Here is a 57,671-nt window from a genome sequence, read left to right on the forward strand (position 1 = left end):
AAGTCGGTCAGCACCACCCGCCCGTCCTCGGCGACCAGCACGTTGGGCGGCTTGACGTCGCGGTGCAGCACCCCGGCGGCGTGCGCGGCGCGCAGCGCGGCCAGCACCGCCAGCCCGATCCGCGCGACCGGCCCCGGCTCCAGCGGCCCGTCCGTGGTGAGGATCTGCTGCACCGACCGGGAGGGGACGTACTCCATCACGATCCACGGGCTGTCCCGGTCGTGCACCACGTCGTAGATGCGGACCACGTTGGGGTGGTTGAGCCGGGCCGCCGTCCGGGCCTCGCGCAGCGTCCGCAGCCGCAGCTCGTCGCGTTCGGACTCGGCCAGCCAGCTGGGCGGGACGATCTCCTTGACCGCGACGTCGCGGTGCAGCATCTCGTCGCGGGCCAGCCAGACCCGGCCCATCCCGCCGGTGCCCACCAGATCGAGCAGCCGGTACCGTCCGGCGACCAGCAGCTGCTGCACGACGTTCCCCCTCGGCTGCCCCGGGTACACGATATCGAGCCGGGAGTCGTTTCTCAGCCGTGGCGGGACGTGGCGGGCGGGCGGCGGTTCAGGTCGGGGCGACCTGCTCCGACCCGGTGCCGCGGAAGCTCTTCCGGGCCACCTCGAACTGACCGGCGGCGGCTGACCAGTCGTGGTCGGCGGTGCTCCAGCCGAGCAGCGCGCCACCGGCGCCGCGCCCCGGCAGCAGGCGCAGCGCGTGGGCGCGCTCCTGGAACGGGGTGGTCCACCGGCACTCCCACCAGGCGTCCCCGCCGTCCACCGTGGCGAGCCGCACCTGGTCGTAGCCGGGTAGGGTGCCGGCGGCGAGCTGCCGGCGCTCCTCGGCCCGCAGGTACGCGGACGGATCGCCGACGTCGGCGAGGAGCGGCTCGACGCTCAGCGTCCGGCGGCTGCCCGGGTCGCGGAAGCAGTCGACCGTACCCTCCCCGGCCCGCAGCCAGCCGACCGGCACGGCGACCCGGTAGCGCTCGGAGACGTACCAGGTCCACCCCGACGGTGGCCGGAAGCCGTCGTCCTCGGTGGCGGGGCGGATGGTGACCGGCTCGCCGACCGGGTCCGGCCGCAGGCACGGGAACGGTGGCGGGATCACGCCGGGACCGCCGATGGGTGGGCCGGGCCGGTTCGGGCCGTAGCCCGGGGGCGGTTCCGGGCGGGCCACCCGGGGGTCGCCGGTCGCCGTCACCCGCGGCTCGGAGCCGTCGGGCCGGGTCACCGCGAGCGCGGTGCCGACGCCGGCCGCCACCGCCACCACCAGCGCCGCGCCCGCCAGCGCCCACCGCCGGGCGCCGCCGCCGAGGTCGTGGAGCGTACGCGCCGCGCGCGTGCCGAAACCGGCCCGACCGCCGGGACCCGGGCCGGCCACCCCGGCGCCGCCGGACGCGGTGCCGGGGTCGACCAGGCCACCGTCGTCGACGGCCCGCCCGGCGTCGGGTCGACCGGGCGGACCCCAGTCGAGGCCGGCCCCGCCGGCCCCGCCGGTCGTCCCGTACCGCGGCTCGGTCGCGGACCGGTGCCCGGTGCCGCCGGTCGATGTCGACCCGGTCGCCCGGCCGGGACCGGAGGGCGACCGGCCCCCGGCGCCGGCCGCCGGGGCGTCGGTCCGGTCGTTTCCGACGGCGGTCGGGGAGAGGCCCGGCCAGGGCGGCGGCGGGGCGACCACGGCCGCCGGACGGGCCGCCGCCGGCAGCACCGCGGGCGGTTCCGGGGCCTGCCGGGTGATCGCTGTCAGCAGCCGCTCCGCCTCGTCGTGGCCGATCCGCTCCCGGTGGTCACGCCGTAGCAGCCCCTCCAGCACCGGCCGCAGCGGCCCGGCGTGCGGCGCCGGGTCCGGCGGCGAGGAGCCGAGCGCGGCCAGGGTGGCCATCGCGGTGCTGCGGGCGTACGGGGAGCGCCCCTCGACGGCGGCGTGCAGGGTGGCGCCGAGCGACCAGAGGTCCGCCTCCACGCTGGACACCCCCTCGGCGGCCCGCTCCGGGGCGACGAACTGGGGCGAGCCGAGCACCAGGCCCGGGCCGGTCATCAGCCCGTCCCCACCGTCGAAGGTGGCCAGGCCGAAGTCGGTGAGCATCACCCGTCCGTCGTCGGCGACCAGGACGTTGTGCGGCTTGACGTCGCGGTGCAGCACCCCGGCGGTGTGCGCGGCGCGCAGCGCGGCCAGCAGCGCCAGGCCGATGTCGGCGGCGCGGCGCGGGTCGACCGGCCCGGTGGTGTCCAGCACGGCCTGCAGGGAGCGGGAGGGGACGTACTCCATCACGATCCAGGGGCGGTCGTCGACCCGGATGACGTCGTAGATCCGGACCACGTTGGGATGGTTGAGCCGGGCCGCCGTACGGGCCTCGCGCAGGGTGCGCAGCCGCAGCTCGTCGCGTTCGGTCTCGGCCAGCCACTGCGGCGGGACGACCTCCTTCACCGCGACCTCGCGGTGCAGCACCCCGTCGCGGGCCAGCCACACCCGACCCATCCCGCCCCGGCCCACGAGCTCCACCAGGCGGTACCGACCGGCGATCACTACCTGCTGCACTCTGCTCCTCACCATCGGCCGACGTACACCGTAGCCAATGGATCGGGGCGGACCTATCGGTTGCCGGGTGCCGATCCGGTCAGCAGGCCGCGCCGTCCAGCGCCAGCAGGTTGCCCTCGGGGATGGCGATCCGGGTCCGTCCGCCGACCAGTTGGGCGGCCGCCCGGCGGGCCTGGAACGAGCCGTGCTCCCGGCGGGCGGTGGCGTAGCTGCCGGCCGTGCGGGCGGCGATGGCCGACCAGCCGTACCGCTGGCTGACCATCGTGCGGGCGCGGCGGGCCACCCGGCGGGCGAAGACCTCGTCGCCGAGGAGCTGGTCGACCGCGCCGGCGAGGGCGTCCGGGTCGCTGTGCGGGAAGGTCACTCCGGTGACGCCGGGCTCCACGATCTCGGCGAGGCCGCCGGTGCGGGCCACCGCGAGCGGCGCGCCGGCCGCGGCGGCTTCGAGGGCCACCATGCCGAACGGCTCGTAGAGGCTGGGCACCACGGTCGCGTCGGTCGCGGCCAGCACCGCGGGCAGCTGGGTGGAGTCCATGAAGCCGGCGAAGCGGACGGTGTCGCCGAGGTCCAGCCGCCGCGACTGGTCGACCAGCTCCTCCTTGTACGGCCCGTCGCCGGCGATCACCACCCGCAGCCCGGGGTGCCGCTCCCGCAACCGCGGCACGGCGTGCACGAGGTGCTGGACGCCCTTCTCGTAGACCAGCCGGCCGGCGTACCCGACCAGCGGGCCGTCCCCGGCGTAGCGGGCGCGGGCGGAGGCGACCGCCCGGGGACGGGCGTGCCAGGCCCGGTCGTCGACGCCGTTGGGCACCACGTCCACCCGGGCCGCGGGCACCTCGAAGAGCCGGGTGACCTGCTCCCGCATATAGCCGGAGCAGGCGATGACCCGGGCCGAGGCGTTGCTGAGCCAGTGCTCGACGCCGTGGATGGTGCGGTTCATCTCCTCCGGCAGCCAGCCCTGGTGCCGGCCCGCCTCGGTGGCGTGGATCGTGGTGACCAGGGGCAGGTCGAGGTGCTCGGCGAGGGTGACGGCGGTGTGCGCGACGAGCCAGTCGTGGGCGTGGATGACGTCGTAGGCGCCGGAGGCGACGGCGCGCAGCGCGGTGCGGGTCAGGGTGTGGTTGAACGCCATGGTCCAGGCCAGCAGCGAGTTGGTGGCCAGCGGGAAGGTCACCGGGTCCTCGGCGGCGCGCAGGATCCGCACGCCGTCGGCGTACTCCTCCAGGGCGGCGCCCTCGGCGTGCCGGGTGACCACGGTGACCTCGTGCCCGGCGGCGGCCAGGGCGGCGGAGAGGGCGTGCACGTGCCGGCCGAGCCCACCGACCAGCACGGGCGGATACTCCCAGGAGAGCATCAGCACGCGCTGGTGCCGGGCGGGGTGGATGTCGATCACGTCGGCGTCAGGTGACATGAAGGCCCCCTCTGGGTGGTGTCCTGGGCGCACGACGGTCGACACCGTGAGGGGTGCCCGTCGCGTGCCCGGGGTCGGGGCCAATCCTGCCGGCCGCTGGATAACCAGCGGCGACGCCGTCGTTGCCGGTGTGTAACGCGTGCCTAGCGGGACCGCCGGACGCGGAGCAGCTCGGCCACCGACCAGGCCTGGAAGGGGCAGCCGGTGGCGGCGTGCGGCGCGGTGCCGTCGGCCGTCTCACTTACCGATCCTAGTCCGTAATCCCCCAAATGTCCCTCAAGTCCGACCAAAAGGTCATCGGTGGGTAGGTCGGCCTTCCGGTACGCCTCGACGAGCGGCCCGGTCAGCCACGGCCAGACCGTGCCCTGGTGGTAGGCGCCGTCCCGCTCGGCCGGCCCACCCCGGTGTGTGCCGGTGAAGCCGGGCGAGTCGGGGGAGAGGCTGCGCGGGCCCAGCGGGGTCAGCAGCCCGGCCGCCACCCGGCGCAGCGCCGCCGGGTCCGGCTCCAGCGGGGCGTACGGCAGCGACCAGGCCAGCAGCTGGTTGGGGCGGAGCAGGTCGTCGTCGTGGTGCGCCGCCCCGCCCAGCGGGTACGCCGGAGCCGGCCCGTCCACCACGTCGTGCAGCCAGCCGGTCGGCGCGGGGAAGCGCTTGCGGAACGCGTCCCGCGCCCGGCCGTGCAGCCGCCACAGCTCGCCGGCGTCCCGCCCGGCCAGCTCGGTCAGCTCGGCCAGGCCGGCCAGCCCGTTCACCCACAGCGCGTTGACCTCCACCGGCTTGCCGGTGCGCGGCGTCACCGGTGCCCCGTACACCCGGGCGTCCATCCAGGTCAGCGCGGTGCCCGGGGTGCCGCCCTGGGTGATCAGCCCGTCCGCCGGGTCGACCGCGATGCCGTACCGGGTGCCGGCCACGTGCGCCTCGACCACCCCGTGCAGCGCCGGCAGCAGCTCGTCGCCCAGGTCGGTGTCGCCGGTGACCGTCACGTGCCGGCTCACCGCGTGCAGGAACCACAGCGTCGCGTCGACGGTGTTGTACTCCACCCGACCGGTGTCCGCGGTGTTCGCCAGCATCCCCTCCGACAGCGTCGCCGCGTACGACCGCAGCAGCTCCCGGCCCTCGTCGGCCCGGTTGGTGCAGAGGAAGAGCCCCTCGTAGGAGGTCATGGTGTCCCGCGACCAGGCGCCGAACCACGGGTAGCCGGCCACCACGTCCGGGCCGGTCGCGGTGCCCACCACGAAGGCGTCGGCGGCCAGGGCCAGCGTGGCCTCGACCGGGTCGGCCGGCTTCGCCGCCGCCGCCACCGCCCGGTGCCGCCGCCGGGCCGCCGCGACCACCTCGGTCGCCGGTGGCGGCTCGGCGGCCAGGTCGTCGGCCCAGGCGAGCACGGAGACCGTGTCGCCGGGGCGGTCCAGGGCGCCGGCGAAGCGCCCCGCGTGCCAGAGATCCTCGTCCGGGTGCAGCCCGCGGGCCGCCTCCTCCCGGTGGTGCACGCCGAGCCACCACTGCCCGGCCGGCGCCCAGTCCGGCCCGGCCAGCCGGAACGCGCCCTCCACCACCACCCCGTCGGCGACCGGCTCCATCCGCGGCTCCGGGCCGTCCGCGCGGCGCTCGCCGTGCGCGTCCCGCCAGGTGCAGGCCGCCGCCAGCTCCAGCCGGACCGGCCCGCCGGCCACCAGCCGGTGCACCACCGCCACGAGGGGACGGCCGTGGGTCATCGCGATCTCCCGCTCGATCACCACGTCACCGATCCGCCAGCGCCAGCGCGGCAGCCCGTCGACCAGGTCGAAGCGCTCCAGCAGCTCGAAGCCGCGCGGGTCGACCACCCCCGAGGACCACTCGTGCGCGCCGAGCCGGACCCGCTGCCCGGACGGCCACGTCACCGCCGGGTCCAGGCTGACCAGCCCCACCGAACGCGACGCCGGCGTCTCGCCCGAGACCACCAGCAGCCCGTGGTACCGCCGGGTCCGCAGCCCGGCGACCGTGCCCATGGCGTACCCGCCGCGGCCGTCGGTGACCAGCCACTCCCGGGTCGCCCCAGCGGCCAGCTCACCGCAGACCTGGGGGCCGAAACCGATCTCGATCAACTACTTTCCTCCTGCGGCCGCGGGGTGGAACACGCCACGACGACAATGGGCGCTGTGGTCAAGTACCCCGGCGGCGTCGAAGATGTGCACGTGTTCACCGACAGATCGCCCTCCGACGCACCGTCTCCCGACGCCGAACGGCTCCGGCTGGCCCAGGCCGACGCCGGGGAGCAGGACTGGCGCGCATGGGGTCCCTATCTGTCCGAGCGGGCATGGGGGACGGTCCGGGAGGACTACAGCGAACACGGTACGGCCTGGGACTACTTTCCCCACGACCACGCGCGGTCCAGAGCCTACCGGTGGAACGAGGACGGCATGGCGGGCGTCTGCGACGACCGGCAGACGTTCTGCTTCGCCCTGGCGCTGTGGAACGGCAGGGATCCGATCCTCAAGGAGCGGATGTTCGGCCTCGGCGGGGACGGCGGCAACCACGGCGAGGACGTCAAGGAGTACTGGTGGTACGAGGACTCCACCCCCACCCACTCCTGGATGCGCTGGCGTTACCACTACCCGCAGGCCGCCTTCCCGTACGACGAGCTGGTCGCCGTCAACGCCCTGCGCGGCCGGGACGAGACCGAGTACGAGCTGGTCGACACCGGCATCTTCGACGACGACCGGTACTGGGCGGTGACCGTCGACTACGCCAAGGCGTCCCCCACCGACCTGTGCATGGTGGTGACGGTGGCCAACCGGGCCGCCGAGGCGGCCACCCTGCACGTGCTGCCGCACCTGTGGTTCCGCAACACCTGGGCCTGGGGGCCCCCCGGCGCGGGCCGGGTGCCCCGGCTGGTGGGGGAGGGCTCCCGGCTGGTCGGTGAGCACGGGGTGCTCGGCCAGATCCTGCTGGAGGGCGACGGCGCCCCGGTCCCGCTGCTCTGCGACAACGACACCAACGCCGAGCGGCTCTGGGGGCTGCCCGGGCGGTCGCCGTACCCGAAGGACGGCATCAACGACCACGTGGTGGCCGGCGCGGCGACCGTCAACCCGGACCGGGAGGGGACCAAGGGCGCGCTGCACTACGTCCTCGACGTGCCGGCCGGCGGGCAGCGGCAGATCCGGCTGCGGCTGACCCGCACCGCCCCGCCGCCGGCCGCCCCGCCGCCACCCCCGGCCGACCTCGGCGCCGGGTTCGACGCGGTGGTGTGGGCCCGGCGGGCCGAGGCGAACCGCTTCTTCGCCGGGGTCATCCCGCCGGCGGCCAGCGCGGACGAGGCCCTGATCGCCCGGCAGGCGATCGCCGGGCTGATGTGGGGCAAGCAGTTCTACCACTTCGACGTCAAGCGCTGGCTGGAGGGCGATCCCGGCTCGACGCCCCCGCCGGCCGGGCGGCGGCACGGGCGCAACAGCGCCTGGTGGCACATGAACAGCTTCGACGTGATCTCCATGCCGGACCCCTGGGAGTACCCCTGGTACGCGGCCTGGGACCTGGCCTTCCACTGCGTGAGCATCGCCCGGGTCGACCCGGGCTTCGCCAAGGACCAGCTCCTGCTGCTGCTGCGCGAGTGGTACCTGCACCCGAACGGGCAGATCCCGGCGTACGAGTGGGCGTTCGGCGACGTGAACCCGCCCGTGCACGCGTGGGCGGCGCTGAAGGTCTTCGAGATCGACGGGAGCCGGGACCACCAGTTCCTCGCCCGGGTGATGCACAAGCTGCTGCTCAACTTCACCTGGTGGGTCAACCGCAAGGACACCGGCGGCAACAACGTCTTCGAGGGCGGCTTCCTCGGACTGGACAACGTCGGCCCGTTCGACCGTTCCGCCGCGCTGCCCGTGGCGGGGGTGCTGGAGCAGTCCGACGGCACCGGCTGGATGGCGATGTACGCGCTCAACATGCTCGACATGGCGATCGTGCTGGCCGAGCACGACCACGCCTACGTCGACACCGCCACCAAGTTCTTCGAGCACTTCGCGTACATCGCGGCGGCGGCCTACGAGCAGGGGCTCTGGGACGCCGAGGACGCCTTCTTCTACGACGTGCTGCGGCTGGCCGACGGGAGTCAGGTGCCGCTGAAGGTGCGCTCGGTGGTGGGGCTGCTGCCGCTGGCGGCCACCACCCGGCTCACCGCGAAGACCCTCCGACGCCTGCCCGAGCTGGGAGCCCGGCTGCGCTGGTTCCTCACCCACCGCCCCGAGTACGCCGACGTGATCGGCGCCCGCCGCCTCGGCCCGGACGGCCGCCAGCAGCGGCTGCTCTCCATGGTGGGGCCGGAGCAGGTGGTCCGGTTGCTCGCCCGGATGCTCGACAGCGACGAGTTCCTCTCCGACTTCGGCCTGCGGACCCTGTCCCGGGCGCACCTGGACAAGCCGTTCGCGGTGACCCTGGGTGGGCAGGAGTTCTGCGTCGGCTACGAGCCGGCCGAGTCGACCAGCGGCCTCTTCGGCGGCAACTCCAACTGGCGTGGCCCGATCTGGATGCCGACTAACTTCCTGCTGATCAGCGCGCTGCGCGACTACGCCGCGTTCTTCGGTGACGATCTCCAGGTGGAGTACCCGACCCGCTCCGGGCGCAAGTGCACCCTGGACGAGATCGCCGACGACCTCTCGGCCCGGTTGATCTCGCTGTTCACCCGGGACGACTGGGGCCGGCGGCCGATCTACGGCGCCGCCCAGCTCTTCCAGACCCACCCGGACTGGCGGGACCTGATCTCCTTCCCGGAGTACTTCCACGGCGACAACGGCGCCGGGCTCGGGGCCTGGCACCAGACCGGGTGGACGGCGCTGGTCGCCGACCTGATCCTCACCCTGCGCCGCTGACGCCGCCCGCGCAGTCGCCAATCCGTCATCGACCGGATGCGGAAGGTGACGTTCACTAGCATCCACGGGGTGTCGTCAGCAGCCGAGGGAGACGCCGAGCCGGCCGGGCCCGCCGGCGTCGTCGCCGCGGCCCGGCGGTTGGCCGAGGCCGAGGGGTGGGCGGCGGTGACCCACCGCCGGCTGGCCGAACGCACCGGCACCGACATCGAGCTGCTGTACCGCCGCTTCCCGGACCCGGCGGCGCTGCTGTCCGCGGTCGCGCTGCGCGGCTTCGCCGACCTGGCCGCCGCGCTCGCCACCGCCCGCGCCGGCGGCGCCTGGCCGGCCGTGGTGACGACCTACCTGGACTTCGCCTACGCCAACCCCCAGGTGTACGACGCCATGCTCGCCCACACCTCCGACCTCACCCTCGGCCGTGACCCGGAACCGGGGGCGCCCCGGGCCGCCTTCGCCGAGCTGCGCGCCGCGTTGGTGCCGCTGGCCGACGGCCGTGACCTGGACACCCTCGCCGAGGTCGGCTGGTCGCTGCTGCACGGCGTCGTCATGCTGACCCGGGGCGGGCGGCTGCGGCCGGACCGGCAGGAGCAGCGGGAGGAGATGATCGCGCTCGGGCTGCTCGCCGGGCCGGTCCCGCGGCGCGGTGACGGCCGCCGCAGCCGCCGCAACCCGGATGATCTCGCCGCCGGCGCGCAGTAGCGTGTCCCGAGCGAGACCGGGAGGGACCAATGGGGAAGCGTACGGACACCAGCGTGCTCATCTTTGACGCCGACGACACGCTCTGGGAGAACAACGTCGTCTTCGAGCAGGTGATCGAGGACTTCCTGGAGTGGCTGGACCACCCCACCCTGGACCGCGCGCAGATCCGGGCCGTCCTGGACGACATCGAACGGGCCAACGCCGTGGCCCACGGGTACGGCAGCAAGGTCTTCCTGCGCAGCCTCGGCGAGTGCCTGGAGCGGCTGCGGGAGCGGCCGGCCACCGAGCGGGAACGCCGGGAGATCGACGAGCTGGCCACCGCCCTCGTCGCCCACCAGGTCGAGCTGATGCCCGGGGTGGCGCAGACGCTGGCCACCCTCGCCGGCCGGTACGACCTGCTGCTGCTGACCAAGGGCGACCGCGAGGAGCAGCAGCGCAAGCTCGACGCCTGCGGGCTGCTGCCCCACTTCCGCGCCGCGCACATCGTGCCGGAGAAGGACGCCGACACCTACGGCTGGCTGGCCGGCGAGCACGGCTTCGACCCGGCCGTCGCCTGGATGATCGGCAACTCCCCGAAGTCGGACATCCTGCCGGCCCGGGCGGTGGGGATGCGCGCCGTCTTCATCCCCAACGACAACACCTGGATCCTCGAACACGACGACGTCGACCCGGACGACGAGGGCGTGCTCCGCCTGACGGAGTTCACCGACCTGCTCCGGCACTTCTGAGGGCCGCCGGGCGGGTAACGTCGCGGGCGTGCCCGTGGCGGTGCCCGGCCCGAGAGCGCCCGGACCCGGCGACGGCTCGGGCCGTCGATCGAGCCTCGGGCGAGAAGCCGTTTCGACAACGAACAGCGCCGTCGCGGCGGCGCGCGTTACGCGGACATGCCGCAATTCATGATTGGTTTGAATCACATTCAGCCGGGCCCCGAAATGCTTGTCCCACTCCGGCCGGGCTGCCTAATCTGGGCGCGCGTTCACGGCTCTTCGGGGTGAGTCGGGAACGCACCGAAGTCCGGTGGTGGGGCACCGTGGAGCTGAGTGCAAGCGGGCCGGCTCGCCGTGCTGGGCCGGCGTGAGCGGCGTGCCACGTCCCGCCGTGCCCGCGCAGGCGAATTCCGCTGCCATCCCGGACGGCTGGGGGTCAGGACCGGGGAGTTGCGGACCCGGTCCTGACCCGGCCAGCGAAATTGCCGGCCGGATCGGTTCCTCATCTCCAAATGATGTGAAGCGTCTCCCGCGCCATTTTCGTTACATGCCTGAGCCGTCATTTCCGGTGCCGGTTCCGGCACCGGTTCCGGTGCTGTTTTCCGGGCCGCCCGGCGGGACCGCGGAGGCGATGAGGCGAACCAGCCTCACGATCTCAGGAGACCTCGCGGACGATCGCGACCGCGACCCGGCAGAACTCGTCCATGTCCGGATTGAAGCCGGCGGCGATGTCCGGGTGCAACCCGGACCGGGTCTCGTCGAGCAGCCGTTGGCAGACCTGCTCGACCGGTTCGCCGGCGTAGCTGGCGCGGATCCGATCGGTGGCCGCCTGCAGGGCCGAGGTCAGCTGGTCCTCCAGCGGGCCGCGCAGCTTCTGCTGCACAGGGTCCAGCCCGCTCGGGTCGAGCGTGACATGTGGCTCCGACATCGGCGCTCCCTTCGTCGGCGTCCGCGGTACCCCACCACGGGCGTCGGTCAAACCACGGTCGGCAGGGCGGCCACCCGTACCTGGTAGGAGAAGTCCTCCGCGGGCTCCTCCCCGTACGACAGTCGACGGATCTGCCGATCGTCGCCGTAGAGCGCGACGTCGACCAGCACGCCGAGGTGGGCCAGGCCGATGTTGGCCACCCGCTTCTTGTCCTGGAGCACCGCGCACACCCCGCCCAGCAGGGTGCTGGCGTCGGAGGTGCGGTGCCCCGGCGGGCAACGCAGGGTCACGTCGACCTCGATCGGCCCGGACAGCGGGGTCCAGCCGGTGCGCTGGGCCGCGGTACAGGCCGCCTGGAGCAGGGCACGGACCCTCGTCGCCTGCCGATGCCCGGCGGCGAAGATGGACAGCGCCTCGGTCTTGACCGGTGGCAGGCCGCTCACCTCGAACGTCAGGGCGAGAGCGCGGGTGTCCTGCACCACGGAGCACCTCCTCCTTGGGGACGATCCTGCCCAACCGGCGATCCGGCAGAGGGGAGTTCGCGCGAGAACCAACCGATCGGGCGGGCTGGGGTCGGCCGGAGGCGTATCGACTTCGACGGCGACGCGCCGGCGGGGAGCCCCTCAGACGCTAGTCGACGCGGCGGGCGTAGGACAGCCCGCCGCGTCCACCTCCTGGGACGGCCCCGCTCAGGCCGCCGGGCGGGGGGCGAAGGCGCAGAACTGGTTGCACTCCGGGTCGGCGAGGACCCACCAGCTGATCTCCGAGTCCGGCTCGCGGACCAGCCGCGCCCCCGCGGCGAGCAGCGCCGCCGGGTCGGCGCCGGCCAGACGCAGGTCCAGGTGCACGCGGGTCTTGCCGGTACGCGGCTCGGGCACCCGGTTCACCCAGATCGACTCCGGCCCGGCCCCACCCGGCCCCCGGTCGACCCGCACGTCGCCGTCGCCGGTGTCGACCACCTCCCCGCCGAGGATCCGGGCCCAGAAGTCTCCCAGGGCCCGCGGGTCGGCGGCGTCCATGCAGAGGTCCTCGAAGCGCGCGATCATGCGGCCATCATGCCGGCCGCCCCCGGCATCCCGCCGCCCCTGAGGCGGTGCGCGCCTCGCCCCCGTCATGATCCGCACGTTTTGCGGCGTGTCGGGGCTTCGCGCGGCCGGGACACCCCGACATGCCGCAAACCGCGAGCGCGCACGTGAGCGCGCACCGTGCGTCGCAAGGCGCCGCAGCCTCGGCCATGATCCACGCGCATTGCGGCGTGTCGGTGTCTCGCTCGGGCGGGATACCCCGACTCGCCGCACATCGCGGGTGCGGCCGCGAGCGGCGAGCGGTGCGGGTGCACCGGGCGCGGTGGGGTGGTCCGCCTCCCGTCTCGGGGCGGCTGGGGTGCTGCGTCACGGTGAGGTTTCGCGGCGTGGCGGGTCGGGCACTGTGGGCGCACGAAACGCCCGGAGTTGGCGCGATTCCACCGTCCCCATGCCGGGCCGTTCCGCCGTGCGCCGGGGCACGGGCCTTTCCCCGGTTTCTCGCCGAAGAAAGGGGGAGGGCGATGACGACACACCCCGGAGCGACCCGACATCGACGCCGGCCGGGCATGCGGATCGGTGCGGCCGCCGCCGCGTTGGCGCTGGTCGCTCCGCTGGCTGCCTGCGGCTCCGACGGCGGAGCCGGTGGTACGCCCACGATCAACCTGTACTACCCGCCCGAGCAGAACCTGCAGAAGGTGGTCGACGAGTGCAACGCCCAGGCGCAGGGGCGTTACCGGATCGCCTATCGGGTGCTGCCGCGGCAGGCCGACGAGCAGCGGGTGCAGATGGTCCGCCGGCTGGCCGCGCAGGACACCGGAATGGACGTGCTCGGTCTCGACGTCACCTGGACCCAGGAGTTCGCCAGCGCCGACTGGATCCGCGAGTGGACCGGCCAGGACCGGGCCGAGGTGGAGCAGGGCACCCTCGCCGGCCCGCTGGACACCGCCCGCTACGAGGACAAGCTCTACGCCGCGCCGAAGAACACCAACGTCCAGCTGCTCTGGTACCGCACCGACCTGACCCCGGCGGCGCCGAGGACCTGGGACGAGATGATCTCCGCGGCCCAGCAGCTGAAGCAGCAGGGCAAGCCGTACCAGGTGCTCACCATGGGCGCGCAGTACGAGGGCCTGGTCGTCCTCTACAACACCCTCGCCGAGAGCGCCGGCGGCCGGATCCTCAGCGACGACGGCACGCAGGCCGTGATGGACGCCGGCACCGTCAAGGCCCTCGACCAGCTCAAGCGGTTCGCCACGTCGGGCGTGACCTCGGCGTCGTTCAGCAACGCCACGGAGGACCCGGTGCGGCTGGAGTTCCAGTCCGGCGCCGGCGCCTTCCAGGTCAACTGGCCCTTCGTCTACCCGGCGTTGCAGGAGGCCGACCCGGAGCTGGCCAAGAAGGTCAAGTGGGCCCGGATACCCGGGGTCGACGCGAACACCCCGAGCAAGGTCACCATCGGCGGGGTGAACATGGCGGTCAGCGCCTACTCGGAGCACCCGACGGAGTCCTTCGAGGCCGCGAAGTGCATCCGCAACGAGAAGAACCAGAAGTTCTCCGCGATCAACGACGGCGTGCCGCCGACCATCGAGAAGGTCTACGACGACCCGGAGATGGCCGAGGCGTACCCGATGAAGGAGACCATCCTGGAGGAGCTCAAGGACCCGGCGGTCCGTCCGCTGACCCCGGCGTACCAGAGCATCTCCACGGTGATGTCGGCGATCCTGTCGCCGCCGTCGGCGATCGAGCCGGAGCGGACCGCCGACGAGCTGCGGGACGCCATCGCCGACGCCCTCGAGTCGAAGGGGGTCCTGCCGTGACCGCCCGGATCCACCGCCTCGGCGTGACGCCGTCGCTCGTCGCCCAGCAGCGGGAGGCGACCGCATGAGCATCAACGCCACTCCCGCCGGCGCGGACGTCAGCGCCGACGAGACCGCGACCAAGTCGACCGGGCGGCACGCCGCCGTGCCGGCCCAGCGGGCCGGCCGGAGCCGGGCCCCGCTGAGCGAGAACAAGAAGGCCGAACGGAAGCTGGGCTGGCTGCTCTGCGCCCCGGCGGCCCTGGTCATGGTGCTGGTGACGGCGTACCCGATCCTCTACTCGATCTGGTTGTCCCTCCAGCGCTTCGACCTGCGCTTCCCCGACCAGCGTGAGTTCATCGGGCTGGAGAACTACGTCACCGTGCTGACCAACGAGTTCTGGTGGACGGCGTTCGGGGTCACCATGCTCATCACGGTGGTCACCGTCGCCATCGAGCTGGTGCTCGGCATGGGCCTGGCGCTGATCATGCACCGGACGCTGGTCGGCCGGGGCATCGTCCGGACCGCCGCGCTCATCCCGTACGGCATCGTCACGGTGGTGGCCGCCTTCTCCTGGCGGTACGCCTGGACGCCCGGCACCGGCTACCTGGCCAACCTCCTCGACGGCAGCGCGCCGCTGACCGAGCGGGCCAGCTCGCTGGCGATCATCATGCTGGCGGAGATCTGGAAGACCACCCCGTTCATGGCGCTGCTGCTGATGGCGGGGCTGGCGCTGGTGCCGGAGGACCTGCTCAAGGCCGCCTCCACCGACGGTGCGACGGCCTGGCAGCGGTTCACCAAGGTGATGTTGCCGGTGATGAAGCCGGCGATCCTGGTGGCGCTGCTGTTCCGCACCCTCGACGCGTTCCGGGTCTTCGACAACATCTTCGTGCTCACCAACGGCGGCAACGAGACCTCCTCGGTGTCGATGCTCGCCTACAACAACCTGATCCGTGGTCTCAACCTCGGCATCGGCTCCACGATGTCGGTGCTGATCTTCATCACCGTGGCGATCATCGCCTTCGTCTTCGTGAAGCTGTTCGGCACCGCTGCCCCCGGCAGCGACGACTCCGAGAGGCGCTGACATGGCCGAAACCACCACGCGGGCGAAGCTGCGCTGGGGCCTGCTGGACGTCGTCGTCGTCGTCTTCGCGCTCGTCCCGGTGCTCTGGATCGCCTCGCTGTCGTTCAAGACCCCGGCCACCATCACCGACGGGAAGTTCATCCCCCAGGAGTGGACCCTGGACAACTACCGGACGATCTTCGACACCGACCAGTTCGTCCGGGCCCTGGTCAACTCGATCGGCATCGCGCTGATCGCCACGCTGATCGCGGTGGTGCTCGGGGCGATGGCCGCGTACGCGATCTCCCGGCTGGACTTCCCCGGCAAGCGGCTGCTGGTCGGGGTCTCCCTGCTGATCGCGATGTTCCCGCAGGTGTCGCTGGTGTCGCCGCTGTTCGAGATCGAGCGGCAGCTCGGCCTCTTCGACACCTGGCCGGGGCTGATCCTGCCGTACATCACCTTCGCCCTGCCGCTGGCGATCTACACGCTGTCGGCGTTCTTCAAGCAGATCCCGTGGGACCTGGAGAAGGCGGCGAAGATGGACGGTGCCACCCAGGGTCAGGCGTTCCGGCGGGTCATCGCCCCGCTCGCCGCGCCGGGCCTGTTCACCACGGCGATCCTGGTCTTCATCTTCTGCTGGAACGACTTCCTCTTCGCCATCACGCTCACCTCGACCGAGCGGGCCCGCACGGTGCCGGTGGCGCTGTCGTTCTTCACCGGCGAGTCGCAGTTCGAGGACCCCACCGGGGCGATCTGCGCCGCCGCCGTGGTGATCACCATTCCGATCATCCTGTTCGTGCTCTTCTTCCAGCGCCGCATCGTCTCCGGCCTGACCTCCGGCGCAGTCAAGGGATAGGTGACAACAATGGCTGACATCGTGCTGGACAAGGTGAGCAAGCGGTTCCCGGACGGGACCATGGCGGTGCAGGACGTCGATCTGGAGATCGCCGACGGCGAGTTCGTCATCCTGGTCGGCCCCTCCGGCTGCGGGAAGTCCACCACCCTCAACATGATCGCCGGGCTGGAGGACATCAGCTCCGGTGAGCTGCGCATCGCCGGGCAGCGGGTCAACGACAAGGCTCCCCGGGACCGGGACATCGCGATGGTGTTCCAGTCGTACGCGCTCTACCCGAACATGACCGTCCGGGAGAACATGGCCTTCCCGTTGCGGCTGGCGAAGCTGGACAAGGACACCATCAACCAGAAGGTCGACGAGGCGGCCAAGGTCCTGGAGCTGACCGCGCTGCTGGACCGCAAGCCGGCCAACCTCTCCGGCGGCCAGCGGCAGCGGGTGGCGATGGGACGCGCGATCGTCCGGCAGCCCAAGGCGTTCCTGATGGACGAGCCGCTGTCCAACCTGGACGCCAAGCTGCGGGTGCAGATGCGGACCGTGGTGTCGCGGCTGCAGAAGCAGCTCGGCACCACCACCGTCTACGTCACTCACGACCAGACCGAGGCGATGACCCTCGGCGACCGCGTGGTGATCATGCGGGGTGGCGCGGTGCAGCAGGTCGGCCCGCCGCAGGAGCTCTACGACCACCCGCGCAACCTCTTCGTCGCCGGCTTCATCGGCTCGCCGTCGATGAACTTCCTGCACGCGGCCGTGGAGGACGGCAAGCTCCGTACCGCGTTGGGCGACGTGCCGCTGGGCGAGCGGGTCCGCCGCCAGCTGGCCGGGGCCGACGCCCCGCGCGAGCTGATCCTCGGCATCCGGCCCGAGCACTTCGAGGACGCCGAGCTGGTCGACGACGACAGCCGCCGCCGGGGCATGGAGTTCGAGGCGCCGGTGGACATCGTCGAGTCGATGGGCTCCGACAAGTACGTCTACTTCAGCGTGGAGGGGGAGCGGGCCAGCGCCGCCGAGCTGGAGGAACTGGCGGCCGACGCCGGGGCCGACTTCTCCGGTGGCGGAGCCAACCTGGTCACCCGCCTGTCGGCGGAGTCGCCGGTGACCGAGGGACAGCACCGGCGGGTCTGGTTCAACCTGGAGAAGATCCACCTGTTCGACCCGTCCAGCGGGCGCAACCTGACCCTGCACGAGGGCCGGGCCGAGGGCGCGCTCGCCGACTGAACCATCGCGGGCGAGAGCGGGGGCCGGTGGCGGTGCGCCACCGGCCCCGACTCGTAGGCGGCGTCACCAGGAGTGACGAAGGGGCAGGCCGAGGAACCGGGCGTACCCGCCCAGCGCCGTCTCGACCCCGGCCCGCACGTCGGCGTCGAACGGGACCAGCGGTCGCACCGACACGGTCACGGCCGTCCGGCCGATCGTGCGCTTCCAGGTGCCGACCACCCGGCCGCCGCGCACCACGGTCGACTGGAAGACGCCGTTGCCGCCGGGCACGACCGCCCGCCCGTGCTCCGGGTCGAGCATCAACGCCCGGTCCTTGAAACCGAGCAGGTACTCGTCGAACCCGGGCAGCGTCCACACGTCGTCGCGCGGAGAGCGGGGCGCGTCCAGCAGGGCCGGATCGAGGTACGCCTCGACGCCGTCGACTCCGACCGCGGCCAGGTCGGCGCCGGCGACGGCAATGCCCCGCTTCGCGTCGGCGGCGGTCAGCCCCGTCCAGCCGGCGAAGTCCTGCCGGGTGGTCGGCCCGTGGCCGCGGAAGTAGCGCCGGGCCAGGATGCCCAGCGCCTCGTCACGGTCCGGCCGGTGCGGCTCGGGCGCCCACTCGTCGAGCAGGGCGAAGGTCTGTTCGGTGCCGACGTGCGGGGCGATGCAGGTGACGCCGCGCTGGCTGGCGTACCAGAGCAGGTGGTAGCCGCGTTGGCCGGTGGTGTCGATGCCGGCGGCGGTGAGGGCCGCCAGGCACTCGGCACGGGTGAGTCGCCCGCCCCCGGCCAGGGCCGCGCCGAGCACGTCGGCGGCCCGGTCGGCGTCGCCCTCGCTGAGCCCCAGTGCGGCCCGTCGGGCCGCCGCCCCGGCCAGCGCCCGGACCCCGGTCACCGCCAGCATCCAGTGGGCGTCCCGGGCCGGCACCAGGTGCACGGTGCCCCGCATCGGCCAGGTGCGCAGCACCTCCCGGCGCTCCAGAGCGGCCCGCACGTCCGCGAGGGTCCGCCCGGGCAGCCGGACGCCCAGCGACCACATTCCGCTCGCCGCGTCCTGCGCCTGCATCGCGCCGAACCACTCCACCACACCGGCGACGTCCGTCGGCCCGCCGCGCGGGTGCGCCCGCAGCAGCAGGCTGGTCATCCGCAACGCCAGCGCCTCAGCGCCGGTCAGCTCCGTCATGCCGCCGCCCTCCCCCGGATACGCCGGTGAGCATAGGCCGAGGCTCGGACATTTCCGGGAGACGACGGCTGGTGCGCCCCGACGACCTGCGCAGACGATGTCGCGGCCCCCCGGCGAGTCCCGACGTACCCGGAGACGACAGCGCCGGGCGGGGGGCTGCCGCCCACCCGCCCGGCGTCCACGGTCAGCGCCGTGGCTGCCGTGTCAGCGTCGCCGTCGTGCCGGCTCCGGCACCTCCGCGTCGACGCGCTCCCGACGCACCTCCGCGTCGATCGGCTGCTCCTCGACCACCTCGTCCTTGGTCAGGCGCACCCGTTCCACCGGGACCTGCTCCTTGCCGACCACCGGCCGCTCGGCGCGCAGCTCCACCTCGCGCTGCTCCTCGCCGATCCGCGCCCGGGTGTCACCCCGGTTCGCCGCGGTGATCGGTTCGCGCACCACGCTCACCTCATCGTGCTCGACGGGCACCGTGGTATGCACGTCCTCGGTGACGACGTGCTTGCGCAACCGGGCCGCACCGGCCGGTTCGCTCTCGGTGCCGACTCGCAGCCGCTCCTCGGAGCGGACGAGGTCCGGCGCACCGGACGTCCGCGGCGGCGGGCCCGCCTGCTGCTCGAGCCGGTAGTGCCGCTGGAGCTGGGTGAGCTGCTCGTTGCTGAGCGGCTGCTGGGTACCCGCCTCCACACTCGGGGCGCTCCGCACGGTCGACTTGTCGTACGGCACCGTGAGCCGGCCCTCGCGCACGCCGGCTCCGGCGAGCGGAGCCATCGCCTCGTGGTGGCCCATGGTTCCCGTCGCGACACTGACCCAGGTGGGTTCGCCAGTGGCGTCGGCCCAGATCTGGCCGACGCTGCCGATCTTCGCGCCCGACCGGTCCTGGACGTCCTGCCCGTACAGAGCGGCGATCTGCTGCTCGGTCATACGCATGGTTCGTCCTTCCTCTTGCGGGTCACGACGCGGATACCCGACGGGCCCGAGCGCATTCGTCCGGCCGCCGCCGGGCCCCGGCACGGGTGCAGGACAGCGCCGCGACGACGCATAGGTCCCCGGACAGTGGGAATGCGACGCCGTCCACCGTCGCGAGGAATGCGAGGTAACGCAATGACCGCGTCCAGAGAGCCCGCTGGGGGCCCCGGCAGGTCCGGTGTCCAGCCGGTGCAGACCGGCACCGCCGCCAAGACGAGCGCGGCGGCCACCTTCGCCCTGGTGTTCGGGGTGGCCGCCCTGCTGAGCGTGCTGACCGCGATCCTCGCCTGGATCGGTCTGCTGCTCGGCATCATCGGCATCATCCTCGGCGTTGTGGGACTCAAGATGAGCCGCCGGCCCGGGGTGACCGGTCGCGGGGTGGCCATCGGCGGCCTGGTGCTCAGCGCGCTGGCCGTGCTGCTCGGGCTGGCCCTCGCGGCGGGGATCTCCACCTTCGTCAACAACGAGGGCGCCGTGAACCGGCTCCAGCAGGGCGTCGACGACCTGCGCGACAAGCTCGACAACTGACGCCCGGCGCGGGCCGTCCGCCGAGCGCTGACTAGGGTGGGCGACGTGCTCCGCCAGGTCACCGGAATCCGGTACGTCACTCCGCTGCGTGAGGGCGGCTCGCTGCCCGGCGTGGTGGAGGCCGACGACCTGGGCACGTACGTGGCGAAGTTCTCCGGCGCCGGGCAGGGGCCCAAGGCGCTGGTCGCGGAGGTGGTCAGCGGGGAGCTGGCCCGCCGGCTCGGGCTGGCCGTACCCCGGCTGGTGGTGCTCGGCATCGATCCGGTGATCGGGCGGGCCGAGCCGGACCAGGAGGTGCAGGAGCTGCTGCGCAACAGCGGCGGGGCGAACCTGGGCATGGACTTCCTGCCCGGCGCGCTGGGCTACGACCCGGTGGCCCACCCGGTCGACGCCGCGCTCGCCTCCCGGGTGCTGTGGTTCGACGCGTACACCGAGAACGTGGACCGGAGCTGGCGCAACCCCAACCTGCTCGTCTGGCACCGGGAGCTCTGGCTGATCGACCACGGGGCGACGCTCTACTTCCACCACAACTGGCCGCGCGCCGAGGCGGCGGTGGGGCGCGCCTACCGGGCCGACGACCACGTGCTGGCCCCGTACGCCGGCGACCTGCCGGCCGCCGACGCCGAACTGTCGCCGCGGGTCACCCGGGAGCTGCTCACCGAGGTCCTCGCGTTGGTGCCGGACGTCTGGCTGGCCGGCCCGGACTTCCCCTCCGCCGACGCGGCCCGGGCCGCGTACGTCGACCACCTGGCCCGCCGGGTGACCCGCTCCGCCGACTGGCTGCCGGGGGGCGCGGCATGAGGACCCCTTTCGAGTACGCGATGATCCGGCTGGTGCCCCGGGTCGAGCGCGGCGAGCTGATCAACGTCGGCGTGCTGCTCTACTGCCAGCAGCGGGACTTCCTCGGCGCGCGTACCCATCTGGACGCGGCGCGGGCCCGCGCGCTGGCACCCGACGTGGACCTGGAGGCGGTGGCGACGGTGCTCGGCTCCTGGGGCCGCACCTGCGGCGGTGACGGTCCGGCGAGCCGGATGAGCCTGGGGGAGCGGTTCCGCTGGCTGGCCGCGCCGCGCAGCACCATGATCCAGGCGGGGCCGGTGCACACCGGGCTGACCCTCGATCCCGGGGCGGAGCTGGACCGGCTGATGGCGACCCTGGTCCACTGAGCGTCCCCTGATCGCGCTACGCCAGCGCCGTTGCCGGCGGAGCGCGATCCCCCGTTCAGGCGCCCGGCGCGGGGGCGGCTGCCCGTGCAGCCGGCGCCGGTTGCGATCAGGATCCTCCTCCGGTCCCGACCGGGGCACCGGCGTGGCCCGGAACTTGCGCAAATCTTGAGCCGCGGCCGGGGTGGCCCACTGTCGGTGGGGCACGGCACAATCCGCGCCGTGATCAACGATTCGAGCCTCTTCGCCGGCCTGGACGACGTCGACTGGGCTGCGCTGCACCACGCGTACGGGCCCGCGGTGGAGGTGCCCGAGCTGCTGCGCGGCCTCGTCGACGACGATCCGGCGGCCCGGGAGACCGCGCTGGACGGCATGTACGGCGCGGTGCACCACCAGGGCGACGTGTACGACTGCACCCTCGCCACCATCCCGTTCCTCCTGGACGCCGCCGGCCGCCCCGGGCTGCCCGGCCGGGACGGCATCGTCGAACTGCTGGGCAGTTACGCCGGCGCGGAGTACGACGACATCGAGGACGAGCTCGACGCCGGGAACGCCGACGAGGAGGAGGTGGCCATCCACCTGGCGGCGCGGGCGGCGATCGCCGACGCCCGGCCGGTGTTCCTGGCCCTGGTCGACGACCCCGATCCACAGGTGCGCGCCGCCGCCGCCGGAGCGCTGATGGTCCGGCCGGACGCGGAAATCAGCGCCGTCCTTTCCGACCGGCTCGCCGTCGAGTCCGACGAGGACGTCCGGGAGGCGCTGCTCGACCTGCTCGGGCGGCTGGGCCGGCTGGCCCGGACCGGGCGACTGGCCGGCGTCGATCCGGCCGGGCTGCTGGCGCCGCTGGTGGACACGCTCACCGCCGACGGGCCTCCCCAGCCGCGGCTGGCCGCCCTGGCCCAGCTCGTCGAGGACGCGGCGGAGCCGCCCGGCGTCGATGTCGTCGCCACCGCGCTGGCGCTGTTCGACACGCTCTACGCGCGAAACGCGCCGTCGCCGAGCCCGGCCGGGTTCACCACCGACACCCTGCGCGGCGCGGTACGGCAGCTGGGGGAGCGGGAGCTGGCCGGGCGGCCGTCCCCGCAGGCGGCGCCGCTGGTCCACCAGCTCAGCGCGGCGCTGGGGGACCGGATCGGCGAGCGGACGCGGCTGCTCACCGCGCTGCTGGACGCGCCCGAGTGGTACCGCCGCCACGACGCGATCGCCCCGGCGCAACGGCTCGTCGACGGCTGGCGGGGGCCGTACCGGGAGCTGGTCGCCCGGCTGGGCGAGCAGCTCCTCGACCCGGAACCCCGCCTCGCCGGGGCCGCGGCGGCGAGCCTGCGGCACCTGGACGTGCTGGCCGCGCCGGCCGCCGACGCGATGGTCCGCGCCCTGGACGCCGCGCCCCGGGAGGCGCGGCACGACCGCGCCGGCGCCCCGCCGTGGATCATCCGATGGGAAGGCGGCGAGGTGGCTCTCGGTCCGGTGCCGGTGGCGCTGGCGGCCCTGGCGGACCGCCGGGTGCTGCCGGTGCTGCGCTGGGCCCTGGAACAGGACCAGCCGCCGGAGGACGTCGGCCAGGCGGTGGCCGCGCTCGGGCCCGCCGCCGCCGAGCTGGTGCCGCTGATCCGTGACCGGCTGCGCGACCTGCCCGACGCGCCCGAACGGTTCCGCTCCTCGCTGGTGTACGCGCTGGGGCGGATCGGCCCGGACGCCGCCCCCTGCCTGCCGGAGCTGCTGGCCCTGCTGCCCGACGAGGCAGCGGCCCGGGCGGTCGCCGCGCTCGGCCCGGCCGCCGTCGACGCGGTGCCGGCGCTGCGCGGCGCGATCGGCTCCGACGAGTGGCGTCAACGCCTGTCGGCCGCGTCGGCGCTCTGGCAGGTCACCGGCGACGCGGAGCTCGTTCTGCCGGTGCTGGCCCGGTCCCTCGACGGGACGACGTTCGAGGCGCGCGACGCCGCCCGGGGGCTCGCCGAACTGGGCCCGGCCGCCGCCCGGACCGCGCCCCGGCTGCGCGAGCTGTGCGCCGCCGCCGACAGCACCGGCTGGCTGCCGCTGGCCGCCGCCGTGGCGCTGTGGCGGGTGACCGGCGACGCCGCCGCGACCCTGCCGACGCTGCTGTCGGTCTGGCGGGCCAACAGCTACACCGCCCGGGAGGTGGTCCGGCACCTGGTCGAGTTCGGTCCGCTCGCCGCCGACGCCGCGCCGCTGCTCCGCGCCGAGCTGGCCCGGGTACGCCGGCACAACGTCCGCGAGGGGACGTGGATGACCGACCAGGTCGCCGCTGACGAGGAGCTGCTCCGGTACTGCCGGGCCGCGCTGGACGCGATCGGCTGAGTCAGAGCCGCCGGTACATCACCAGCAGGTCGACGTACCCCTCGGTCGGGTGCCGGAAGCCCTCCGGCACCCGACCGACCACGTCGAAGCCGAGCGACCGCCACAGCCCGACCGCCCGGGAGTTCGTCGCCACCACCGCGTTGAACTGCATCGCCCGGTAGCCGTCGGCCCGGGCGAGGTCGAGCACGTGCCCGCCGAGCGCCCGGCCGATGCCCCGACCGGCGGCGGCCGGCGCGACCATGAAGCTGGCGTTGGCGACGTGGTCGCCGGGACCGGGCTGGTTGGGCACCAGCTTCGCCGATCCGAGGATGGTGCCGTCGGCGTCCACCGCCACCACCGTGCGTCCCGGCGGCGGCACCAACCAGAGCCGGCGGGCCTGCTCCTCGGTGACCTCGCGCGGCCAGGTGTACGTCTCCCCGGCGGCGACGATGTCGCGCAGGAAGGGCCAGATGCCGGGCCAGTCCGCGCTGGTGGCCGGCCTGATCTGCATGTCCGGATCATGACACGGGGTGTGTTTGCCGGCGTGGTCAACGGGTAGTCGCCGGAGCTGATTCGGATCGAGGAGGAGCGTGACGATGGACGGCCAGGTCAAGGTAGCGGTGATCTACTACAGCGCGACCGGTATCACCTATCAGATGGCGCAGGCGGCCTGCGAGGCCGCCGGGGAGGCCGGCGCCGAGGTGCGGCTGCGCAAGGTCCGCGAGCTCGCCCCCGCCGAGGCGATCCGCTCCAACTCGGGGTGGCAGGCGCACCACCTGGAGACCCAGGACGTCCCCGAGGCCCAGATCGACGACATCGCCTGGGCCGACGCGGTGATCTTCGGCTCGCCCACCCGGTACGGCATGATCGCCGCGCAGCTCAAGCAGTTCATCGACACCACCGGCCCGCTCTGGGCCCAGGGTGCGCTGGTGGACAAGGTCTACAGCGGCTTCACCTCGACAGCCACCTCCAACGGCGGCCAGGAGTCGACCCTGCTGTCGCTGTTCACGGTCATCTACCACTGGGGTGGCCTCGTGGTCACCCCCGGATACACCGACCCGAGCCAGTTCGTCGCCGGAAACCCGTACGGCGCTTCGCACACCAGCAACAACGGTGAGATCGCACCGGACCACGTCGCGCTGGGCGCGACCGCGCTGACCGCGCGCCGGGCGGTGCAGATCGCCACCAGGTTGAAGAAGGGCACGGCCGGCTGACGCTCGACGGCGGTCACGGCGGAACGGGACGACCGGTGGCCGGGCGGGGGCTCTCAACCCGTCCGGGCCACCGGTCGCCCTGACCCCTACCCCCGATCGGGCGAAGCATGCGCCGGCACCGGCCGGGCCGGTCGCTCCAGCAGGTGGCCGAGCAGGTCGGCCAGGACCGCCAGGCCGTCCCGGCTGAGCACCGACTCCGGGTGGAACTGCACCCCGGCGAAGCCGGGACCGCGCAGGGCGTGCACCGCGCCGTCCGCCGGGTCCCGGGAGACCTCCACCGGGCCGTGGCCGGTGCGGACCCGGTCGGCGTCGGCCAGGGCGGTGAAGGTCGAGTAGAAGCCGACCCGGCGAGGGGTGCCGAAGACGGTCACGTCCCGCGGCAACCCCTGGTACGGCGCCGCGCGGCGGTGCAGCGGCAGCCCCAGCAGCCCGGCGAGCAACTGGTGGCCGAGGCAGACCGCGAGGGTGGGCAGCCCGGCGTCCAGCCGCGCGGCCAGCAGCGCGCGCAGCGCCGCCATCTTCGGCTCGGTGAGGTTTCCCGGGTCGCCCGGGCCCGGGCCGACCACCACCAGGTCGTACCCGTCGACCGGGGCGGGGCGGTGCCACGGGCGGACGTCGACCGTGAGGCCCAGCGCGCCGAGCTGGTGGGCGAGCATCCCGGTGAAGGTGTCCTCGCCGTCGACGATCAACGCCCGGCGTCCGGCCAGCCCGGGCAGCGCGATCGCCCCGGGCACCCGCTGGTCGAGCCAGAACCGCGCGAGGGCCTCGTTCCGCTCGGCGAGCACCGCCCGTACCTCGGGGTCGTCGGCGAGGGGCCGCTCCGGCCCGGGGCGCGGCGCCGGACGCGCCGGGCCGGGACGGTCGGGGCGTACCACCGGGGCGGCGCCGGGGGCCGGCGCCTGCGGACCGAGCCCGAGCGCGGCGAGCACCCCGGCCGCCTTCGCGTGCGTCTCCGCGACCTCACCGGCCACGGTGGAGTGCCGCACCAGGGTCGCCCCGACCGGCACCCGCAGCTCACCGGTGGGGGAGAGCTCCGCCGTGCGGATCAGGATCGGCGCGTCCAGGGTCTGCCGGCCGGCGGCGTCGCGGCCCAGCAGGGCCAGCACCCCGGAGTAGTAGCGCCGCCCGGTGCGCTCGTGCCGGGCGATCACCCGGCAGGCGTTCTCCATCGGGCTGCCGGTGACGGTGGGCGCGAACATCGTCTCCCGCAGCACCTCCCGGACGTCCTTCGAACCCCGCCCGGCCAGCAGGTACTCGGTGTGGGTCAGGTGGGCCATCTCCTTCAGGTACGGCCCGACCACCTGGCCGCCGTGCTCGGCCACCGTGGCCATCATCTTCAGCTCCTCGTCGAGCACCATGTACAGCTCCTCGACCTCCTTGGGGTCGCGGAGGAAGCGCAGCAGGGCGTCCCGGTCGGCCGTCGCGCCGGTGTGCCGGAAGGTGCCGCTGATCGGGTTCATCATCACCAGTCCGTCGTCGACGCTGACGTGCCGTTCCGGGCTCGCGCCGACCAGGATCCGGGTCCCGGTGTGGACCAGGAAGGTCCAGTACGCGCCCCGTTCCCCGCACAGCAGCCGGCGCAGCGCCGCCAGCCCGGCCCGCAGTGGGGACCCCTGCACGGTGGCGTGCAGGGTGCGGTGGATGACGAAGTTGGCGCCCTCCCCGCGGCCGATCTCCTCGGCGAGCACCCGCTCGACCGTCCGGGCGTACTCCTCGTCGGTGACGTCGAAGGCGGCGCCGTCGCTGACCACCGGCGCCTCGGGCAGCGCGGCCAGCGCGGCGGCCAGCGGGATCACGTGGTGCCCGTCGATGGCCAGGTACTCCAGCGGGGTGCCGTCGTCGACGCAGTCGAAGCCGCGCTCGGTGACCTGCCGGTAGGGCACCAGCGCCAGGGTGTGCGCCCCGGCCGCCGCGTCGTCGGGCAGCGGCAGGTCGGCGAGCCGGTCGGCGACGTCCACCGTCCCGGTGAAGAGGTCGAGGTGGTCGGCGCCCTCACGGCGGACGAGGGCGAACGGACCCGGGTCGACGCCGTCGGCGACGGCGGCGAGCAGGTCGTGCGGGCGGGTCATCGGTGTCTCCTCCAGGGCCGGTGCGCCACCCGTCGGGGCGGCCCGGGGCCGGGGAGAGACCGGCGGCCGCCTCGTCGGGCGGCCGCGTGGAAAGCTACGCGCGGAAGGTGGCCGCCGGGTCGGCGGGCCACCAGCAGGACGACAGCGCGAGCATGCCGATCACCCTACGCGGCCCGCGGCCGGTCCGGAAGCGGTTGTCCGGGCAGGACGCGCCCCACCGCCCGCCGATCATCGGGTGACCGACCCGGGTGGCGGGTACCGTGACCGGCGATGAACATTCTCGCTCTCGACCTGGGTACCTCCTCGGTGCGGGGCCTCGTGCTGGACGGGGACTGCGATCCGCTCCCGGGCGCGCTGGCGCGGCGCAAGGTGCACCTGAGCGTCGGGGTCGACGGCGCCGGCACCCTCGACCCCGTCGGCTACCTCGCCTGCCTGGTCGAGTGTCTGGACGAGCTCGCCGACGGCGGGCACCTGCGGGACGTCGAACTGGTCGCGCTCTCCGCCCAGTGGCACTCGGTGGTCCCGCTCGACGGCGGCGGCACGCCACTCGGCCCGGTTCTCACCTGGCTGGACACCCGACCCGGGCCACTGGCCGGAGCCGCCGGACCGGCCGACCCGGCGGAGTACCACCGGCGTACCGGCACGTGGTGGCACCGCAGCTACTGGTCGGTCCGGCTGCCCTGGTTGCGGCAGCGCGCCGGGAGCTCCGCCGTCCGCTTCGTCGGCCTGGTCGAGTACGTGCTCGCTGAGCTGCTCGAGGCGGCGCCGATGTCGATCTCGATGGCCTCCGGGACCGGTCTGCTCGACCTGGGCGCGGCGGACTGGGACGCCGAGGCGTGCCAGCTGGCCGGGGTCCGCGACGGCGAGCTGCCCGAACTGGCTCCGCTGGGCTGGCACGGCCGGCTCCGCCGGGAGCACGCCCGCCGGTGGCCGCAGCTGGCCGACGCGCGCTGGGCCGCCCCGGTCGGCGACGGGGCCGCCTCCAACGTCGGCTCCGGCTGCGTCGACCCGCGTCGCGTGGCGGTGACGGTGGGGACGTCCGCGGCGGCCCGCCTGGTGCAGCGGGTCCCGGTCGGGCAGGAGGCGCCACCCCTGCCGAACGAGCTCTGGCGCTACCGGGCCGACCACGAGTACGTGGTGACCGGCGCGGCGTACTCCAGCGGGGGCAACCTGTTCGCCTGGGCCAACCGGGAGCTGCGGCTGCCCGAGGGCGCCGGGCTGGAGGAGGCGCTGGCCCGGATCAAGCCGGACGGCGGCGTCGCCACCAACCCGAGGTTCGGCGGTGACCGGCCACCGGGCCTGGCTCCGGCCGGCGTCGGCGAGCTGCGGGGGCTCAGCTTCTCCACCACGGGAGTGGAGATCCTGGCCGGGCTGATGGCCGGGCTGTGCCGGCTCGTCGCCGACGACCTCGCCGTGCTGGAGTTCGGTGTCGACGCCCCGGTCGAGGTGGTGTTGGGCGGGGGAGCGGTGAGCGCCTCCCCGTGGTGGCGCGCGGCGTTCGCGACGGCGCTCGCCCCGCGGACGGTGCGGCACCGCTCCGAGCCGGAGATCGGCGCGATCGGCGCCGCGCTGGTCGCGACGGGCCGGGTCGCCGAGGCGGAGAAGCTCGCCGGGGCGGGCCGGACGGTGGCGGTCGGGCGGTCGCTCGTGACCGCTGCGCCGGACTCCTGAGCGCTGCCGCCCCTCCGGCCCGTTGACACAGCTCCCGGGCCTGGTTGGATGGAGCCCGCTCCCCGACGAGGGGGAGGCGGGGACCGAGGAGGCAGGTGTGGGCGTTGGTCCCGACCCGAGCCAGGACGCGACGAAGCAGGACCGTCGACACGAGAGCGAAGTCCGGCTCGTACCGCACCGGCGGCGTTCGCCGTTCCGGCTGCGCGACTGGCGGATGCGGACCAAGCTGGCCACCGTCCTGGTGATTCCCACGGTCGCCTTCCTGGTGCTGGCCGGGGTGCAGACCGTGGCGCTGGTCGGGCAGACCACCGCGTTGAGCGACTTCGCCCGGCAGGTCGGCATCGGACGGCAGATCACCACGGTGGTGGACCGGCTCCAGCAGGAGCGCGACCGCGCGGCGGGCGAGTTGGCGGAGCTGCGCCGCGACGGCGCCGACTCCGACCGGTCGGCGGCCGCCGCCGCGCTGCAACCGTTGCAGACCGCCACCGACCAGGCGGTCTCCGAGCTGCGCCGGGCCGCCGCGCCGCTGGCCGACTCCGACGCCGCCTGGCGCGTCGCGTACGCGGAGGTGCTGGAGGCCTACGACCAGGTGGTCTACATTCGAGCGGCGATCCCACCGGCGGTGCTCAGCACCGACACCGTGCTGGGCAACTACCACCGGTGCGTGGAGGCGCTGCTCAACCTGCTGGCCGAGCCGTCACCGGGGGAGCCGCAGCCGGCCCTCACCGACGCCGTGCTGCGCTACGTGCAGCTGGCGCGGGTCAAGGAGTTGTCGTCGCGGATCCGGGGCCAGCTCTACGAGGCGGCCCGGGCCGGCCGCTACGGGCTGGACGACGAGGTGGCCCTCACCGACCTGCGGGCCCAGCAGCTCGCCGCGCTCGGCGCGTTCCGGGTGGCCGCCACCACCGCTCAGATCGAGCTGTACGACCGGACCTCACGCGATCCCGCCTTCGTCACCGCCGCCCGGCTGGAGGAGAAGAGCCTGCCGGCCGGCGGGGCCCAGCCGGAGGTGCTGCCCGCCGCCCAGTGGTGGGCGGCCAGCGAGCAGCGCCAGGAGCTCTTCCGCCAGCTCGAGGTGCGGGTGCTCGACGACGCGGTGGCGCAGGCCGACGAGGTCAGCAGCGAACGGCTGCGCACCACCCTGCTGGTCGTCGGCGTCATCGTGGTGGTGCTCGGGCTCGCCGTGCTGCTGGCCCTGTTGATCGGCCGCTCCGTCGCGAACTCCATCCAGCTGCTGCGGGGGCAGGCGCTGCGGATCGCCCAGATCGACCTGCCGTACGCCCTGAACCGGCTCCGCACGGTCAGCGGTGGGGTGCCCACCATCGACGTGCCGCCGGCGGTGGTCCGGTCCTCCGACGAGATCGGTGAGCTGGCCGAGGCGTTCGTGGCGGTGCACCGCAGCGCGGTCAGCGTCGCCGTCGAACAGGCCGAGACGCGGCGCACGGTCAACGCGATGTTCGTGAACCTGGCCCGGCGCAGCCAGGTGCTGGTGGAGCGGCAGTTGGAGCTGCTCGACGACCTGGAGCGGGAGGAGGCCGACCCGGACCAGTTGGAGAACCTGTTCCGGCTGGACCACCTGGCCGCCCGCATGCGCCGTAACGACGAGAGCCTGCTGGTGCTGGCCGGCACCGAGTCCACCCGGCGGTGGAACCGTCCGGTCGGGCTCGGCGCGGTGCTGCTCGCCGCCAGCGCCGAGATCGAGCAGTACCAGCGGGTACGGCACGACTCGGTGGCCGACCTGTACGTGGTGGGGCACGCCGTCGGGGAGCTGGTGCACCTGCTGGCCGAGCTGCTGGAGAACGCCACGGCCTTCTCCCGGCCCGACACCCTGGTCCGGGTGACCGCCCGGGCCGAGGGCGGCGGCGCGGTGGTGGAGATCGCCGACCAGGGGCTCGGGATGAGCCCGGCGGCGCTGGAGCAGGCGAACGCCGTACTGGCCTCGCCGCCGACCGCCGACGTGGCCGCGGTCGAGCGGATGGGTCTCTTCGTGGTCAGCCACCTGGCCGCCCGGCACGCGGTGCGGGTGCGGCTCGCCGGCGGGGCGGAGGGGCTGGTCGCCCGGATCGTGCTGCCGGCCACGCTGCTGGCCGCGGCGTCGGCCGCGGAGCTGGGCCCGCCCGCCTCGCCGCGGATGCTGACCACCGCGGTCGCCGGGGCCACCCGGCCCGGTGCGGCGCAGGCCGGCGGGCCGACGACGGAGCTGCCGGTGGCCGGTCGCCGTCCCGACCCGACCTCCGTGCCCGTCCCGGGCCGGCCGGTGCCGGTCCAGGGCCGGCCGGTGCCGGTGCCCGGTCGGCCGGTGCCGGTCCGGGCGGAGGACGTGCTGACCCCGGCGGCGGGTGCGCCGGCGGGATCCGGTGGTGGCTGGTGGTCCCGCCAGGGCCCGGCCCCGGGGTCGACGCCGAGCACCGGGGGGAGCACGCCCGCGCCGCCCGCCACGCCGGTCACCGCCGGCACCACCGAGCGCGGTCTGCCGGTACGGGTGCCGATGGCGCAGCTCGCCGCGGTCACCGAGTCGGCGCGGCCGGAGACCCCGGCCGTCCGGCACGACCCGGACCCGGAGGCGGTCGGCGGGATGCTGTCCCGGTACTACGGCGGCGTGCGCCGCGCGGAGGCCGAGGAGACCACGGAGATAATCTTGCCGCCGGCCGGTGTGCGCAGCGAAGGGGGACGACAGTGATGACGTTGAGCCAGGAGGCCCGTGACCTGAGCTGGCTGGTCAACGCGTTCGCGGAACGCGTTCCGGGGGTGGCCCACGCGGTGGTGGTCTCCTCCGACGGGCTGTTGGTGGCGATCTCCGCCAACCTGCCCCGCGATCACGCTGACAAGTTGGCGGCGGTGACGTCGGGTCTGATGAGCATCACCGCCGGTGCCGCGCAGATGTTCGACGGGGACGTGGTCAAGCAGACCGTCGTGGAGATGGGGCGCGGCTACTTTCTGGTCATGCAGATCCGCGACGGTTCGATCCTGGCCACTTTGGCCGGGGCGGACGCCGACATCGGGGTGGTGGGCTACGAGATGGCCCGGCTGGCCAAGCAGGCCGGCGAGATGCTCACCCCGGCGCTGCGCGCCGAGTTGCAGCAGGCGCTGCCCCGCTGACCGGGCCGGCGGCCCGGCCTCCGGTCGGGCCGCCTCCGGGCGGGTCGGGTGGTGATACGGCCGGACCGCGGGCGCGGTCCGGCCGTATTGGGTCCTGCCGAGCTAGAGGCCGTTGTCGCTGATCACCTGGCGGTACCAGTGGGCGCTGCGCTTGGGGATCCGACGCTGGGTGGGGTAGTCCACGTAGACGAGCCCCCAGCGTTGGTCGTACCCCTCGGCCCATTCGAAGTTGTCCAGCAGCGACCAGACGTGGTAGCTCTCCAGCGGCACCCCGGCGGCGATCGCCCGGTGCGCGGCGGCGAAGTGGTCCCGCAGGAAGGCGATCCGGCCGGCGTCGTCGACGGTGCCGTCCGCGCCGAGGGTGTCCGGGCAGGGCAGGCCGTTCTCGGTGACGGTGATCGGGATCCGCCCGTAGTCGCGGGTGACCCGGGTCAGGATGTCGTACATCCCCTCGGGGTGGATCTGCTGCCACTCGGCCTCGGAGGTGGGCCAGCGCCGCACGGTGTCGCCGTCGGCGGTGACGTAGATCGGCGTGTAGTACTGCACGGCCAGCAGGTCCACCGGGCTGGAGATGATCTCCAGGTCGCCGTCGCGGATGCCGCGGACCATCCGGCTGGCCGGCCCGAGGTCGGCCAGGACGTCCTCGGGGTAGGCGCCGGTGAGGACGGGGTCCAGGTAGAGACGGTTCTCGTACCCGTCGTAGAGCCGGGTGGCCTCGGCCGCGGCCGGGGTGTCGTCGGCGGGGTAGCAGGGGTGCAGGTTGAGCGCGGGGCCGATCCGGGCGGTGGAGCCGGTGGCGCGCAGCGCGCGGACGGCGAGGCCGTGGGCGAGCTGGAGGTGGTGGGCGACGAGGTACGCCGCGTCGGGGTCCTGCCGGCCGGGGGCGTGGTGGCCCCAGAGGTAGCCGTTCTGCACCACGGTCTTCGGTTCGTTCACGGTCAGCCAGACCGGCACCTGGTCGCCGAGGCCGCGGAAGACCGCGTCGGCGTAGTCGGCGAAGCGCTCGGCGGTGTCCCGGTTCTCCCAGCCGCCGGTGTCCTGGAGGGCCTGCGGCAGGTCCCAGTGGAAGAGGGTGACCATCGGCGCGATGCCGCGCTCGTGCAGCCCGTCGACGAGCCGTCGGTAGAAGTCGAGGCCCCGCTGGTTGGGCCGGCCGGTGCCGTCGGGCTGGATTCGGGGCCAGGAGACGGAGAACCGGTAGCTGCGCAGGCCCAGCTCGCGCATCAGGTCGAGATCCGAGGCCCAGCGGTGGTAGTGGTCGGCGGCCACGTCCCCGGTGTCGCCGTTGCGGGTGCGTCCCGGCGTGCGGCTGAAGGTGTCCCAGATCGACTCGCCCCGGCCGTCCTCCTTGGCGGCGCCCTCGATCTGGTACGCCGAGGTGGCGGCGCCCCAGCCGAAGCCGGCCGGGAAGCGCAGCCCCGCGGGGGTGGGGCCGGCCGCCGGCTTCTCGCCGGGCGGGGCGTCGCAGCCGGTGGCCACGGCGCCCGCCGCCGCGGTCAGGGCGGTGGCGACCGGCGCGGACTGTCCGGCGCCGGCCGTGGCGGTGGCGGAGAGCGCGGCGCGGCCGAGCAGGCGCCGTCGGGTGAGTGTCGACATGGGCATTCTCCTCAGGGTGCGGGCCACCCGACGGCCGGGAGCGCTCCCAGGGCAGGGCGCACGACGGTCCGGCCGTGAACGTGGGCGGACTGCCAGCCTAGAGGGCCGGACCCGAGCGGGCGGCCGGGGATGGGGTGCGGCAGCGGCGTCGCGGTGGGCGGCGCGCCGGCCGGGGTGCCGACAGCGAGCGAGGCCGGCCGGGTGGCGCGCGGAGCGCCTGATCCCGTCGGCCTCTTTTCCCGTGGAGTACGGGGGCTTAGTGTGAGGACGGGGGAGGGCAACCCCCGTCCCCACCGTGGTGCACACGCGCACGGGTGGAATTGGCGTCCGCCGTGCGTGTCGCGCGGGAGCCGGGCCACGCGAGTGGCTCTGGTACCCACCTCCCTCCGTGCTGGTGAGGAGCCGGCTGGCGACGGCGTCCGGGCTGGCCCGTCGTCAGCCTCCTGGGCCGGTATGCCGTGGCCGGATGACCACGGTCGATCCATTCGGTGGATCCCCGTCGATGGAAGCGCTCCCATCGACGATGCTGCGACTGTAACGCCCGTCACGACTTTGTGAAAGCCCCCACACGAGATCGAAACATCGGTGTGCGTGACTCGGCGGTGGTTGTCGTGGGAGCGCTTCCATGGCACACTGGCATCCAGTCGCGACGCGGAGCCAGCTCGCGCGAGCGCGGGTCGCCGAGGGCATCCGGGATCACCGGACGGCCACCCGAGGAGGCGGCACCCCTGCCGCCCCACCGACCGACCACCATTCCCGGGCGCTTCCGTCCCCCCGCGCACCCCCGTCGCGTGTGGAGGCGCCCCGCCGTGGGCCCGTACGGCCCCGGCCCGGTCCGAGGAGACACCGCGCACATGAGACTCATGGCAAGACGCCGCCGAACGGCGATCCTCGCCGCCACCGCGCTCGCGGTCGGTGGGGTGGCCCTGCCGGCCGGCGCCGCGCAGGCCGCCCCGGCCTGCGACGTGGTCTACGCGACGAACGACTGGGGCAACGGCTTCACCGCCAACGTCACCATCAAGAACCTGGGCGACGCGCTCAACGCCTGGACGTTGAGGTTCGCCTTCCCCAACAGCAGCCAGCGGCTCACCCAGGGCTGGTCGGCGAAGTGGAGCCAGACCGGCGCCGAGGTGACCGCGACCAACGAGTCGTGGAACGGCGGTCTCGGCACCGGCGCCTCCACCACCATCGGGTTCAACGGCGCGTACTCCGGCGCCAACCCGAAGCCCACCGCGTTCACCCTCAACGGGGTGACCTGCAACGGAACCCCCGCCAACCAGCCGCCCACGGTCTCCCTCGGCGTGCCGGCCGGGCCGTTCCAGGCGCCGGCGGACGTGCCGCTGACCGCCACCGCCGGCGACCCGGACGGGACCATCGCCAAGGTCGAGTTCTACCGCAACGGCCTGCTGGTCGACACCGACACCACCGCCCCGTACGGCTACACCCTCCAGGACCTGCCGGCGGGCAGCTACACCGTGCAGGCCAAGGCGTACGACAACGCCAACGGCATCGCGGTCGCGGAGAAGTCCTTCACCGTCGGCCCCGCCACCGGCCCGACGCTGGTCGCCACCCCGGCCGCGGTCAGCGTGACCGAGGGCGGCAGCTCCCCGGTCAACCTGAAGCTCAGCGCCGCCCCGACGGCCGACGTCCCGGTGCCCCTCGCCCGCACCGGGGACACCGACATCACCGTCTCGCCGGCCTCGGTGACGCTGACCCCGACCAACTGGAACACCGGGGTGACGGTCGCGGTCGCGGCCGCGGAGGACGCCGACACCCTCGGCGGCACCGCCACCGTCACCGCCTCGGCCGCCGGCTTCGCCCCCCTCGCGATCACCGCCACGGAGATCGACAACGACACCCCCGGCGGGGACAACACCTACGTCAAGCGCTTCCTCGACCAGTACGGCAAGATCAAGAACTCCGGGTACTTCAGCCCGGAGGGCGTGCCGTACCACTCGGTGGAGACGTTGATCGTCGAGGCGCCCGACCACGGCCACGAGACAACCTCGGAAGCCTTCAGCTTCTGGCTCTGGCTGGAGGCGCAGTACGGCCGGGTCACCCAGAACTGGGCCCCGTTCAACAACGCGTGGACGGTCATGGAGAAGTACATCATCCCCAGCCACGCCGACCAGCCCAGCGCCGGAGCTCCGGGCACGCCGCAGTACGCGGCCGAGCACAACCTGCCCAGCCGGTACCCGTCGCAGCTGCAGCCCGCCGTCCCGGTCGGCCAGGACCCGCTGCGCGGCGAGCTGCAGAGCACCTACGGCACCGGCGACATCTACGGCATGCACTGGCTGCTGGACGTCGACAACACCTACGGCTTCGGCCGCTGCGGTGACGGCACCACCCGGCCGGCGTACATCAACACCTTCCAGCGGGGCACCCAGGAGTCGGTGTGGGAGACCGTGCCGCAGCCGTCCTGCGACACCTTCGCCCACGGCGGCCGGTACGGCTACCTCGACCTGTTCATCTCCGAGGGCAACGCCCCGGCCAAGCAGTGGAAGTACACCAACGCCCCGGACGCCGACGCCCGCGCCGTGCAGGCCGCGTACTGGGCGCTGACCTGGGCCAAGGCCCAGGGCAGGCAGGCCGACGTGGCGGCCACCGTGGCCAAGGCCGCCAAGATGGGCGACTACCTGCGCTACGCGATGTTCGACAAGTACTTCAAGAAGATCGGCAACTGCGTCGGGGCCACCACCTGCCCGGCCGGCACCGGCAAGGACTCCGCGCACTACCTGATGTCCTGGTACTACGCCTGGGGCGGCGCGTACGAGCCGAACCAGAACTGGTCCTGGCGGATCGGCTCCAGCCACAACCACTTCGGCTACCAGAACCCCTTCGCGGCCTGGGCGCTGACCAACGTGGCCGAGCTGAAGCCGAAGTCGCCGACCGCGACCGCGGACTGGCAGAAGAGCTTCGACCGGCAGTTGGAGTTCTACACCTGGCTCCAGTCCGCCGAGGGCGGCATCGCCGGCGGCGCCACCAACAGCTGGGACGGCAGCTACGCGCAGCCGCCGGCCGGCACCGCCACCTTCTACGGCATGTACTACGACGTCGACCCGGTCTACAACGACCCGCCGTCGAACCAGTGGTTCGGCATGCAGGCCTGGTCGATGCAGCGGATCGCCGAGCTGTACCTGCAGACCGGCAACGCCAGGGCCAAGGCGCTGCTGGACAGGTGGGTGCCGTGGGCGATCGCCAACACCACGCTGGGCGCCAACTGGTCGATCCCGTCGGACATGAAGTGGACCGGCCAGCCGGCCAACTGGAACCCCACCAACCCCCAGCCCAACACCAACCTGCACGTCGAGGTGACGGTGAAGGGCCAGGACGTCGGCGTCGCCGCCGCCTACGCCCGGACCCTGATCGCGTACGCGGCGAAGTCCGGCGACCTGGCGGCCAAGAACACCGCCAAGGGCCTGCTCGACGCGCTCCACGCGGCCAGTGACGCCAAGGGCGTGTCGACCACCGAGAAGCGCGGCGACTACAAGCGCTTCGACGACGTCTACGACGCCGCCACCGGCCAGGGCCTCTACGTCCCGGCCGGGTGGACCGGGAAGATGCCCAACGGCGACGCCATCGCCGCCGGCCGGAGCTTCCTCGACATCCGGTCGTTCTACAAGAACGACCCGGACTGGCCGAAGGTCGACGCCTACCTGAAGGGCGGCCCCGAGCCGACCTTCAACTACCACCGGTTCTGGGCGCAGGCCGACGTCGCGATGGCGTACGCCGACTACGGCAACCTGTTCCCCAACGGATGAGGTGACCACCCCGGGTGGGCGGCGCGGCGCCGCCCACCCGGGGGCCGACCGGGCCCGGGGGAGCGGACCGCCCGGTCGGTGGGGCGGCCCGATCATCACGGTCGGGCCGGGGGTGGGCCGGCCGTCCGGACGACGCAGCGGACTCGCCGGCCCACCCCGCCGCCCCGGCCCGGGAGAACCGCGAAAAAAGAGGGCGTCGCGGGATCACGCGACGCCGCCGGACGGAGTACCGTGTTCCTCGGAGAGGCCGCTCCCCCCGTGGCGGCCTCTCCCTTTATCTTTCCGGGTTTCCCGTCACGGCACCGGGCGGTGCCGGCTCCACCGGATGCCGCAGCCCCGGATGTCCCGCCGGCAGTGACCGCCGGATCACCACCCAGCTCACCGTCAGCGCCGCCGCCACCAGCGGCCAGGTCAGCGCGGCCCGGGCCACGGTCAGCGCGACCACCTGACCGCCCAGCCACAGGGGCAGGAAGACCGCCACCCGCAGCGCGTACGTCGCCGCCCACACCCAACTGCCCCGCGCGTACGCCCGCAGCAGCGCCCGGTCGCGCCGCCACCGGCCGTGCTGGCGGAGCGCGACGCCGACCAGCGCCCCGAGCAGGGGCCGGCGCAGCGCGATGCTCACCACCCAGACCAGCGCGCTCGCCGCGTTGGAGAAGAGCTGGACGAGGAAGAAGTCCGCGGCCCGTCCGGTGTAGAGGGCGATCAGCGCGGCGACGCAGACGGCGAGCAGCCCGACCAGCACCGACCGCGGCCGTTCGCCCCGCCGCAGCCGCCAGAGCGCCACCGCCGTGCCCGCCACGACGGCCGCGGCGACCCCACCGCCGAGGGAGCGGTCGGTCAGCAGCCAGCCCACGGTGAAGGCCACCGGTGGCAGGGTCGCGTCCACCGCCCCGCCGCGTCCACCCAGCAGGTCCGCCAACGATTCCGGCCGGCCCGCCGGTCCGCCTCCGTGTTCCCGTCCGCCGCTCACCGTCACCTCCCGAGCTTCGGTGCCAACGTAGCGGGGACGGACCGGTGGGCCGCCGAGCGGCCCGGGGGCCGTGCCGCTACGGTGTGCGGGTGCACGCGACGGCAAGGGGTTGGACCGCAGTCTGGATGGTCGTACTGGGTCTGGCCCAGGCGGCCGCGTTCATCGTGCTGTGGCGCTTCGCCGTGCACACCGGGACCGGGCAGTGGCTGGACACCGTCGCGCTGACCGGCAACCGGATCGGGCAGGACCGGATCGACGGTCTCGTCAGCCGGGTCCTCAACGCCATGTCGCTGTTGTCGCTGCTGGCCGCCACCGCGACGATCGGCTTCATCGCGCTGATCCGCGGCCGCAAGGCGCTCGCCGTCGCCGCCACCCTCCTGATCGCCGGCGCCAACGTCACCACCCAACTGCTCAAGTACGGCCTCGGCCGGCCCGACTTCGGCATCGACCCGGACCGGGTCTACGCCGGCAACAGCCTGCCCAGCGGGCACACCACCGTCGCCGCCTCGGTGGCGGTGGCGCTGATCCTCGTACTGCCGGCCCGGGTCCGCGCGCTCGGCGCCTTCCTCGGCGCGGCGTACGCGGCCGTCGCGGGCGTGGCCACCCTCTCCGCCGGCTGGCACCGGCCCAGCGACGCGGTCGCCGCGTTCCTCGTCGTCGGCGCGTGGGCTGCGTTGGCCGGTTTCCTGCTCCTGGTCTTTCAGCGGGAGCAGGCGCAGGTCTCCGGCGAGGACGCGCACCGGGTGGCCGCCGCCGTGCTGGGCGTCGGCGGGCTGCTGGCCGTTCTCGCCTCCGGGCTGGCCCTGGCCTCGCTGCTCGACCAGCAGCAGGTCCCGGCCGACGAGCTGAGCCGGCGCCCGCTCTTCATCGGGTACGCGGGCAGCGCCGCCGGCATCGCCGGCACCATGGGTGTGGTCGCCGCGCTGGTGCTCGTCTCCGTGCACCGCCTGGTGCCCCGCTGGAAGGGCTGATCAGCGCCGGTACGTCCCGACCATGGTGCCGCTGGCGATGTCCCGACCCGCCAACGCCGCGTGCACGTCCGCGGCCTGCGGCGCGTCGGGCAGGTCCAGGGGACGTTCCAGCGCGTAGATGCGGAAGAAGTAGCGGTGCGCCTCCTCGCCCTTCGGTGGCTGCGGCCCACCCCAGCCGACGGTGCCGAACCCGTTGGGCCACTCCCGGCCGCCCTCGGGCACCGTACCCTCCGCCACCCCGTCCGACGACGGGGAGATCCCGGTGACCAGCCAGTGCAGGAACGGACTGCGCCCGGCGTCCGGGTCCTCCACCAGCAGGAGCAGCTCGGTCGCGGTCTCCGGGACGTCCGACCACTCCAACGGCGGTGAGGCGTTCCCGCCCTCCCGGGAGAAGCGCCCCGGCAGTTGGTCGTGGTCGTTGAACGCGGTGCTCCGCAGCATGATGCCGGCCATCGGTCGCCCGCCCCCTCTCGTCGGCCCGGCGCGTACCCGGGACCGCAGCGCCGAAACCGGATGAGAGGGTGGGGCCGGCGGGACGGCGGGAGGCGCGATGGAGACGGCACGGACGGCGTTGCGGGACGAGTGCGCGCGGCTGGACGGCGTGCTCCGCTCGCTCTCCCCGGCGGACCTGGACCGCCCCACCCCCTGCCCGCCCTGGGCGGTACGCGACCTCGTCGCGCACGTGCGCGCCGGGGCCGGGCGCCTGGCCGACATGCTCGCCGCGCCGGCCCCGCCCCGGGCCGAGGTGGACGCCGCCGGCTCCTTCGGCGCGGCGAAGTTCACCCCGGAGGTGGACGCCGCGCGGATCGACAGCGCCCGGCGGGAGGCCCGCGAGCCGGCCCGACGTGGCGGCGACCGCCGCCGGTTTCACCGCCGCCTGGCGGGCCACCGACGCCGCCGTCGGCGCGGCCCCGGCCGGCCGGCTGGTACGCACCCGCCACGGCGACGCGATGACGGCCGCCGAGTTCCTGCTGACCCGGGTGGTGGAGGTCGGCGTGCACGGCCTGGACCTGGCGGTGGCACTGGACCGAAAGGCGTGGCTCACCCCGGCCGCCGCCCAGGTGATCACCGGCCTGCTCACCGGCGGCCGGCCGGCGCCGGCGGGGCTCGGCTGGGATCCGCTCACGCTGATCGGTAAGACCACCGGCCGGACGCCGCTCAGCGACGCCGAGCGCGCCGTGATCGGCGCCGCCGGCTTCCGCTGGCTCTCCTTCGGCGGCTGACGCCCGGCTCGGTGCCGGGAACGACCCGACCGGCCGGGTCAGGCGCCGGTGCGGGGGGTGGGGATGGGGGCGACCGTGCGCCGCAGGTGCGCCAGGACGACCGGGTCGATCCGCCCCGGCACCAGCCGCTCCTCCAGGTTCTCCCAGCCCGCCCAGGACGCCAGGGCCTCCTCCAGCGTCGTGCCGGTGACCGGCCGCACCTCGGCGGACAGGTCGGCGGCCGGGTGACCGGCGGCGACCAGCCCGCCGTCGCCGACCGGATGGCCGGCGGCGGACAGCAGCGCGGCGACCTCGTCGGCGAGCGGGCCGGTCAGGTCCAGCAGGGTGGCCGGGTCGGGCCGGCCGAAGAGCATGGTGTGGATGTCGAGCAGCCGAGCCAGCTCGGTGATCGGGTCGGGGTGGTCGTCCACCCGCAGGTCGACCAGGTTGTCTCCGGTGCCGGCGTACCCGCCGCCGCGCTGGACCACCAGGATGGCCGCGCTCTGCCGACCGCGCCGGTCGCCCCCGGCCTCCTCGCCGGCGCGCAGCGCGGCGAGCAGCCGCTGCGGGAACGGCAGCGCCGCGCCGCCGAGCCAGCCGTCCCGGATCGCGTCGATGACGTGCGGGCCGGCCAGGATGTTGCCCTGGGCCGCCCAACCGTCCCCGGCCTGGCCACCGGCCCAGCCGCCGCAGCGCGAGCCGGTCCAGGTGGCGCCGTGCCCGGTGAGGCCGACCACTCCGAGCTGCCGGTCGTCGCGGCCCGGGTCGGCGGCGACCAGCCCGGCGACCACGTCGGCGGCGGCGGTCCCGCTGCGCAGCAGCGCCAGCCCCTGCGGCCGGTAGGCGAGGTTGGCGTGCGCCTGGGTGACCAGCGCCCCCACCTCGGCCTCGGCGGCCGGCACCAGCGCACCGGCGGCGAGGAACCTGCTGGCCACGGCGATGCCGTGCAGGCGGCCGTCGGCGGAGCGGGCGACGAGGGAGAAAGTCACGGCAGAAGACTAGCGCGGTGACGGACGGTTGCCACCGTCGCGCAACGGCGGTCGCCGATGGTCGCCCCCGCCGCTTGCGCCCTTGTCCCGATCCGGTCGAACGGGCACGATCGACCGGATGACGAACCGATGGGGCATGACGGTGCCGTTGGGCGGCATCCCGCTCGCCGACCACGCCGCGGTCTACGCGGCCCTGGCCCGGGCCGGCTTCACCGACGTCTGGTCCTCGGAGGTCAACGGGGCGGACGCGTTCACCCCCCTCGCCCTGGCCGCCGCCTGGCAGCCCGGGCTGCGCCTCGGCACCGCCATCACCCCGGTCTTCACCCGGGGGCCGGGGCTGCTGGCGATGAGCGCGGCGGCGCTCGCCGAGGCGGCGCCGGGCCATTTCGCGCTCGGCATCGGCGCCTCCTCGCCGGTGCTGGTCAAGGACTGGAACGCGGTGCCGTTCACCGAGCCGTTCCGGCGGACCCGGGACGTCCTGCGCTTCCTGAGGGCCGCGTTGGCCGGGCAGACCGTCGACGGCGCGTTCGACACCTTCGCGGTACGCCGGTTCAGCCTGGAACGCCCGCCGGCCGTGCCGCCGCCGGTGCTGCTGGCCGCGCTGCGCCCCGGGATGCTCCGGCTCGCCGCGGCCGAGGCCGACGGGGTCATCCTCAACTGGCTCGCCGCCGACGACGTGCCGAAGGCCCTGGCCGAGCTCGGTGGGCGCGGGCCCGACTTCGACGTCGTCGCGCGGATCTTCGTCTGCCCCACCGAGGACGCCGGCTACGCCCGCGCCCTCGGCCGCCGCCTGATCACCAGCTACCTGACCGTGCCCGCGTACGCGCAGTTCCACCGCTGGCTTGGCCGGGAGAGCGCGCTCGGCCCGATGTGGGCGGCCTGGGCGGCCGGGGACCGGCGGGGTGCCGGCGCGGCAGTGCCGGACGAGGTGGTCGACGCGCTGGTGCTGCACGGCTCGCCCGAGCACTGCCGCGCCGAGGCGCGCCGGTACGCCGAGGCCGGGGTGGACGTGCCGGTGCTGGCGCTGCTGCCCACCCCGGAGCTGACCGGCGGGGGCGCGGCGGCGCTCGGTGAACTGATCGCCCGGCTGGGCGTGGCGGGGGAGGAGCGGGCATGAACCTGACCGACCGGGTGGCGGTGGTCACCGGAGCCGCGGGCGGCATCGGCGCCGCGCTGGCCCGCCGGTTCGCCGCCGAGGGCGCGGCCGCGCTCGTCCTGGCCGACCTGGACGCCGCGGCGGTCGCCGTGGTCGCCGCCAGCATCGGCCCGGTCGCCCGGGCCGTGGGCGTCGACGTCGCCGACGAGGACCAGGTCCGCGAGCTCGTCGCCGACACCGAGCGCCGGTACGGCCGGATCGACCTGTTCTGCGCCAACGCGGGCGTGGCCACCGGGGCGGGCGTCGAGGCGGCCGACCCGGTCTGGGACCGGGCCTGGCGGGTCAACGTCCTCTCTCACGTGTACGCCGCCCGCGCCGTCCTGCCGGCGATGCTCGAACGCGGCGAGGGCTACCTGCTGAACACCTGCTCGGCGGCGGGCGTGCTGACCGCGGTGGGCGACGCCCCGTACACCGCCACCAAGCACGCGGCGGTCGGCTTCGCCGAGTGGTTGGCGATCACCTACCGGGACCGGGGGATCCGGGTCAGCGCGCTCTGCCCGCAGGGCGTGGACACCCCGATGCTCGCCGACGGGCTCGCCGCCGGCCACCTGGGCGCCCGGGTGATCGCCGCCTCCGGTGCGGTGCTCACCCCCGACCAGGTCGCCGACGCGGCGATCGCCGGGCTGGCCGAGGAGCGTTTCCTGATCCTGCCGCACGCCGAGGTCGCCGGCTACGCGCTGCGCCGCGCCGAGGACCCGGACGGCTGGCAGGCGGGCCTGCGCAAACTCGTCCGCCGGCTCCAGGCCGGATCGACTCAGTCGCCCCCGCCGCCTCCGCCGCCCCCGCCGCTGCCCCCGGCGGCGTCGCCGTAGGCGCTGTTCTCCAGCAACCCGGCGGAGTAGCGGTCCCGGGGATCGGCGCCCCGCTCGAAGGTGTCCCGGTGCGGCCGGGGCGACGACCGCCGGAGCTGCCGCGCCGCCCGCGCGGCGGCGGCCAGCCGCTCCTGCCGGGTCGGGGGCCGACGTCGGCGGGTGCGGCGCAGGACGAGGAGCACGGTGGCCGGCACGGACACGGCCACGACGGTCAGCGCGACGAGCAGCCAGACCCAGGCATGTTCCGACGGTAACGACCATCGGCAAGCGTCAGCGCCGCCAGCGCAGCGGGCCGGGACGCACCGACCAGAGGACCCGGCGCCACCAGGGCCGGGCGTCGCGCAACGCGCCCACGTACGCCGTGGCCACCGCCGCCGCACGGGCGGCCTGCTCGCCGGACGCCGTGCCGGGGGCGAAGCCGACCTGGTTGAGCAGCCCCGCCAGCTCGTCGACGTCCGGCCCGTCCGGCGGGCCCACCGCGGCGGCGCCGCCGACCGTCCCACTCCGTCCCGCCGTCGGCTCACCGCCCGTCGGCTCACCGGCCGTCCCGGCGCGGGCCGGGGCGGTGTGGGCGGCGTGGGCCTCGGCCAGGGTGGCCCGGGCGCGTGCCGCCACCTCCGTGGCGGCCAGGTCGTCCCCGACCGGCCGCCCGGCCAGCCGCAACGCGTCGGTGACCTGCCGCCAGGCGCCGGCGATGCGCTCGCCGGGGTCGCCCCGCTCCAACCGCGCCCGGGCCTGCGCCCGGCGCATCCCGGCCAACGCCACCAGCACCGCCCCCACCAGCAGCAGCAGGCCACCCGCCCCGCCGCCCACCAGCAACGGCACCGGCACACCCCGCTCACCGGCCGCCCCGCCCGACGCCGCCACCGCCGGTGGGGTCGCGGTCGGCTCCAGGGTCGGCTCCGGCACCTCCGACGGCGGCGGGTCCTCCGGCGTCGGGCGGAAATCCTCCTCCACCGGGCGGGGCTCGTCGTCGGGGCGGGGCAGCGGGTCGAACGGCACCCAACCCACCCCGGAGAAGAGCACCTCCGGCCAGGCGTACGCGTCGGCGGCCCGGACCGGCCCGTCACCCCGCGACTCGAAACCCACCACCACCCGGGTGGGCAGCCCGGCCAGCCGGCCCAGCACCGCGAACGCCGCCGCGAACTGCTCCGACGTGCCCCGCTGCCCACCGCCGTCGCGCGGCCCGAACAGGAAGAAGCTCAGGTTCGGGTAGGCGTGCCCGCTGGGCGCGTCCGCCACCACCCGGTAGTGCTCGGCGAGGAACCGCTCGATCGCCTCCGCGCGGGCGTACGGGGCGCCGTTCTCCTCGGCCAGCTGACCGGCGAGCCGGCGCACCGGCTCGGGCACCCCGTCGGCCACCCGCAGCACCCGGGCCACCTCGTCCCCGGCCGGTACGTCGGCGGTGGCGAGCAGGTCCACGTCCGGCCGTTCCCGCACCGAGTCGACCTCGTACCGCAGCCCCGGCGAGAGTCCCTCCGGCCGGATCAGCGTCCCGGTCGCCGGGTCGTAGGCCACCCGCGCGCCGCTGACCTCCCGTGGGGTGGCCACCGCCGGCAGCAGCCGCCCGGTCAGGTCCGCCACGGTGATCTCCTGCCGGACCGTGTCCAGCCGCCCCGGGCCGGGCGCCGCCGCCGGCAGGATCCGCCCCGCGTTGCGGTACGTCGCCCCGACCCGCCAGGTCACCCCGTCGTAGTCGCTGAGCACCGCCAACCGGATCCGGGTCTGCTCGCCGGCCGGCCCACCGGAGGTCTCCGTCGCCACCTCCAGCAGCTTCTGGTCCGGGTTCAACGCCCACCCGGAGATCCGGATCAGCGGATTCTCGTCCAGCGACTCCACCCGCGGCGGCTCGACGTAGCGGCGCGGGTCCACCGGCCGCCCGTCCACCCGGGCGGCGAGCACCGGGCCGAGCAGCGCGGTCAGCCCCACCACCACGGCCACGCCGAGGGCGGCGGTCGCCGCCAGGCGCGCCCGGACGGCCACCCGGACCGCCGGGGCCAGCCCGGCGCTCGGGTCGGCGCCGGCCGGGCCGGACCGCCCGCCCGGCGCGGCGAGGGCCAGCGCCACCACCGCGACGAGGGCGACCGTGGGCCGGACCGCCGGGTCGGCGTTCGGCCCGACCACGTAGAGCGCGCCCGCGTAGAGCAGCGCCGGGGGCAGCAGCCCGAGCAGCACCCGCCCGGCCCGCAGCGCCACCTCCGCGCCGGCCAGGCCGGCCAGCCAGGCCGCCACCAGCGGCACCAGCACGGTGTCCGGCGCCGGCTCGACCGGGATCATCGCGGTGAGCAGCCGGGGGATGCCGTTGCGGGCCGCGTCGGCGACCACCTCACCGAAGCCGCCGGGCAGCGCGGCGTGCCGGGCGGCCACCCGCAGCGACCAGGCCGTCCAGCCGGCCATGACGACCACCGACACCGGCGCCACCAGCCAGGAGGGCAGCCGGCGGGCGGCCACGCTCACCGCCACCGAGCCGACCGCCGCGCCCCACATCAGCGTGGTCAGCAGGTTGCCCGCGTACACCCGGCCGAGCACCACGCCGGCCAGGCCGATCATCGCGACCAGCGCCAGCGGCACGGGCGCCGCGCGCAGCACCGCCCCCACCGTCCGGCCCGGACGCCCGCCCGGCCCGGCACCGTCGGGCGCCGCGCCGTCGCGGGCCGGCGCCGCGTCGGTCACCGTCACCACCGGCGGACCCCGTCCCACTCGGCGGCGAACGCCGCGCCGTCGGCCGCGTCCACCACCACCAGGCCGGCCGCCGCGGCCGGCGTCGGCCCGTCCGCGCCGAAGACCCCCCCCACCACCGACGGGTACGCCCGGCGCAGCGCGCCCAGTTGCCCAAGGTCGTCGCGGCCACCCGGCCCGGTGAGGAAGACCAGCGTGTCACCGAGCCGGTCGTGACGCAGCCGGCCCGCCGCCGCGTGCAGCGTGCCGGCGTCGCCCTCGCCCAGCTCCACGGCGGCCAGCCGGTCCAGCGGCGGTGCGCCGGCCCGGTCGTCGCCGGGGGTCACCAGCAGCAGCACCACCGGCAGGTCCTCCCGCACCGCGGCGGTGACCACCGAGGCGGCCGCCTCGCACGCCGCCTCGAACGACTCGGCCACCCCGTCGGCCCGGTCGGGATGGGCGGCGGCCCGGTTGTCCAGCAGCACCACGATCCGGGGCAGGCTGGTGTCCACGTTCTCCCGCACCATCAGCTCGCCCACCCGGGCGCTGGTCCGCCAGTGCACCCGGCGCAGCTCGTCGCCGACCACGTACTCGCGCAGCGAGTCGAAGGTGATCGAGCCGTGGGGGACGCTGTCCACCCGGCCGTCCAGGCTGCGACCCGCGCCGGTCGGCACCGCCCTCAGCGGGTGGATCCGCGGGTGCACCCAGACCGGCACCGTGGCGCCGTACGGGCGGGAGAGCGCCACCAGGCCCAGCGGGTCACGCCGGGTCACCCGCAGCGGCCCCACCGGCACCACGCCCCGGCGGTGGGTCGGCACCTCGTAGCTGACCGTCGTGTCCCGGCCCGGGCGCAGCCGCAGCACCGGAACGGGCACCGTCGTCGTCCCACACCGCTCCTCGGCGAGCAGGTTCGCCGCCCGCAGCCGTCCCGTGTTGCGCACCGTCACCGTCATGTGCGCCGGTTCGCCCCGGGCCACCCGGTCCGGGTCGGCGCGGCGGGTCACCTCCAGCCGGGGCCGCCAGGCCGCCGTGCCCACCGCGTGCCCGACCGCGACCGCGGCCGCCGCGCCGAGCAACGTCAACTCCGGGTACGCGAAGCGGAAACCCACCACGAGCAGCAGCACGGCGGCAACGGCCAGCCCGACGCCCCGGGCGGTGATCCCCACCGCGGGTCAGCCGTGCACGGGGGCCGGCTGGCCCGACGGCAGCGGCACCGGCACCGAAGCGATGGCCTGGCGCAGCACCTCGGCGGCGGTCGCCCCGCGCACCTGCGCGTCCGGGGTGAGCAGCAGCCGGTGCGCGAAGACCGGCTCGGCGAGGGCCTTGAGGTCCTCCGGCATGATCCAGCCCCGACCGTCGATCAGCGCGTACGCGCACGCCGCCCGGGTCAACGCGATCACGCCCCGGGGGCTCACCCCGACCCGCACCTGCGGGTGGGTGCGGGTCGCCGCGGCCAACCGGACCGCGTACGCGTAGAGCGGCTCGGCGATGTGCACCCGGCGGGCCATCCGGACCATCTCCCCGACGGTGGCCGTGTCGGTGACCGCGGTGAGCGCCTCGGGGGAGCGGACGGTGGCCCCGCGCAGCACCTCCACCTCGACCGCCTCGTCGGGGTAGCCGACGGAGAGCTTCACCAGGAAGCGGTCCAGCTGGGCCTCGGGCAGCCGGTAGGTGCCGTCCATCTCGACCGGGTTCTGGGTGGCCACCACCAGGAACGGCTGCGGCACCGGATGCCGGACGCCGTCCACGGTGACGGTGCGCTCCTCCATCACCTCCAGCAGCGCCGACTGGGTCTTCGGCGACGCCCGGTTGATCTCGTCGGCGATGACGATGTTGGCGAAGACCGGGCCGGGATGGAACTCGAAGCCCCGGGTCGCCTGGTTGAAGATGGTCACCCCGGAGACGTCGGAGGGCAGCAGGTCGGGGGTGAACTGGATGCGCCGCCACTCGCCCTTGACGGTGGCGGCGATCGCCCGGGCCAGGGTGGTCTTGCCGACGCCCGGCACGTCCTCCAGCAGGACGTGCCCCTGGGCGAACAGCGCGGTCAACGCCAGCCGGACCACCTGCGGTTTGCCCAGCACGACCGCGTTGACGTTCTCCGCCAGCCGGGCGGCCAGGGCGGCGAAGCCCTGGACCTCCGGCTGGGTGAGCGGTTCGTGGGTGCTGTTCACGGTGCGGGTGCTCCTCGGCTGCGGTGCGGTCAGCAGGTGGGCAGGATCTTGATGTCGTCGCCGCCCTCGAGGTTGAGCCAGGCCCAGGGGATGTAGTTCTTTCCCCGGTAGTCGACCTGCACCCACCAGGTGCTGCGCTTGTCGTTGTTGTAGATGTAGGCGTAGACCTCTTCGCCCGACTTCTTGCAGTACGCCTTGAGGCGGGTGCCGTTGGCGACCCAACCGGCCTGCCGGTCGTCGTCCTGCCGGGTGACCTCGAAGATCTCGTTGCCGTTGCGCTCCCGGGGGATCTCCCGGGTGCAGTAGCTCGCCTCCGCGCCGGAGGAGCCGTTGCGGCAGGTGGCCACGCCGTACAGCGCGTCGGTGGACTGGGCCCGCGTGGCGGTGCCCTGGCCCGCGGCGTTGCTCGCCGTGACCGTGAACGTGTACGCCGTACCCGGGGTCAGCCCCGGCATCGTGATGCTGGAACAGGGGCCCGCCTTGGGCTTCTCCCCGGCGACGCTCAACGAACAGGTGGCCTGACCGCCGCCGGCGTCGACGGTGAAGGTGACGGTGGCGGAAGTGGCGGTCGCCGAGGAGCCGGTCACCGTCACCCGCGGCGCGGCCACCGTACGGGCCGTGGCGGTGGCCTCCGGGCCGGGGCCGGCCTCGTTGACCGCCTTGACCTTCACCGTGACGTTCCGCCCGTCACCCAGGCCCTCCACCGTGGTCCGGGTGTCGGTCACCTCGCTGACCCGACCCCCCACGTCGACCAGGTACTTCGTGATCGGGCGGCCGTTCTCCACCGCCGGCGACCACTGCACCGCGATCGTCCCCGGCCGGTCGGGCACCGTGGTCGCCCGCAGGTCGGCGGGCTGCTCCGGCGCGGCGAAGGGCACCACGCTGTTGCTCACCGGGGAGGCCGCCGAGCCGGCGCCCTTGTCGTTGACGGAGACGACCGTGAAGGCGTACTGGGTGCCGTACTCCAGCTCGCCGGCCGAGACGATCAGCTCGGTCTTCGTCGACTCACCGGCCGGGGCGGTCGCGCCGGCCGAGGTCGCCGTCACCGCGTACGTCGCGATGGTGTTGCCCTGGCCGTTCGCGGCCGGCCACTTCACCAGCACCGTGCCGTCGGGGCGGGCCTCGGCGGTGACGGCCGCCGGCGGATCGGGCACCGCCGCGGTCGGGGTGACCGGGTTGCTCCGGCGCGCCGGACCGTCACCCTTGGCGTTCACCGCGCGCACCGCGAAGGTGTACTCCTGACCGTTGGTCAGGCCGGTGACCTCGATGGCGCGCTGGTTGGCGCCCACCTCGTGCTTCTGGCCGCCGCCCTCGACGACGTACCGGGTGATCTCGGCGCCGTTCGCGGCGGCCGGCTTCCAGCTCACCCGGGCCTGCGCGTTGCCGGCGGAGGCCGTCACGCTGCGCGGCGCGCTCGGCTTGCCCACCTTCGGCTTCTTCGGCGGGGGCGGCGGCGGGGGCACCGGCGGCGGGTCCCCGCCGAGCACGTCGTTGGCGTACTTGTTGACCTCGCGGACCTGGTGCTTGTCGTCGACGACCCGGGCGGTGGACGAGTCGGGATTGTTGATGAAGAGGTGGTTCTCCCGCACGTCGAGCTCCAGCGGGCCGGTGGTGCCCCGGCCCCGGATGGTGTCGACCAGCTGTCCGGCGCCGTCGAAGGCGTAGATCGCCCCGTTGACCTCGTCGGCGCAGTAGAACCTGCCCGCCCAGGCCACCGCCGGGCTGAGCCGGTCACCGCGACCCGGCACGGTGAACCGGGTCAGCTCGCCGCCGTCGCCGACGACGTGCACCCGGCGTTCGCCGCTGACCGTGACGGGCACGGCCGGGCCGCTGGTCCGGGCCGGTAGCGTGCCGGCGGCGGTGGTCCCGAGCGGGGTGCGCCGGGTGGTGCCGGCGCGGACCGTGACCAGCGAGGCGGAGGTGCGGTCCAGCACCGCCACCCCGTCGTCCAGGGTGGAGACCACCAGCTCGTGGTTCGGCTCCGCGACGGTGTACGTCTCGACCTGCTTCGGGCTGAGGCCGCCGCCGGGGGCCGTCGTGGCGGGCGCGGAGGGCAGCTCCGCCGCGGTGATCGCGGAGACGGTGCCCTCGCCGGGGATCGCCACCCAGAGCCGACCCTTGCCGTCGAACGCGCCACCGGTGATGCCCGGCGGGTAGCGCACCGGCTCGCCGACCGGCGTCAGCGACCGGGGGTCGAGCTGCCGGACGACGCCCTGCACCGCGTCCACCACGAAGGCCGCGTCCTCGTGCAGCACCACGTTGACCCCCAGCCCGGGGGTGGTCCGCGTGCTCGCGGTGATCTGGAGGGTGGCCAGGTCCAGCGAGCTGACCTGCCCGGTGTGCAGGTCCCGCAGGATGAGCAGCCGGTCGGTCTGGGCGACCTGCACCGGATGCCGCCGGGCGTTGGGGATCTCCACCCGGGTGTCCACCCGCGCGGTGACCCCGTTGACCCGGGCCATCTCGCCCCGCGCCGCGCTCCACAACCAGCTGCTGGCGTCGTAGTTGGCGACCGCGTTGTCCGCGGCGCCCAACCCGAGCACGGTGAGCCCCATCGCGGCCAGCAGCGCCGCCACCAGCCCGACGGTCACCAGACCGCCCCGCATCCGGGAGCGGCGCGGGGTTGCGGCGGTGTCGGTGCTCACGGCGTCGTCGATGCTGGCCACAGCCAACTGCCTCCCCGTCCGGTCGTCCCAGGTGGCGCGCCGTGCCCGGCGACCCTCCCCTGAGCCGTGGGACATCATATGGGCCGGCCCGGGACGAGGGAACCCGTACCGTCCCCCTGTGGACACTGAGCGTGTGCGGAGTGGACGCGGGTCAGCTCGACGGGCTGGGCCGCTCCCGGTCGGTGCAGACCTGACCGGAGGTGGCGAACGCGTCCGTGGAGTAGACCGCCAGCACGGTGAAGCAGTAGTCCACGCTGGCGTTCAGCCCGTTCACCGTGTGACTCGTCTGCCCCGGGTCGACGGTCGCCATCACGCCGAGGGACCGGCCGGCCCGCCCACCGGCGACCATGAAGGGCACCGCCCCGCCGGTCGGGTCGGACCAGCTGATCGTGATGGCGGTGCCGTCGTCGCGCAGCTTCAGGTCACCGGGCGGCGCGCCGGTCGCCTTCGGGGCACCCGGGGTGGCCGCCGAACCCGAGGTCGGCGCTGGCGCGTCGCGGTCGAGCGCGATCGCCCCGACAACACCGGCCGTGGCCACCAGGGCCACCCCGGCCACGACGGCCGCCACCGTGCGGCCCCGGCCGCGCCGCTCCGGCTCGGCCGGCACCGGGTACGCCGGCGGCGGTGGCGGTGCGAACACCGGGCTGACCGCCGGGTACGGCCCGTCCTCCGCCGGTGACGGCGGTACGGGCGTCGACGGGTCGCCGCCGTCCGCCCGCCGCTCCGGCACGTCGTAGGCGACGACGGACCCGTCGACCAGATCGGTCGCGCCGTCGGCGTCGGTCTGCGCGGGCGCGGTGTGCTCCTTGGCCCGCCCGGTCTCGTCCGGGGTCGTGGTGGTCAGCGGCTGCGGCGGGGCGGCGCTGCTCCACGGCGGCGCGGTCATCCCCCACGGCGGCGTGCTGACCGGGTGCGGGGAGTAGGGCGGTGTGCTGACGGGCGGCGTGCTGACGGGGTGTGGGGAGTGCGGCGGTGTGCTCACCGGGTGCGCGGGCCACGGAGGCGTGCTCGGGTGGGGCGGTGCGGGTGGCGTGGGGACCGGGTGGGGCGGCACCGGTGGCGTGGGGACCGGGTAGGGCGGTGCCGGTGGCATGGGGACCGGGTGGGGCGGTGCGGGTGGCGTGCTGACCGGGTGGGGTGGTGCCGGCGGCGTGCTGACCGGTCGAGGTGGGGCGCTGACCGGCTGGGTGGGTGCCGCTGGCGTGTCCGGCGCGGACGGGCTGAAGGGTGCCGCGCTGACCGGCCGCTCGGGTGCTGTGCTGGGCGGCGTCGCGCTCATCGGCGCGTCGACCGGGTGGCTGGGCATGGTCGCCGGGGGTGAGCTGACCGGGTGGCTCGGCGACGGCACGACGCTCGCCGTCGGCGGCGTGCTGACCGGCCGGGACGGCGGCGCGTCGGCCGGGGGCGCGCTGAACGGTGGCGCGCTGACGGGGTGCGGGGTGGCCGGTGGTGTGCTGACCGCTACCGGGGCGGTCGGTGGCGTGCTGACCGGCTGCGCGGCGACGGGTGCGGCGCTCACCGGGGGTGCGCTGACCGGCGGTGCGCTTACCGGTGTGGCCTGCGGGCGGGTCGTTGCGGTGGCGGGGGCCGCCGACTGGGTCCTTCGTTCGGCCTCCTCGCGGAGCAGCGGATCGATCTGCTGCACCTGGATCGTGGGCCGATCCCAGCTTTGAGCGGGTCGGGGCGCCTGAGCGGTGCTGTCCGGGGTGGCGGGCCGGACCGACTGGGGCGCCGGAGCCGACGGGGTGGTGGGAGCGCGGTCCGCCGGGGCGATCCGCTGCGGCGTACCGGCGTCGGGGGCGGGCGGCGGCGACGTCACAGCCGGCGGCGGCGTGACGACCGGCGCCGGGGGCACCGCGTCCGGCTGCGGCGTCCAGGAGGCCGGTGGCGAGCTGACCGGCGGGGCCGACACCGGCCGGGTCGCCGCTGGCGGCACCTGCGTCGGCGGCACGGGCGCTGGCCGTGGCGCGGGCGCGGTGGGCGGGGCGGCGTGCGGCGCGGGCGGCATGGCGTGGTGCGACGGCCGGGCGGCCTGACTGACCGGGGGAGCAGCGGGGGAGTGCGGTGGAGCGGGTGATGCGGCGGCCTGAGCCGGCTGCGACGCCGCGGCGCCCTGGGACGGCTGCGGCTGCGGCGGTGCCGGGAAGGCGGGCGCGGTGGCGCGCGGTGGCGCGACCGGCACCTGAGTAGGCGGCACCGGTGCCACCGGCACCTGACGTGGTGGGGGTGGTACGACCGGCGCCGGGGGCACCTGACGTGGCGGTGCGGGTGGCACGGCCGGTGAGCGCAGGTGCGGCGGCGCCCACGGGGAGTCGGTCGCCGGCCCCGGCTGCGCGGGCGTGGGGGGCGGGGCGTGAGTGTGCGCCGATCGCGGCATCGGGACCTGGGGGGCGGGCGGCACCGACACCTGCCGGCTCGGCGGGGGGACGTGCGGCGGGGGCGGCACGGGGGTCGGTCGGGGTGGACCCGGAGCGTACGGCGCGGAGACCGGTCGGGGCTGCTGCGGAGACACCTGCGGCGCGGGTGGGGCCGGGATCTGCGGCGCGGGCGGGAACGGGGTCTGGCGGGGCCCCGGGGGCATCGGCGGCGCGGGCGGGACCGGTCGCGCCGGCCCGTACGTCGCCGGTCCGGTCTGCGGTGCGGGGGGCACAGGGAGCTGGGGCGGCGAGGGTACCCGGGCCGGGCCGGGCTGGTGCGGGAAGGGTGGACCGGGGCGCGGCGCCGGGCCGGGCTGCGCGACCTGCTGGGGCGGGGCGGGCGGGGCGGGCGCGTCGAGGTACTGCCGGGCCGTCCGTACCGCCGGGTGGTGTTCGCCGAGTACGGCGGGCCCGGCGGTGGCGACGCGGGTGTAGTTGCGGCGGGCCTCGTGCCGGTTGCCCAGTTCCTCGGCGACGGCGGCGAGGTCGAAGCAGAGTGCCAGCATCAGCGGGTCGGCGCCGCTGAGCCGGCGCTCGCCGGCGGCGTACGCCTCCTCCAGCAGCCGCCGCGCGGCGGCCGGGTCGTCCGCCTCCCGGTGCAACCTGGCCAACAGGTGAGCGGTGCCGAGCAGCTCGGGGTGGTCCTCGCCGTACGCGGGGCGCGCCGAGGCGATCGTGTCGGCGAGCAGTCGGCGGGCGGCCGAGAGATCACCGGCGGAGCGCAGGGCGAGCGCCCGGTGCTGGGCGGCGGCGAGGGGTGAGGGCTGTGACACCTGAGCAATGCTGCCGGTAGACGGTGCCCGGACGCTACCCGCCCGGCGCAGCCGCCCGTCCGTACGCGGCCGGCACGTCACTGACCTGGGCAAACGCTGCCGGTGCTGGCTCGCCGAGCGGCGATGTGCATGATCCACCCGGGCCGTGTACAGTAATGCCCCGTGCGGCCCGCCAGGGCGGCTGACCGGTCCGAAGGGGGCCGGAGCCGACAGGGTAGGCTGAACGAGCAAGTCCGGGTGGCGGAATGGCAGACGCGCTAGCTTGAGGTGCTAGTGCCCGTATAGGGCGTGGGGGTTCAAGTCCCCCCTCGGACACAAATCATTGCCCCAATGGTGCGCGCTGAGATCCACTGCAGCGCGCACCGTTTGCGTTTCAGGCCCAGAGGTGAGCCGGAAGTCCGAGTTGGCGGTAGACCTCGGCCTTGGTCGGCGGGATCGGCGTCGCGGAGCACGGTGGTGATGTCGCCGAGCGCAGTCACCAGGGTTGTGGTTTCTGCTCGGCTTATCCGGCGCGGGGTGGTGCCCGCGTTTGCGTGGAGATCTGCTTCCGCACGGGCGCGTTCGGCCTGTGTCTGGGCGAGCGAGCCGGTGACTGACTACCGCGGGGTCGGCGCCAGCATCGAAGGCGGCGCGGTAGCGCTCCAGCTTGGCGTCGCACTCGGTGATGATCGTCTGGGCTGCTGTGCCGGTTGCGGCCGGATGATCCAGAGGCCTGGGCCTGGGCCTGGGCCATCGCGGTGATCGTTTGTTCGATGCGGTGGGGCGCGAAGGCGGAGGCCAGCCAGGTGTCAAACGGGTCGGCAAGGGCGTCCTCCCGCAGGTACACGTTGCGGGGGCGTGGGACTGGTGAGGAGGCGACCCGCCTCCGCGGGCCAAGGCTGTTCCGGCTGGTCTCCGCCGGAAGCGAGTTGCGCCACCGACGTCCGGACCAGGGCGAGTTTTGATGATCCCAGTCGTCGGTGAGTCGGCGAGCAGGCGAGCTGTCTGAATGCGACCCTACTGGCGGCCGCACCATGCGGTTGGTCCCTGTTCCCCGATTGGTGGAACGCACACGACCAGGTTGGCGACGACAATCAGAGGACGCCATCAACATCGGAGGCGCCATGCCACAGTCGCCGAGTAGTTCGCCTGGGCCCTCGGAACAGCAGCCGACTGTGGCCCACGGCGACACGCCCGGATGGCGGCCGCCAGTACCGCCTGCGCCCCCTGCCGCCCCTGGAAGGACAGGCCCGACGTTGAAGTCGGGAACTGCTTTGATACTGGCTGCTGTAGGCGTGCTGGTCATGTGCTGCGCCGGCGGAAGCATCGTGGCCACCATCGGACTCATCCTCGGTGACACCGCACCGCCGCAAGCCGCTCAGGCCAGCCCTACTACCGCCTCAAGGACCTCGGCCGGCACGCGGGTCGCTGAACCTGTGGTCACCGCTCCATCGCCCACCCGGCCACCCGAGACGGTTGGTACGCCACCCGCGGCAGCGACACCTGGCGGCGTACCAGCCTCGCCCGCCTATGAAGTCTTCGAGCGACGGGATGTGAGCGGCGGGTCCGGCGCTCGCCGTCTGGCCGTCCGCGCTGAGCTTCACGCATTTCCTGTAACGAGACAGCAGGTTACGGATGCGGCGTCGCAGATCGTGGAAAGCCACCGAGGGCAGGGCTGGCAGGCGCTGTCAGTCGTGATCACTTACGACCGGCGAGAGGTTGTGCCCAGCTTTGCGGTCTTCGAGTGGGCGCCGGACGGACGTTGGGCGGATGCCGCGAGGGGCGACGGTTTGTCATGGCGGGGGTACAGGCTCAACCCTGCGCAGGTTCGGGAGAAGCTGGTAGAACCGAGCGAGTGCAGGGTTCCGACGGAGCAGGCTTACGTGCTGAACGCCGAATTCAATGACGCAACGGAGGACAACCTCGACGTCAGTGAGGAAGCCGTGCTAGCAGACCTCGCGAAGCGGCACCGCATCTCGGCAGCCCAGGCTGAGGCGCGCGTCGTTGCTGTTGAAGACTGGACGCTCTGCTGAGCGACCGGCCAGGGAGCCAATGCCTGCAAGACGATGTACTCATGCGAAACGGGGCAGGCCCAGGAACCTACCGCCGAATCGTAGGCCGCGCCCAGATGCTCGCCGACCGGACTCGCGGCGACCGCCCAGCCGTCAGCCCGGGCGCCGTGTCACCCAACACCGCAAACGTTTCTTGGTCATGGCACTAGCCGCGCGGGTAGAGCAACGGCGGCACCCAAGGTGATCTCCGACCCTGACGCCGTTCTCGGCGCATACAAGCCCCGCCCGCCGCCTGGCTCGCCCTCAAAGCCGCCCGGCTCATCCTCGTCCTAATCTCCCGATCCGACAGCCACCATGGCACCCCAAACGCGCCTGTAAGCGCCGGATGGCTTGGGAGAGCCGCGAACGAGGCGGAGCCGCCAAATATCGTGGTGTTCGAGGTGGCGGTGACCGGCGGGCTTATGTGCCCGGCTGCGGCGGCAGAACGCCAACTGGTCGGAGCCACGGTGACTGCCGAGCATTCGGCACACCGCGCCTCGTCGAGTCACGTTGCGCCCGGTCGGCGGCATGAGCGGATGCCTTCGGCCCGAACGCAGAAGTCGATAGCAGCGAGAGCCTAGAGGACATCGACGCCTGCGTAGAGGCTGCCGTTCGGTTAAGGATGTCAGAGTGCACCCGTAGGCTCTACGTGCTCATCGTCCCTTGTAGATCGCGGCAGCCATCGAGCCGTGGTCCTGATTAGTGGAGCGCAGCCGTGGGGAGCGAGCACACCTACACGTCCGGTGTAGAGAAGATGCTCTTCGTTCTAAATAGGGGCTACTGCTACGCCCCTACCTGGCCCGGTGCTTGGGTAGCTGTCCCAGCCCGCCAAAAATATGATCTTGTAGGTGGCTGACCTGTTGGCTGTGCGCGGGGGTATGACTGGCTTCTCCGTGCTCTTTTGGAGGGGGAGTGTGCGCGTGGGCATTGATGATCGGGATGTTCTGCGGGTCGGGGAGGCCCTGTCGCGAGGGTCGCTCGTGTCGGCCAACGGGGCTTTCGCGCTGGAGTACCGCGGCGGCGGGGAGTTGGCCTTGCGGGACCGGGGACATGCCGGTGACCTCTGGAGGGTCCAGGGGCGTGACGGTGGGCTTGAGTTCGTCCACCGCTGGGATGAAGCCGCTGGCCAGGTCTCTGCTGCCTTCTCCGGGGAGCCGGCCTTGTCGATGGCATCGAGTGCGGTGCCCGCGGGACTGCTGACAGGTGGCGAGGAGTTCGGCGAGCAGCTTGGTGGGGTTGGTGCTGCCCCGAAGGACGCGGGTCGCTTGGTTCTGGTGCCCGACGGTTATCTGGTGTTGGAGGACGGGCATGGCCGCCCGCTCTGGTGTTCTGGTGGCGTCGACCGGCGGGTGAGTGCCGCGGTGGTGACCAACGACGGTCGGCTGGTTCTGGTGGATCCGGACGGCTTCCAGCGCTGGAGCCGGGATCCCCTGGCGGAGGCCGACCTCGCGGGTTACCAGGCGGCCTCCGGTGGCCGGATGACCCGGGGGCAGCGTCTGGCTGGAACGCTTACCTCCCCGAACGGTAGGTTTCACCTCTCGCACGCCCCGGCCGGAGAGACTGTGCTGGCCCGTTCTCGGGGCGGGATGGTTTGGTCGCGGCGGGCCGGTGCCCCCGGCGCGGAGCTGACCCTCGGGTACGACGGGGTGCTGCGGACCGGCACCGACTCGACGGTGCTGGCCAAGTGGACCGGCCGGCGTGTGGATCCGGCGGCGTACGTGCTCTCGGCCCTGGTCGTGGGCGACGACGGTGACGTCGTGTTGGTCTCGGACGACGGCTCGGAGGTGTATCGCAGCGGCACCGCCGCGGAGGAAGCCCGGCTCGACCGGTTGGAGCGGGAGTACGCCCGCCGTGAGCGGGAGGATCGCGCGAAACCGTCGCGGCCGCGTGGGAGCGGCTTGCCTACCGACTGGTTCGACCTGCTCGACATCGACGAGAACTACTCGATCACGCTGGTGCGGGGTATCTCCGCCAGGGAGGCGTTGCTGCGGCTGGGCGTCGACGCCGGACGGATCACACCGGTGACGTACACGGACCTCACGATGGTCCAGGACGCCGACGGTGGCTTGCCGAAGCGGGTGTTCACCGCACAGATCGACGACTGGGTAATGGTTATCGAGCTGGACGGCATGGACGGCGCCGACCAGATCACATCAATGTCCCGAGGCACCCAGGCAGTCGTCTGCGCCCTGAACTACGACGGCGATGAGTTCCTCGGCTGGTCTGCCGACGGCACACCCTTGGCACTCTACGAATGGGAATCGGA

Annotated in this window: 45 protein-coding genes, 1 tRNA gene and 1 pseudogene (2 of these 47 cut by a window edge); 25 read left to right on the forward strand and 22 right to left on the reverse strand. The window is 74.3% G+C overall.

Translation table 11 applies throughout. From position 1 onward, the window contains the following. The 4 genes from AC5L3Z_RS09705 to AC5L3Z_RS09720 form a co-directional block, all read right to left on the reverse strand. Window positions 1–467: the 5' portion of a serine/threonine-protein kinase gene (locus AC5L3Z_RS09705; protein WP_494841191.1), read on the reverse strand. 1,210 nt of this gene lie to the left of the window's left edge; only the first 467 of its 1,677 coding nucleotides appear in the window; its start codon is at window positions 465–467; its stop codon lies off the left edge, out of view. An 88-nt stretch (window positions 468–555) separates the two neighbouring features. Continuing rightward, window positions 556–2,529, reverse strand: coding sequence for a serine/threonine-protein kinase (locus tag AC5L3Z_RS09710; protein ID WP_494841193.1), 1,974 nt, complete (start codon window positions 2,527–2,529; stop codon window positions 556–558). Window positions 2,530–2,608: 79 nt separating this feature from the next. Then, the gene (locus tag AC5L3Z_RS09715) at window positions 2,609–3,940 is read right to left on the reverse strand and encodes a glycosyltransferase family 4 protein (RefSeq protein ID WP_494841195.1); all 1,332 of its coding nucleotides are present in this window, start codon (window positions 3,938–3,940) and stop codon (window positions 2,609–2,611) included. A 143-nt stretch (window positions 3,941–4,083) separates the two neighbouring features. Next, window positions 4,084–6,024, reverse strand: coding sequence for an amylo-alpha-1,6-glucosidase (locus AC5L3Z_RS09720; RefSeq protein WP_494841196.1), 1,941 nt, complete (start codon window positions 6,022–6,024; stop codon window positions 4,084–4,086). A gap of 45 nt (window positions 6,025–6,069) precedes the next feature. On the opposite strand from AC5L3Z_RS09720, the gene AC5L3Z_RS09725 reads away from it, so the two are divergent. From AC5L3Z_RS09725 to AC5L3Z_RS09735, 3 genes are all read left to right on the forward strand, one after another. After that, window positions 6,070–8,778, forward strand: coding sequence for an MGH1-like glycoside hydrolase domain-containing protein (locus AC5L3Z_RS09725; protein WP_494841197.1), 2,709 nt, complete (start codon window positions 6,070–6,072; stop codon window positions 8,776–8,778). Window positions 8,779–8,847: 69 nt separating this feature from the next. After that, window positions 8,848–9,474 carry a TetR-like C-terminal domain-containing protein gene (locus AC5L3Z_RS09730; protein WP_494841199.1) on the forward strand — a complete coding sequence of 209 codons (627 nt, stop codon included), beginning with the start codon at window positions 8,848–8,850 and terminating at the stop codon, window positions 9,472–9,474. 29 nt (window positions 9,475–9,503) lie between these two features. Continuing rightward, complete coding sequence (locus AC5L3Z_RS09735) at window positions 9,504–10,202, forward strand: HAD family hydrolase (protein WP_494841200.1); 699 nt, start codon at window positions 9,504–9,506, stop codon at window positions 10,200–10,202. Window positions 10,203–10,836: 634 nt separating this feature from the next. Here the strand turns inward: AC5L3Z_RS09735 and AC5L3Z_RS09740 are convergent. From AC5L3Z_RS09740 to AC5L3Z_RS09750, 3 genes are all read right to left on the reverse strand, one after another. Next, complete coding sequence (locus AC5L3Z_RS09740; RefSeq protein WP_334523623.1) at window positions 10,837–11,109, reverse strand: hypothetical protein; 273 nt, start codon at window positions 11,107–11,109, stop codon at window positions 10,837–10,839. A 47-nt stretch (window positions 11,110–11,156) separates the two neighbouring features. Then, window positions 11,157–11,588 carry a RusA family crossover junction endodeoxyribonuclease gene (locus AC5L3Z_RS09745; protein ID WP_494841285.1) on the reverse strand — a complete coding sequence of 144 codons (432 nt, stop codon included), beginning with the start codon at window positions 11,586–11,588 and terminating at the stop codon, window positions 11,157–11,159. A gap of 210 nt (window positions 11,589–11,798) precedes the next feature. Further along, on the reverse strand, window positions 11,799–12,155 hold the full coding sequence (locus AC5L3Z_RS09750) for a VOC family protein (protein ID WP_494841202.1): 357 nt from the start codon (window positions 12,153–12,155) through the stop codon (window positions 11,799–11,801). A gap of 500 nt (window positions 12,156–12,655) precedes the next feature. Here AC5L3Z_RS09750 and AC5L3Z_RS09755 point away from each other — a divergent pair, with 500 nt between their 5' ends. The 4 genes from AC5L3Z_RS09755 (at window position 12,656) to AC5L3Z_RS09770 (ending at window position 17,061) form a co-directional block, all read left to right on the forward strand. Next, the gene (locus AC5L3Z_RS09755; RefSeq protein ID WP_494841203.1) at window positions 12,656–13,948 is read left to right on the forward strand and encodes an ABC transporter substrate-binding protein; all 1,293 of its coding nucleotides are present in this window, start codon (window positions 12,656–12,658) and stop codon (window positions 13,946–13,948) included. Window positions 13,949–14,012: 64 nt separating this feature from the next. Beyond that, window positions 14,013–15,011 carry a carbohydrate ABC transporter permease gene (locus AC5L3Z_RS09760; protein ID WP_494841205.1) on the forward strand — a complete coding sequence of 333 codons (999 nt, stop codon included), beginning with the start codon at window positions 14,013–14,015 and terminating at the stop codon, window positions 15,009–15,011. 1 nt (window position 15,012) lies between these two features. Then, on the forward strand, window positions 15,013–15,846 hold the full coding sequence (locus AC5L3Z_RS09765) for a carbohydrate ABC transporter permease (RefSeq protein WP_494841206.1): 834 nt from the start codon (window positions 15,013–15,015) through the stop codon (window positions 15,844–15,846). Window positions 15,847–15,855: 9 nt separating this feature from the next. Continuing rightward, on the forward strand, window positions 15,856–17,061 hold the full coding sequence (locus AC5L3Z_RS09770) for an ABC transporter ATP-binding protein (protein ID WP_494841208.1): 1,206 nt from the start codon (window positions 15,856–15,858) through the stop codon (window positions 17,059–17,061). Between the two features lie 63 nt (window positions 17,062–17,124). On the opposite strand, the gene AC5L3Z_RS09775 is transcribed toward AC5L3Z_RS09770, so the two are convergent. Both AC5L3Z_RS09775 and AC5L3Z_RS09780 read right to left on the reverse strand, forming a co-directional pair. After that, window positions 17,125–18,225 (reverse strand): winged helix DNA-binding domain-containing protein, encoded by a 1,101-nt coding sequence (locus AC5L3Z_RS09775; RefSeq protein ID WP_494841209.1) that lies wholly within the window; start codon window positions 18,223–18,225, stop codon window positions 17,125–17,127. 204 nt (window positions 18,226–18,429) lie between these two features. Next, window positions 18,430–19,152, reverse strand: a complete 723-nt coding sequence (locus AC5L3Z_RS09780; protein WP_494841210.1) for a YsnF/AvaK domain-containing protein — start codon at window positions 19,150–19,152, stop codon at window positions 18,430–18,432. Window positions 19,153–19,326: 174 nt separating this feature from the next. Between AC5L3Z_RS09780 and AC5L3Z_RS09785 the strand changes: the two genes are divergently transcribed. From AC5L3Z_RS09785 to AC5L3Z_RS09800, 4 genes are all read left to right on the forward strand, one after another. Next, window positions 19,327–19,719: a hypothetical protein gene (locus tag AC5L3Z_RS09785; RefSeq protein WP_494841211.1), complete on the forward strand. Its 393-nt coding sequence runs from the start codon at window positions 19,327–19,329 to the stop codon at window positions 19,717–19,719. A gap of 45 nt (window positions 19,720–19,764) precedes the next feature. Beyond that, window positions 19,765–20,520, forward strand: a complete 756-nt coding sequence (locus tag AC5L3Z_RS09790; RefSeq protein WP_494841212.1) for a HipA family kinase — start codon at window positions 19,765–19,767, stop codon at window positions 20,518–20,520. Beyond that, a complete protein-coding gene (locus AC5L3Z_RS09795) occupies window positions 20,517–20,885 on the forward strand; it encodes a DUF3037 domain-containing protein (protein WP_494841213.1) in 369 nt (122 codons plus the stop codon). The genes AC5L3Z_RS09790 and AC5L3Z_RS09795 overlap by 4 nt, the downstream gene beginning before the upstream one ends. Before the next feature lie 219 nt (window positions 20,886–21,104). Continuing rightward, window positions 21,105–23,201 (forward strand): hypothetical protein, encoded by a 2,097-nt coding sequence (locus AC5L3Z_RS09800; protein ID WP_494841214.1) that lies wholly within the window; start codon window positions 21,105–21,107, stop codon window positions 23,199–23,201. 1 nt (window position 23,202) lies between these two features. Here AC5L3Z_RS09800 and AC5L3Z_RS09805 read toward each other — a convergent pair whose 3' ends face one another. Then, window positions 23,203–23,691, reverse strand: a complete 489-nt coding sequence (locus AC5L3Z_RS09805; protein ID WP_494841215.1) for a GNAT family N-acetyltransferase — start codon at window positions 23,689–23,691, stop codon at window positions 23,203–23,205. An 85-nt stretch (window positions 23,692–23,776) separates the two neighbouring features. Here AC5L3Z_RS09805 and wrbA point away from each other — a divergent pair, with 85 nt between their 5' ends. Then, the gene (gene wrbA, locus AC5L3Z_RS09810) at window positions 23,777–24,394 is read left to right on the forward strand and encodes an NAD(P)H:quinone oxidoreductase (protein ID WP_494841216.1); all 618 of its coding nucleotides are present in this window, start codon (window positions 23,777–23,779) and stop codon (window positions 24,392–24,394) included. 86 nt (window positions 24,395–24,480) lie between these two features. On the opposite strand, the gene AC5L3Z_RS09815 is transcribed toward wrbA, so the two are convergent. Next, a complete protein-coding gene (locus tag AC5L3Z_RS09815; protein WP_494841217.1) occupies window positions 24,481–26,463 on the reverse strand; it encodes a chorismate-binding protein in 1,983 nt (660 codons plus the stop codon). Window positions 26,464–26,733: 270 nt separating this feature from the next. Between AC5L3Z_RS09815 and AC5L3Z_RS09820 the strand changes: the two genes are divergently transcribed. From AC5L3Z_RS09820 to AC5L3Z_RS09830, 3 genes are all read left to right on the forward strand, one after another. Next, on the forward strand, window positions 26,734–28,134 hold the full coding sequence (locus AC5L3Z_RS09820) for an FGGY family carbohydrate kinase (protein WP_494841218.1): 1,401 nt from the start codon (window positions 26,734–26,736) through the stop codon (window positions 28,132–28,134). 97 nt (window positions 28,135–28,231) lie between these two features. Next, window positions 28,232–30,814 carry a sensor histidine kinase gene (locus AC5L3Z_RS09825; RefSeq protein ID WP_494841219.1) on the forward strand — a complete coding sequence of 861 codons (2,583 nt, stop codon included), beginning with the start codon at window positions 28,232–28,234 and terminating at the stop codon, window positions 30,812–30,814. Beyond that, entirely contained in the window at window positions 30,814–31,233 is a 420-nt protein-coding gene (locus AC5L3Z_RS09830; RefSeq protein ID WP_442933300.1) for a roadblock/LC7 domain-containing protein, read from the forward strand. The genes AC5L3Z_RS09825 and AC5L3Z_RS09830 overlap by 1 nt, the downstream gene beginning before the upstream one ends. Before the next feature lie 102 nt (window positions 31,234–31,335). On the opposite strand, the gene AC5L3Z_RS09835 is transcribed toward AC5L3Z_RS09830, so the two are convergent. Beyond that, window positions 31,336–32,829, reverse strand: a complete 1,494-nt coding sequence (locus AC5L3Z_RS09835) for a GH1 family beta-glucosidase (protein WP_494841220.1) — start codon at window positions 32,827–32,829, stop codon at window positions 31,336–31,338. Window positions 32,830–33,692: 863 nt separating this feature from the next. Here AC5L3Z_RS09835 and AC5L3Z_RS09840 point away from each other — a divergent pair. Next, window positions 33,693–36,590: a glycoside hydrolase family 48 protein gene (locus AC5L3Z_RS09840; RefSeq protein ID WP_494841286.1), complete on the forward strand. Its 2,898-nt coding sequence runs from the start codon at window positions 33,693–33,695 to the stop codon at window positions 36,588–36,590. Window positions 36,591–36,864: 274 nt separating this feature from the next. On the opposite strand, the gene AC5L3Z_RS09845 is transcribed toward AC5L3Z_RS09840, so the two are convergent. Then, window positions 36,865–37,563: a DUF3159 domain-containing protein gene (locus tag AC5L3Z_RS09845; RefSeq protein ID WP_494841222.1), complete on the reverse strand. Its 699-nt coding sequence runs from the start codon at window positions 37,561–37,563 to the stop codon at window positions 36,865–36,867. Between the two features lie 83 nt (window positions 37,564–37,646). Here AC5L3Z_RS09845 and AC5L3Z_RS09850 point away from each other — a divergent pair, with 83 nt between their 5' ends. Beyond that, entirely contained in the window at window positions 37,647–38,534 is an 888-nt protein-coding gene (locus AC5L3Z_RS09850; protein WP_494841287.1) for a phosphatase PAP2 family protein, read from the forward strand. On the opposite strand, the gene AC5L3Z_RS09855 is transcribed toward AC5L3Z_RS09850, so the two are convergent. Then, on the reverse strand, window positions 38,535–38,987 hold the full coding sequence (locus tag AC5L3Z_RS09855; RefSeq protein ID WP_334615868.1) for a YbhB/YbcL family Raf kinase inhibitor-like protein: 453 nt from the start codon (window positions 38,985–38,987) through the stop codon (window positions 38,535–38,537). Between the two features lie 97 nt (window positions 38,988–39,084). On the opposite strand from AC5L3Z_RS09855, the gene AC5L3Z_RS09860 reads away from it, so the two are divergent. Beyond that, window positions 39,085–39,672 (forward strand): maleylpyruvate isomerase N-terminal domain-containing protein, encoded by a 588-nt coding sequence (locus AC5L3Z_RS09860; RefSeq protein WP_494841224.1) that lies wholly within the window; start codon window positions 39,085–39,087, stop codon window positions 39,670–39,672. Between the two features lie 123 nt (window positions 39,673–39,795). Here AC5L3Z_RS09860 and AC5L3Z_RS09865 read toward each other — a convergent pair whose 3' ends face one another. After that, window positions 39,796–40,725 (reverse strand): DUF1028 domain-containing protein, encoded by a 930-nt coding sequence (locus AC5L3Z_RS09865; RefSeq protein WP_494841225.1) that lies wholly within the window; start codon window positions 40,723–40,725, stop codon window positions 39,796–39,798. 136 nt (window positions 40,726–40,861) lie between these two features. On the opposite strand from AC5L3Z_RS09865, the gene AC5L3Z_RS09870 reads away from it, so the two are divergent. Together AC5L3Z_RS09870 and AC5L3Z_RS09875 are read left to right on the forward strand one after the other, a co-directional pair. After that, window positions 40,862–41,842, forward strand: coding sequence for an LLM class F420-dependent oxidoreductase (locus AC5L3Z_RS09870; RefSeq protein ID WP_494841288.1), 981 nt, complete (start codon window positions 40,862–40,864; stop codon window positions 41,840–41,842). Then, complete coding sequence (locus AC5L3Z_RS09875; protein WP_494841227.1) at window positions 41,839–42,693, forward strand: SDR family oxidoreductase; 855 nt, start codon at window positions 41,839–41,841, stop codon at window positions 42,691–42,693. The genes AC5L3Z_RS09870 and AC5L3Z_RS09875 overlap by 4 nt, the downstream gene beginning before the upstream one ends. Here the strand turns inward: AC5L3Z_RS09875 and AC5L3Z_RS09880 are convergent. The 6 genes from AC5L3Z_RS09880 to AC5L3Z_RS09905 form a co-directional block, all read right to left on the reverse strand. Then, window positions 42,636–42,899 carry a hypothetical protein gene (locus AC5L3Z_RS09880; protein ID WP_494841228.1) on the reverse strand — a complete coding sequence of 88 codons (264 nt, stop codon included), beginning with the start codon at window positions 42,897–42,899 and terminating at the stop codon, window positions 42,636–42,638. The genes AC5L3Z_RS09875 and AC5L3Z_RS09880 overlap by 58 nt on opposite strands. 64 nt (window positions 42,900–42,963) lie before the next feature. After that, on the reverse strand, window positions 42,964–45,393 hold the full coding sequence (locus AC5L3Z_RS09885) for a transglutaminase TgpA family protein (RefSeq protein ID WP_494841229.1): 2,430 nt from the start codon (window positions 45,391–45,393) through the stop codon (window positions 42,964–42,966). Further along, on the reverse strand, window positions 45,369–46,517 hold the full coding sequence (locus tag AC5L3Z_RS09890; RefSeq protein WP_494841230.1) for a DUF58 domain-containing protein: 1,149 nt from the start codon (window positions 46,515–46,517) through the stop codon (window positions 45,369–45,371). Before AC5L3Z_RS09890 ends, AC5L3Z_RS09885 begins: the two co-directional genes overlap by 25 nt. Window positions 46,518–46,523: 6 nt before the next feature. Beyond that, entirely contained in the window at window positions 46,524–47,522 is a 999-nt protein-coding gene (locus AC5L3Z_RS09895) for an AAA family ATPase (RefSeq protein WP_494841231.1), read from the reverse strand. Between the two features lie 29 nt (window positions 47,523–47,551). Continuing rightward, entirely contained in the window at window positions 47,552–50,185 is a 2,634-nt protein-coding gene (locus AC5L3Z_RS09900; RefSeq protein WP_494841233.1) for a fibronectin type III domain-containing protein, read from the reverse strand. A gap of 151 nt (window positions 50,186–50,336) precedes the next feature. Beyond that, on the reverse strand, window positions 50,337–51,071 hold the full coding sequence (locus AC5L3Z_RS09905; protein WP_494841289.1) for a fibronectin type III domain-containing protein: 735 nt from the start codon (window positions 51,069–51,071) through the stop codon (window positions 50,337–50,339). 205 nt (window positions 51,072–51,276) lie between these two features. Here AC5L3Z_RS09905 and AC5L3Z_RS09910 point away from each other — a divergent pair, with 205 nt between their 5' ends. Both AC5L3Z_RS09910 and AC5L3Z_RS09915 read left to right on the forward strand, forming a co-directional pair. Then, window positions 51,277–51,858 (forward strand): hypothetical protein, encoded by a 582-nt coding sequence (locus AC5L3Z_RS09910; RefSeq protein WP_494841291.1) that lies wholly within the window; start codon window positions 51,277–51,279, stop codon window positions 51,856–51,858. A 33-nt stretch (window positions 51,859–51,891) separates the two neighbouring features. Beyond that, window positions 51,892–52,221 (forward strand): hypothetical protein, encoded by a 330-nt coding sequence (locus AC5L3Z_RS09915; protein ID WP_494841292.1) that lies wholly within the window; start codon window positions 51,892–51,894, stop codon window positions 52,219–52,221. Between the two features lie 980 nt (window positions 52,222–53,201). Here the strand turns inward: AC5L3Z_RS09915 and AC5L3Z_RS09920 are convergent. Further along, window positions 53,202–53,513 (reverse strand): annotated as a pseudogene (locus AC5L3Z_RS09920) (hypothetical protein); the annotation flags it as partial. A gap of 93 nt (window positions 53,514–53,606) precedes the next feature. On the opposite strand from AC5L3Z_RS09920, the gene AC5L3Z_RS09925 reads away from it, so the two are divergent. The 3 genes from AC5L3Z_RS09925 to AC5L3Z_RS09935 form a co-directional block, all read left to right on the forward strand. Continuing rightward, a tRNA-Leu gene (locus AC5L3Z_RS09925) sits at window positions 53,607–53,690 on the forward strand. A gap of 1,358 nt (window positions 53,691–55,048) precedes the next feature. Continuing rightward, on the forward strand, window positions 55,049–55,387 hold the full coding sequence (locus AC5L3Z_RS09930; protein ID WP_494841234.1) for a hypothetical protein: 339 nt from the start codon (window positions 55,049–55,051) through the stop codon (window positions 55,385–55,387). Window positions 55,388–56,253: 866 nt separating this feature from the next. Next, on the forward strand, window positions 56,254–57,671 hold the 5' portion of the coding sequence (locus AC5L3Z_RS09935; RefSeq protein WP_494841235.1) for a DUF6461 domain-containing protein. The gene runs 220 nt beyond the window's last position; 1,418 of the gene's 1,638 nt are visible here — the first part of the coding sequence; the start codon lies at window positions 56,254–56,256; its stop codon lies off the right edge, out of view.

The organism is Micromonospora sp. LZ37 (assembly GCF_059359015.1).

Coding starts and splice junctions, on each gene's coding strand:
- AC5L3Z_RS09715 (WP_494841195.1), bottom strand. CDS start 3,940: ATGTCACCTGACGCCGACGTGATCGACATCCACCCCGCCCGGCACCAG.
- AC5L3Z_RS09725 (WP_494841197.1), top strand. CDS start 6,070: ATGGGCGCTGTGGTCAAGTACCCCGGCGGCGTCGAAGATGTGCACGTG.
- AC5L3Z_RS09735 (WP_494841200.1), top strand. CDS start 9,504: ATGGGGAAGCGTACGGACACCAGCGTGCTCATCTTTGACGCCGACGAC.
- AC5L3Z_RS09740 (WP_334523623.1), bottom strand. CDS start 11,109: ATGTCGGAGCCACATGTCACGCTCGACCCGAGCGGGCTGGACCCTGTG.
- AC5L3Z_RS09750 (WP_494841202.1), bottom strand. CDS start 12,155: ATGATCGCGCGCTTCGAGGACCTCTGCATGGACGCCGCCGACCCGCGG.
- AC5L3Z_RS09755 (WP_494841203.1), top strand. CDS start 12,656: ATGACGACACACCCCGGAGCGACCCGACATCGACGCCGGCCGGGCATG.
- AC5L3Z_RS09760 (WP_494841205.1), top strand. CDS start 14,013: ATGAGCATCAACGCCACTCCCGCCGGCGCGGACGTCAGCGCCGACGAG.
- AC5L3Z_RS09765 (WP_494841206.1), top strand. CDS start 15,013: ATGGCCGAAACCACCACGCGGGCGAAGCTGCGCTGGGGCCTGCTGGAC.
- AC5L3Z_RS09770 (WP_494841208.1), top strand. CDS start 15,856: ATGGCTGACATCGTGCTGGACAAGGTGAGCAAGCGGTTCCCGGACGGG.
- AC5L3Z_RS09775 (WP_494841209.1), bottom strand. CDS start 18,225: ATGACGGAGCTGACCGGCGCTGAGGCGCTGGCGTTGCGGATGACCAGC.
- AC5L3Z_RS09780 (WP_494841210.1), bottom strand. CDS start 19,152: ATGCGTATGACCGAGCAGCAGATCGCCGCTCTGTACGGGCAGGACGTC.
- AC5L3Z_RS09785 (WP_494841211.1), top strand. CDS start 19,327: ATGACCGCGTCCAGAGAGCCCGCTGGGGGCCCCGGCAGGTCCGGTGTC.
- AC5L3Z_RS09795 (WP_494841213.1), top strand. CDS start 20,517: ATGAGGACCCCTTTCGAGTACGCGATGATCCGGCTGGTGCCCCGGGTC.
- AC5L3Z_RS09805 (WP_494841215.1), bottom strand. CDS start 23,691: ATGCAGATCAGGCCGGCCACCAGCGCGGACTGGCCCGGCATCTGGCCC.
- wrbA (WP_494841216.1), top strand. CDS start 23,777: ATGGACGGCCAGGTCAAGGTAGCGGTGATCTACTACAGCGCGACCGGT.
- AC5L3Z_RS09815 (WP_494841217.1), bottom strand. CDS start 26,463: ATGACCCGCCCGCACGACCTGCTCGCCGCCGTCGCCGACGGCGTCGAC.
- AC5L3Z_RS09820 (WP_494841218.1), top strand. CDS start 26,734: ATGAACATTCTCGCTCTCGACCTGGGTACCTCCTCGGTGCGGGGCCTC.
- AC5L3Z_RS09830 (WP_442933300.1), top strand. CDS start 30,814: ATGACGTTGAGCCAGGAGGCCCGTGACCTGAGCTGGCTGGTCAACGCG.
- AC5L3Z_RS09835 (WP_494841220.1), bottom strand. CDS start 32,829: ATGTCGACACTCACCCGACGGCGCCTGCTCGGCCGCGCCGCGCTCTCC.
- AC5L3Z_RS09840 (WP_494841286.1), top strand. CDS start 33,693: ATGGCAAGACGCCGCCGAACGGCGATCCTCGCCGCCACCGCGCTCGCG.
- AC5L3Z_RS09855 (WP_334615868.1), bottom strand. CDS start 38,987: ATGGCCGGCATCATGCTGCGGAGCACCGCGTTCAACGACCACGACCAA.
- AC5L3Z_RS09860 (WP_494841224.1), top strand. CDS start 39,085: ATGGAGACGGCACGGACGGCGTTGCGGGACGAGTGCGCGCGGCTGGAC.
- AC5L3Z_RS09870 (WP_494841288.1), top strand. CDS start 40,862: ATGACGGTGCCGTTGGGCGGCATCCCGCTCGCCGACCACGCCGCGGTC.
- AC5L3Z_RS09875 (WP_494841227.1), top strand. CDS start 41,839: ATGAACCTGACCGACCGGGTGGCGGTGGTCACCGGAGCCGCGGGCGGC.
- AC5L3Z_RS09905 (WP_494841289.1), bottom strand. CDS start 51,071: ATGACCGCGCCGCCGTGGAGCAGCGCCGCCCCGCCGCAGCCGCTGACC.
- AC5L3Z_RS09910 (WP_494841291.1), top strand. CDS start 51,277: ATGGGGACCGGGTGGGGCGGTGCGGGTGGCGTGCTGACCGGGTGGGGT.